Genomic DNA, 57671 nt, shown 5'->3' with positions numbered 1-57671 from the left:
CATTATCTACCCGGTCGCTTGTTTAACATTTTTCATGTAAACTTACGTTATCATCATCCGAAATTTTCACGATGAATTTATGAATTACATATAGATGGAGGTTTTAACTCTTATGCTGCTGCAAGCCAATGGCATTACAAAATTATATGGAGTCACCCCCGTACTAAATGGTATCAACCTACAGGTTTTAGAGCGAGAACGAATCGGACTGGTAGGTGTAAACGGCGCGGGAAAATCGACCCTTCTTCAAATTTTGGCGGGAGATATATCTTACGACGGAGGACAAATATTTAAAGCCAAAGAAACGACAATCGGGTATTTAGCACAAAATAGTGGACTACAATCAGATCGCACAATCTGGGAGGAGATGCTGGACGTATTCACGCCCTTGATTGAGACAGAACGCGAGCTTCGGCAAATGGAGCAACAGATTGCTGATCCAGCATCAAGTGAAGATCCAAAGCGTTATCAAGATCTACTTGACCGATATGCGGTCAAATCCGACTGGTTCAAGGATCATGGCGGCTATGAAATGGAGACGCGCATCCGCAGTATTCTCCATGGTATGGGGTTTGGAACCTTTTCACCAGACACCCCCATCGCCACCCTGAGCGGTGGTCAGAAGACCCGTCTTGCGCTGGCGCGTATTCTTCTACAGGCTCCGGACCTGTTGATGCTCGACGAGCCTACGAACCATTTGGATATCGCAACATTAACCTGGCTCGAAGATTACCTGCGCGGTTATTCAGGCGCACTACTCGTCGTATCCCATGACCGTTATTTTCTTGACCGCCTCGTAACAACGATTGTAGAAATCGAGCGGCATCAATCAAAACGTTATACAGGAAATTACAGCAGATATATAGAATTAAAGGCTGCCGAATACGAATCTCAACTGAAGCAGTACGAGAAACAACAGGATGAGATCGCACGTATGGAAACCTTTATTCAGCGCAACCTTGTTCGTGCCTCTACTACTAAACGTGCACAAAGTCGCCGCAAGGCGCTTGACCGGATGGAACGGATGGACAAGCCGATGGGGGATCTAAAAAAAGCTCACTTCTCCTTTGAGGTTGAATATATGTCTGGTAAAGAGGTGCTTCAGGTTAAAGATCTGTCTGTTGCATTTCACCCCGGCGAAACATTGTTCAGTAATGTGACGTTTGATCTGCGCCGAGGAGAAACCGTAGCTCTGATCGGTCCAAATGGTATCGGGAAATCCACCTTACTTAAATGCCTGATCGACGATATGAAGCCTTCGTCCGGCACGTTCCAGTGGGGAACCAAAGTCAAAATTGGCTATTACGATCAGGAACAGTCCGAACTGAATCCAAAAAACACGGTTTTGGAAGAACTATGGAGCGCTTATCCGCATATGGAGGAAGCTCGTATCCGTACCGTTTTAGGTAACTTCCTGTTCAGTGGTGAGGATGTTCTGAAGAAGATAGGCTCTTTAAGTGGTGGAGAGAAAGCACGTGTATCTCTTGCCAAGCTCATGCTTCTAGAAGCAAACATGCTTATTTTGGACGAACCGACCAACCATCTCGATCTGTTTAGTAAAGAAGTGCTGGAATCTGCATTAATGGACTATGAAGGCACATTGTTCTTTATCTCGCATGACCGTTACTTTCTAAATAAAATGGCAGAACGTATTGTTGAGCTGCATCCTGACGGCGTTCAACATTTCCTGGGTAATTACGACGATTACACAGATAAGAAACAAGAGATCGATGAAATGAACAACGAACCTTCTGAACCGTTCTCTCGACCAGGAACGAAACAGGAGATCATCACAGAAGCTCCTGCAGATAAACAAGGCGCCAATTCTTTTGAAGCGGATAAGCAGGCGAAGCGTGAGGAAAGAAACCGACAACGAAAGCTGGCTAGCTTAGAGGAGCAGATTCATACGCTTGAAACTGAGATTGCTCAATTAGAAGCAGAGATGGCTCTGCCCGAAATCTATCAGGACTATATGGCACTTCAAGAACGTCAACAGGTTGCTGATACCAAAAAAGCACTGCTAGATGAAATCTTTACCGAATGGGAATCTCTTCTGGAAGCTTAAATACGGCGATTTTTAAAAAGACTTTAAAAATTCACAAAATATCTAGAATTCCAATATTATACTTATGCACATGTTTATCCCCAGCTTAAGTGCATAAGTATGACTTGAAAATGGCCTATCAGGCCATTTTTTTGTTGCTAAATAAGCTTTTGAGCAAAAAGAACCAAGTTTATCCACTAACTTATCCACATTATCCACAGTTTCAACAGATTTCCGTGAAATTTCCGTCCCCCGTTTTCATTCTTTTTCAAACCTTTTATTTATCTATGTTTTTTGAGTTTGCGCACATTTTGGAGGGGACATGTGGATAACCTTGTCCACAACTTGACAGAATAAGGCATTCGTATACACGAATAAAAAAGCCTGCCATCTATTAGTTCAGAGATGACAGGCTTAAAATTTCGATAAACTTTATTGGATCCTACCTAACAAGCGATCACTCAATTCGTTGTTCCCTGCGCCCATTCTTCCAAAGACAACTGAGGATCTGCCTTCATATCAAGCGGCGTCCATACGCCTTGCTTCCATTTCAGATGAGCAGCGGCCCCAATCATAGCTGCGTTATCCGTACAATATTGATGAGGTGGAATCGTTAATGGTATTCCTTCGGTCTCGCAGCGTTCTGAGAGAAGACGACGCAAACCACGGTTCGCAGCAACCCCTCCGCAAAGCAGAAGCTGCTTGGCACCAAAAGCTTTCACTGCACGCACTGCTTTTTCCACCAGCACCTCGGTCACGGATTCTTGGAAACCACGAGCGATTGCCCCCGTTCTAATCTCTTCTCCACGCATTTTACTCTGATTAACGACATTCAGCACAGCTGATTTCAGACCGCTGAAGCTGAAGTCATAGGAGTCTGCCTCCAGCCATACACGGGGAAGCGTTACGGCCTCCTCTGCCTCCAAGGCCAGTTTATCTACATGAGGTCCTCCCGGATACGGGAAGCCCAGTGCGCGTGCCACTTTATCATATGCTTCCCCTACAGCATCATCACGTGTACGGCCAATGAGTTCAAAACTGCCTTCGGACTTCATGTATACGAGTTCTGTGTGTCCACCGGACACGACGAGAGACATACATGGATATTCAATCGGACCAACAATACGATTCGCATAAATATGACCCGCGATATGATGCGTTCCGATCAGCGGTTTTCCAAGCGCATAAGCTAAACTTTTGGCTGCAACGACACCTACCAGCAGCGCCCCAACAAGACCTGGTCCTTGTGTGACAGCGATCGCCGAGAGATCTTGCATCTCAATGCCCGCTTCATGTACAGCTTCCTCCAGAATCATCGTAATACTCTCTACGTGTTTCCGTGACGCCACCTCCGGCACAACTCCCCCAAAGGCTTTATGGGTCTCAATCTGACTCGCAATCACACTCGATAATACTTCATGTCCATCTTTCACAACCGCGACGGATGTTTCATCGCAGCTCGTTTCTATTGCTAATATTAAGCTGTGCTGTTCTATGTTCTGTTCATTCATGATAAAGCTTCGCTTCCTTCCTCGCCTCCGTCTTCACGGTAAGTGGGCAAATCAGCCCACATAATGAGAGCATCTTCCCCATTGTCGGAATAATAACCTTTACGGATGCCTGCTGGCTTAAATCCTTTTTTGGTATATAACCGCTTAGCAACTTCGTTGCTGACCCGAACTTCAAGCGTTATTCGCTCCATACCTAAAAAAGCGGCGGTCTTCATTAACTCGCTGAGGAGCAGTTCTCCCCATTTTCGCCCCCGGTATGCTCCTAATAATGCAATATTGGTAATATGCGCTTCATCGACAATCGTCCACATTCCAGCATATCCAATCGTTTGGCCTTCATATTCCATCACCATATAACGTGCAAAATGATTCATTTTAAGTTCGTTTCGAAATGCTTCCTCTGTCCAAGGTAGAGTAAATGCATCATGCTCAACGACCATGACATCTGGTATGTCTTCCAATGTCATCAAGCGGAAAGATAATCCCTGTTCACTGGCTTGCGCTCCGTGTTTCTGTCCCATGTTCCTCTCTTACGCTCCCTTCACCGCTTGCGCAGCAGGTTCGCTTCCGCCTCGGAAAGCTGTGTATAGTTAGGTACCAATGCATGCATTTCGTCTGACTCTCCGTTAAGCAATCGTTTCGCGCCCAACAGACCGACCCAGCGACCTTCAAGCTCATAAGGAAGAATATGCACAGGCCCGTGGTATACTTCTCTAAGTAGCTCTGCAGCTTCTGCATGAACCGCGACATCTCCTGTAAACCAAATCGCTGCTGGCATCTCTTCTTCATTAAGGGATTTCAGCCGTTCAGATAAAACATCTACCCATGTTGCCATTAAGCGAATAGCATCCGCTTCAACACGAATGGGCGCATCAGCAGTCCCACCAATGAAGAGTGCAGTATAAGCCTGACCTCGCCTTGCGTCAAGCAGTGGGATGATCCAATGCCGTTCCTGCCCAGTCTTCTCTTCCTTCAGCCCATAAGCAAGGCTGCCCCACGCAATCGCATGGAGACTGGAAACTCCGACTACAGGTATCTTCTTCGCCCAGGATAGCGTTTTAGCTGCTGTAACAGCCATCCGAACCCCGGTATACGATCCCGGTCCTACACCGACTGTAATTCCTTCTATATCATTCACGGTCAAACCCGCTTCTTCTACAGCGCGGGCTATAACCGGATGCATATGAACAGAGTGATTACGCTCTCCATTGACATTGATTTCGTGCAACAACTCATTGTTCTCCATGATGGCAACTGCTAACGTAGCTGTGGCCGAATCCAGCGCCAAAAACCGCTGGCGCGGCTTTGTATTCTCATTATTCATTGTTGCTAACCCCATTTTCATTCAAGTTCCGGCACCACTGGCCGTAAGGCTCACCAAAGCTCTTTAGTTCGATTAATCGCTCTGATAATCCTGTCGTTTCAATCGAAATGTGAAGATAATTCTCGGGAAGAATATCGGTTATGAGACTGCTCCATTCCACGAGGCAGACCCCTTCTCCGAAAAAATAATCGTCCAATCCAAGCTCATCCGCTTCATCCAAAGACAAACGATATACATCCATATGATAAAGAGGCAGACGCCCCTCATATTCTTTAATAATCGTAAATGTTGGACTGTTCACTACACCGTTTACACCAAGGTGTTTGGCAAAACTTTGGGAGAACGCCGTCTTTCCCGCTCCCAAATCCCCATCCAGGCCAATTACCGTTCCTGGAATCGAACGCCCAGCCAGCCAGGCGGCTAGTTGTTCCGTATCTGCCGGATTCTTAGAAATATAACGGAAATCATAACCGCTTTCTGTCACCTGTATACCCACCTTTTTGACATAACTACTGCCTCAATTTAACTTGTCCTTAATTATATCGGTCTCCTCACCCTGCCGCAAGGGAAGTGCGTAGGGAAAGAGAAAACACCTATTCCCGATTAAGTCTCCATAAAAGAAGCCCCTACGAAAATAGGTGTTTGTGAAATGCTGCTATCCGCTTGAGTCCCCTGCTACTCGCCTTCTTCCAATCTCTCCACATTCACCGTTACCGTATTAGTCGGCCTTGATCCTACTTGAACGGTTGCCATGCCGTTCGCTGGATCGATTTGCTCAATCCATACCGGCTCACCTTCTAATTTCACTTTAAACGTATCTTCGGACTTGAAAATTTGTACAGCTCGTTCCATTTCCATTGTCTATTCAAACTCCTTTCGCTTCTCTGTGTTCCTTGGCGTCTCATCCACCGTCACCATCGTATCTGTTGTTGTAGAACCGATCAGACCGTTATGTTCTGTCACATTACCACCGCCAAGCCCCTCATTCACCATGCGATCGATATCTAACATCGTAGACTCGCGGCTCATTTCACTGTCTTCTGAGGTTAATTGACTCCAATCGAGCATTTCCCCATTAACTGGCTCAGATGCAGCCTGCTCCGAATCTTTATTCTCATTGTAATTCCGGGCCATACTTGCACCTCCTGACATCTGGAGAAAATCCATAGGGTTCCAACGTCAATATGGCACAAAGTTTAAGTATTTATACAAATAAATCGAAGCTCCTAATAATCGGATGATAAGATCCTCATTCGTAGTGATGAAAAGGTTGTAGTTCTCTTCCTCAAGCTTATATAGCGCCTTTTTTTGGGCAAACTAATTAAAAAAAATGATAGGGAGGAATCATAGATGCATACCGTCTGGAAAGGTGCCATCAGCTTTGGGCTTGTTCATGTTCCCGTTAAAATGTTCTCCGCCACGGAGGACAAAGATATCTCTATGAGATACCTGCATAAAACTTGCGGCAGTCCGCTTTCTTACGTCCGCAAATGTCCGGTTTGTGAAGAAGAGGTCGGCTGGGAAGAGATCAACAAAGGGTATGAATACGAGAAAGGGAAGTTCGTTCTCTTCGAGAAAGAAGAGCTGGAGCAGCTTTCGGAGCAGAATAGTAAGAATATTACGATTCTTGATTTTGTGGATTTGACAGAAATTGATCCGATCTATTTCCAAAAAACTTACTACTTGTCCCCCGATCAGGCAGGAGCCAACGCCTATCGACTCTTGCTTGAGGCGATGAGACAATCCGGGAAGATCGGCATTGCCAAAATTGCAATCCGCTCCAAGAGCAGCATGGCGGCGATTCGTGTTATCGAGGAATGCTTGGCCATTGAAACGATATTCTATCCTGATGAGATACGTCCCATTTCACAAGTTCCAAACCTACCGGAGAACACAGCGGTTAATGAAAAAGAGCTCACAATGGCACGGATGCTGATCGATCAACTGTCCACCCCATTTGAACCTAGCAAATATACAGATGATTACCGGGAACGACTGCTTGAGGCAATCTCAAGTAAAGTTGCCGGAGAAGAAGTGAAGATTGCTCCTGCCCGCCAAGAGACGAATGTTGTTGACCTCATGGCAGCTCTGCAAGCGAGCATTGAAGCAGTTAAACCGATTCCAACCGATCCCGGAACGACACCTAAACCACGGAAGTCAACCCGGAAGACCGCTGCTAAGGAGCCTGTAGCGAAAGTAGCCGGTGCTGTACCGGATGCTGGTGGACCTAAGCCGAAACGGCGCACTTCGAAAACCAAGAAGACAGATACGGTCTCCTGAACATGACGACTTTAAACCATCTTCTGCCTAAAGAGCCGATGGCGCCCATCATGACGGAATCCATCCCCTCTGGGGATGAATGGGGGTTCCAATTAAAGTGGGACGGTGTACGCATCCTCTCTATGATCGAAGGGGATAAAGTATCACTTGTATCCCGTAAGCTGCTAAATAAGACAGCTCTCTACCCCGAAATTGTAGATTCCCTATCAAAACTTAAAGGGCAGCGACTGTTGATGGATGGAGAGGTTGTATATTTTCATCCGGAACTGGGTCGACCTGTATTTCAGAAAGTTCTCCAGCGGGAACGCTCTCGATCGCTTAGCACAAATGCTCCCTTGTTCACATATGTGTTGTTCGACATCTTAGTTGAGGGAGAACGCGACCTCCGGCATTTGCCTTATATCGAACGCCACCAGCGTCTTCAGGAAATTGTAGTGAATAAACCAGGTTTGCTCGTAGCCGATTTATTCCGTGATGGGGAGACATTATGGGAATGGGCCAAGGAACGAAAATGGGAGGGCATTGTGATAAAACGGCTCTCCTCTCCTTACCGCTTAGGGAAGAAGCATCAGGATTGGTACAAGAAAAAAATAGCCGTACATTTAACAACAGATGCGGTAGCAGTCATTGTCCGGGATGGACGGGTGGCCAGTCTTGTCCTTACCGGCGAAGACGGGTCCTACATCGGCAGAGCCTCATTAGGCCTGAATGAACATACCAAGCGGCAGCTGCTTCAGTATGCAGAATTACACCAAGGACATTCACACTGGAAAGAGCTGCACAACGATCTAAAAAAAGAAATTATCATATGGCTCCGTGAGCCGTTAACCGTACAAGTCACCTTTTTAGAATGGAGCCAGGACGGCATGATGCGTCACCCAAAGCTGCTTGGCATTGAAGGGCTGGATTCCCCATGAGAAAACAGGTCAAAGGAACACTCATCATTGAAGGACAGGAAATTATAGTTACGAACCCGGATAAACCGCTATGGCCAGAGGTTGGGATAACCAAAGCGATGTATTTACAGAAGCTGGCTGCTCTGTCTCCCTTTCTGCTCCACTATTGCCGAGGAAGACTGCTTACGACAATTCGTTATCCGCATGGAGTGCCAGGTGAATTCTTCTATCAAAAGAACGCACCTGAACCCACGCCTCCTTTCGTCAAAACAGCTCAGCACGAAAATATCAATTATGTTCTATTAAATGGACTCCCTGAGTTGCTGTGGCTTGGTAATCTGGCTGCACTGGAATTCCATCCTTCTTTACATCTGGCAGGCAGCACACTTCCTTGTGAATGGATGATTGATCTAGACCCTACTTTGCCAGAAGAACCGCGTATTATGGAAGCTGCATCCATTGTTGGTCATGTACTGAGCTCACTGGGTATCTCCTGCGTACCGAAGACATCAGGTGCAACAGGCGTCCAGATTATCGTTCCGATCTCGGAAGGAATCACATTTGACCAGCTTCGGACACTCGGACAATTCGTCGCCCAGTATGTTACCGAGAAACACCCTAAGCTCTTTACTATAGAAAGACTTAAGAAAAACCGGGGAGACAAAATATATTTTGACTATCTTCAGCACTACAGTGGAAGAACACTCGCCGCACCTTATACACCAAGAGCGCGCCCGCTGGCAACCGTATCCACGCCATTAACCTGGGATGAGGTGTCTCAGAACGTTTCACCAACAGATTTTCATCTGCTCAACATCGAGAATCGTTTGCGTGAAAAAGGCGACCTGTTAGCACTGCTCCCTCCCCAGCCTTTAGAACCTATACTGCGTCACCTATCCGCAAAGCTATAAAGCATCCTCTCATCTTTTATCCAGGCGTCAGTACTTCTTCTTTCCAAGGAACACAAACGGAAACAGAAGTTTCACAAGGCGCCTTTTTCTCTTTACTCTCAGGTAGGTCAAAAAAACTTTTATTCCCCAAAATGTTTACATAGGTATAAAAAGGATCCGAAATCTTGGGAACTTTCAACTATTTTTCACAAATTCCTCTGATCCAGAGTCAATGAAATATGACATTATACGACGGACGGAGGAATATTATTATCATCATTATGTAATCTCATAATATACTCCAAACCCTTAGACCTACTATTATACTATTCATTCAAGTCCTTATACCCTTAAATATCCTGATTATTTCTCGTGAACATGAAAAAAGTATCAAAATATCCAAATATAGTACATATTCCCAACCTGTGATATGATGACCAAAGTTTTAGGATCTATTACAGATATGGAGGATGTAAACGTGAAACGAGTTTTTGGATTATTGATGGCTCTAATGCTGGTACTCCCTACCACGGCATTAGCAACTGAAAGTGATATTATACCGATCTTTGGTGGAGATGGCGTTAATGTTGATATCGGTAATGTAGGGACAGTAGAACTCGCAGAAGATTTCTACTATCTGGATCAAGAAAACGTTAAGAAGTTTTCTCAGTTAAATGGAAATATACTAAACGGACAAGAGGTAGCTGGTATTGGTCCCTTAGCAGAGGATCAGGACTGGTTTGTATATTTTGATTATTACGATTCAGGCCACATTAAAAACGCGGAGAAAGAGAAAATCAAACCTGATAAAATTCTTAAAGAAATTCAAGAAGGAACAGAAGCAAGTAATGAAGATCGAGCTGCTAGCAACCAAATATTTGTAACGGGTTGGGATGTTGAACCCTATTATGACAAGGACACCCATAACCTTACCTGGTCCTTGATGCTTGAAGATAATGAAAAAAGACCCTTTGTTAATTATCAAGTGAAGCTGCTTACTCGTGAAGGATATATTAGCATGATCCTCGTTACAGCTAGCGAGAGCCGTAAAGAGGCATCCGATATTCTTTCCAATGAAATATTAACGAAGTTATCTATTGTGCAAGGAGAACGTTACGAAGACTTTGATGAATCTACCGATAAAGTGGCTGAAATGGGCTTAACAGGTTTGATTCTCGGAGGTGCGGGATTAGCCGTTGCCAAGAAAGTCGGCCTGCTATTATTGCTTAAGAAGTTCTGGTATGTCATCGCTGCTGTGTTCGTTGCTGGCTTTAACTGGTTGCGGAAGAAACTAGGTCGCAAAAAAGATCAGCCTGAAGAGAGTTCAAGTACAGCTTCACAGGACCCACAAGGGCCCGATCAAACGATCTCCTAACTTCATTCATCGATAAAACATAAATGACCCGTAAGAAGGCACTTGACTCATGGTGTCCTCCTACGGGTCACTTCGTTAGTTCACAAACTTGAAGTTGTTTTGATTTGTCTCACATGATGGGTAGTCCCCGTTTATTGGCTGTTCTTTTTTCCTATTCTTGAGTGAATGTAGCGGTACGCTTTTCGCTGCTCCAATCGACTTTAATCCCGAGGGTTTCAGCAAGCTGTCTAACCGGCAGGAACGTTACATTCCCTCGAATCATAGGTGCTATTCCTTCAAGACTTACTTTACTTCCATCAACTAGCATTTCCTGTTTTCCAATATGCATAACAATGATTCTTGCCACGACATGCAGATATTTACCTTCCACAAACACAGAAACATGGTTTTTCATTGCCTCATCACATGAAGGAAGATCGAGATCAATTTTCTTTCCATCTATTACAAGACCCAAGTTTCCTTTCGTTCCATCTCTGCTGATACTTGTACATGAAGGCCTGGGCTCTATGTCTGACCAGAAAAACTCATGATCTGCATGAACAGAATTACCGATCATTAAAGCAAACAGCATCAATACGGCAATGAATTTCCTTCTTATTGCTTTCAAGCGATATCAACTCCAACGATTTTATGGTTTGAGCAAATCAGCAACACTAAAAGTGGCAACCCCACCTTGAATATAAAGCTTAATGTAAGTTAGACCGTCGAATATTTTCGTCAGCTCATCTGTTTTACCCAATTTCTTCAATTGGACAACGTATGCCTCTGGCACAGGGAGCCCCTTTCCAAGGTGCAGTTCAATACGCTCAACCATTTCATCTGCCGTAAGCTCTCTTGGGGCTGTACGCGGTGGTTCCGGTATGATATTTCCATCCTTATCGTAGGAGATGGTAGTGCCATCGGCTCGTTTCACGGTTATGTTACTTCCTCCCTCAATCATATATTTGGAGGAAGTATTCGCTGCTGCGTCTGCATAATCTGCAGCAATCCCGCCACTGCCAACTAAAATAATACTTGCAACGACTGATAACATAACCATCGATTTTTTTGTCTTTTTTACATTCACCAGATTCCCTAATCTCCTTTTCATATCTTCTTTAGAATGGTAGAGACTATTTACACCGATAAGATTCCTGCGCATGACGCCATATTCGAGCATAGACAACAGTGTTTCTCCGTAAAATCTTCGACTCTCCTCATCCATTTCCTGAACGACCTTTTCATCACAAGACAGCTCACAATAGATGTTGATTTTTTTGCTAAGTGAGTAAACCATCGGATTGAACCAATGAATTGAATTAGCAAGCAAAACTATGAATTTCACTAATAAGTCACGGCGCTTTAGGTGTATGAGTTCATGAGAGAGGATCATTGCCAGTTCTTTTTGTTCAAAGCGTGTATCTGGCATTACAATGACGGGATTAAGAAAACCAATGACCATAGGTGTCATCGCAAGGGGGCTTACAAACACCTTTACGGACTTTACGTTTATGTCGGCCACTTGAGAATGCTGTAGAATCGACCGCTTAAATACCCAATAACTTTTCAAATTCACTGTAAGGAAAACAACAATGCCTGCCATCCAAATCACTAATATCCATAAAACTAAATCATTTTTGTATCCGAGGGCCCGGAGTGAACCAACTAAGGTTTGCAGAAAAGGTGAGCTGCCAGCTGTCGTATCCTCCATTAGAGGCACAGGTGATATTTTCTGAGGAATGGAGCCGGATAATGCAGTTACACTTTTATGGAATATTGAACGTATCAACGGGATCACTCTAACCATCATTTCCGTACCGCCAACAAGAAAAAATACGGGTATTAGAGTCGTATAATAATGCCACGTTTGCGAAAAAAGTTTTTGTGTAAGTGGGCGTATACTGTTTTGGATAATCCATATCGCCGATCCGACACTTGAAGCAATAATTAAAGCTAATAACACATCGATCATTCTTCACCTTTTTCTTGCTTGAACCATTCTTTTAGCTCAGCAATGTCTTTCTGATTAAATTCATCGTCATTGACCAATGCTGTAATAAAATTTTTCACCTTCCCTTTGTATAGTCTATTGAGGAAGGACTGGGTTTCAAGCTTACGATATTGTTCCATGGTCAGCGTAGTGTGGTAGTAATTCACTTTTCCGTTCAATGTTTTTGTTAAAAACCCTTTTTCAATTAATCGCTTTAAAAGAGTGGACATGGTAGACGTTTTCCAGCCCTTTTCTTCAAAAGATTCAAGGAGCATTGAAACGGTCACCGGTGTACTTTTCTGCCAAATCACCTCCATAACTTCCATTTCTGTTTCAGATAATCTTCCTAAATTTTTCATTGGGCGCGCACCCCTATTTTTTACTGCGACAACTTGTCGTAGTTAGAATGTACGACAAATCGTCGTAGTTGTAAATATTTTGTAAATTTGGTACACAGCAATATATAATACTTGAGCACATCCACGGTACGGATTGATTGACCAATCAAAAGGCAAAAGAAAAATGGCATTACCATGCGTGTGTCCGTATGGACAAAACGCTGATAATGCCTCGAAATCTTATTCTTGAGAATGGTAAGGGTCGATAGAACGAATGGTCCCATCCTCGTTATATTCCAACTCCGTGAACTTCACGCAGCGTTTATTATTGGCGCCTCCCGACAATGAGCAGTCATGATAAAATAAATACCATTTGTTTTGAAATTCAACGATAGAATGATGCGTTGTCCAGCCGATAACCGGATTCAGAATAGTTCCTTGAAATGTAAAAGGCCCCTTCGGATTGTCACTTACTGCATACACGATTTTATGGGTTGTCCCCGTCGAATAAGATAGATAGTACTTGTTGTTATATTTATGGATCCAAGGACCCTCGAAATATCTTCGCTCCTCATCTCCTGCGGTAAGGGGGTATCCATTCTCATCTAGGATCATTACTTCTTCAGCGTCATCATGAAAACGAAGCATATCATCACTCAATTCAGCGACTCTAGGTCCTAAAGCCGGCTCGTCACGGGCAGGTTCCGATCCCTCTATGCGATATTGACCCGTCTGCCATTTCTCAAGTTGCCCACCCCACAGACCACCAAAATAAATGTAAGCACGGTTGTCATCGTCGATAAAAACAGCTGGGTCAATACTGAAGCTTCCCGGAATAAAGTTTGGTTCAGGAACAAAGGGCCCTTCAGGAGATTCACTTGTTGCTACACCGATTCTAAAGATACCTTCATGATCTCTAGCAGGGAAGTATAAATAGTAAGTATTATTCTTATATGCGGCATCCGGTGCCCACATCTGTTTAGAAGCCCAAGGCACATCTTTTACATGAAGAACTTCTCCATGATCCGTGCAAGTTGACTCCTTGTGATCGATGGACAGAACATGATAGTCTTCCATATCATACTGATCCCCATTGTCGTTAGATATGTTGTCCCGATCAAGATCATGAGAAGGATAGATATAAATCTTCCCCTCAAAAACATGTGCAGAAGGATCTGCTGTAAAGATGTGTGATACAAGTGGTTCATTAGGTGTCAGCTGTTTTTTCATGATCAACGCTTCCTTTCTATGAGATGGATTGTAGTCTGCCCTACCCTTTTACTCCGCCCAGCGTCAAACCCTGAACAAAGTACCGCTGCAGAAACGGATAGACCATAATGATCGGCAGACTGGCTACAATGGTCATCGTAGCACGAATAGATGTCGGTGTAACGTAGTTAGCGGAAGAAGAACTAGAATTCGCAAAAGCACCCCCAGCGTCTGAACTGCTTACAGAAGCATTGGAGTTCTGCAACATCTTCATCAGCTCGTATTGCAATGTGCTTAGTTCGACGTGAGAGGAATTATACAAGAATACATCAAACCAGGAATTCCATTGATATACGGCTGTAAACAACGATGTCGTCGCAAGTACAGGAAGCGTCAGCGGAAGTACGATACGCATAAAGGTTGTAAACTCTCCCGCTCCATCAATCCGTGATGACTCCATAATGCCATCCGGCAGCCCTTCGATAAATGAACGAATAACGATAATATTAAAGACGCTCAAAATACCAGGTATGATATAGACCCAGAAGCTACCCATAAGTCCGAGCTCTCTCATAAGCAAGAAATTCGGAATTAGTCCACCGTTAAAATACATCGTCAAAATAAAGGCTAGGGTAACAAACTTGCGCAGCACAAAATCCGGTCGACTGATCGCATAGGCCACCATGGCTGAGCAAAAGGTTGAGATAACGGTTCCGAGAACGGTCCTCAGAATAGAAATAAGTGTGGCATGCAGAATCGTTGCCTCTTTGAACACATAATTATAGCTGTCAAAAGATAGCTCACGCGGCCACAAATAAATGCCGCCTTTTACCGAATCACTTGGATCGTTTAGAGATACAGCGAGCATATTGATGAATGGATAAATCGTAACAATCATCAGGAAAATCATGAATATAATATTGAGCGTATCGAAAATCCGGTCTCCGAGTGGTACTTGCCGCTTATTGGATATTTTAACTGATGCCATGGCGCTCCCTCCTAGAACAATCTATCTTGGCCAAAACGCTTGGCGATATGATTTGCTGAGAATAATAGAATGATGCTAATGATCGTTTTGAAAATACCTGCAGCAACGGATAAAGAGTAATTCCCCAAATTCATCCCGTATTTCAAAATGAAAATCTCAAGATTTTCAGAATAATCAATATTAAGGCCGTTTCCGAGCAAATACTGCGGTTCAAATCCCGTTTCTAGAATCTGACCGAGATTCATAATAATCAAGATAATAATTACAGGTCGAATGCCAGGAAGGGTAATATGCCATATCCTGCGCAATTTACTTGCTCCATCCATCTCTGCCGCTTCATATTGCGAAGGGTCAATTGAGGTCATTGCCGCCAAATAAATGATCGTATTCCATCCGATATTCTTCCAAACCTCAGCTGTCCCCATAATCCCCCAGAAGTATTCACCAACGCCAAGCCATAATACGGGTTCATGAATAAATCCCAATTTCAGAAGTATCACGTTTATGATACCGCCGTCTGCTGATAGCGCTGTCTGAATAATTGTTGCTGCCACAACCCAGGAGATAAAATGCGGCAGATAGCTAACCGTTTGTACAACTCGTTTGAAAACAACACTTCGAAGTTCGTTTAGGAGAAGGGCCAGAATAATGGCAGTAACAAAACCAAGCACAAAATTGATCAGACTCATCGCAAGCGTGTTCCTTAACACGAGAAGAAACCGATCATCCTCAAACATAAATCGAAACTGTTTCAACCCTACCCATTTTTGATCAGCGAAATCTTTTGCCGGCTTATAATCCTGAAAAGCAATCGTCCAACCCCAAAGCGGTAAATACTTAAATATAGCCAGCCAGATTAGAAAGGGTACGGTCATTATAATGAGTACACGCTGATTAATAAGCTTTTTCACAAATAAATTGAAGCGAGAAGGCTTATATGGGCTAGATTTTGAAACTTGAAGGTCGCTCATCATTCCACTTCCTCTATCTGATGATTGTATGTCCGGCTGTTTTGGAGGATAAAAAAAGAAGGGGAACGTGTGAGATCATGCGTATTCCCCCTTCTTCGCCAATCATCGCCAGTTACACATCCCTTGCTCTTGCTTATGGCTCAAAGATCACTGCGTCCCCTGAATCTTTTGAACTTTTTTCTTAACTTCTTCAGTCATTGTTTTCTCGTACTCTTCGACCGGTGTTTTTCGATACTCTGTTACGTACTCGTTCCAGACACTTTCGAACTTATCCGGCGCGGCAAGTACGATTTTCGCAAAATATTTCTTCTGCAAATCGGTTTGTTTCACCGAGAAGATCTGAGCCTGTGAGCCTTGCTCAAGTGCGATACTCCATGCAGGGTACCACGGACGCTCTTCCGGTGCGGCAAACATTTCTGAGTATGTCTCTACACCATATTTATTTAGACGCTCTTTCTCCTCAGCTGTAAAAGAAGCCTGTGCCACTTCTGTTTGTCTTCCTGGATCGACCGCATTTCCATCCGGGAAAGTTGATCCCTGTCCATACATTGGCCAGTAGTAGGAATAGTAACTAATCCCGATTTCACGAGAATAATCGTTGTCTTTCAGCTTAGCGATCTGTTCATCTGTTTGGTAAAGACGTCCCTTATCGTCTACTTCGTACGTCTCGCCTTTGATTCCCCAACGCGTCAACTTCTGGTTCTCGTCTGTAAGTAAGTTATCGAAATATTGAATAATTCGAGCAGGATCTTTTGCACTAACGGAGATACCAATCCCCCGGTTATTTACAAATGATGGCGGATCTAAATATTGATCTTTAATGTTCTCATCTAATACAATCGGAAGTGGGAAATACTCCAGATCATCTTTACCATTACTTCTCAGCGTATTAAACGCTTGCTGTGCCTGCCAACCATAATCGAAGAAGCCAAGCACTTTGCCGGAGGTCAACTTCGCAAGGTATTGATCATAGTTATCAACGAAAGAGGATTTATCAAGCAGCCCTTTCGCATTGAGATCATTAAGCGTCTGAAGCCAGCGCTTGGTGTCGTCGTTATCTCCGTAAACTTTTGCTTCCATGGTCTTCATATCAACCTGCACACCGCCGTCATTCGGATAACCAGCAAGGTGATTCGGTGGGTTTGTTACATCAAAGAAGCGCCAATCGTGCGTCAGCAAGGTCATACCAATAGTATCCTCATCTGGGTGTTTATCCACATAATCCGAAATCAGTTTCACATACTCGTCCAGCGTCTTGATCTTTGGATAACCAGCTTCTTTCAATACACGGTTCTGAATCCAGAATGCGCCTTGGTCTATCGTCGGGTTCGGTATATATTCACCAACAAGCGGTGAAAACGGTAAGAAATAGATGTTGCCGTCATCTGCTGTCATCAAGTTAAAGTAAGGCTCGTATACACGTTTAATATTAGGCCCGTGCTTATCAATCAAATCATTAAGTGGTATAAATGCACCTGCATCTATAATCTTGTCAATACCCGCGTCAGGCTGAATGACATCAGGATATTCGTTACTAGCGATCATCGTACCAATTTTCGTCTGAAGATCCCCTACCAGAAACTCCTGCTTAAAGTTCACTCCAGTCTGCTCTTCAAGAATTTTACCAATCTTGGTCTTATTGGTATCGATGTCTTTATTGGCTGTGGCGTTAAAATACGTAAACGTGACCGGTTCTTTTTTATTTGTCCCCTCGTTACCCGGCTCACTGGTGTTATTCGTATTCGAACTGTTCCCAGAGCATCCGCTGACCGCAATTGCAAACGTCGCCGCAAGCACGACCGCCAGCCATTTTTTCTTGTTCATAAAAACACTACCCCCTATATTCATTGGTATTAAGCGTGTATGAGCATCTCTTGTAAGCATTTTCATTATAGAATGGGAAGCGTTTTCGCTAAATGTAGAAACTAAATATGTTACTGCAATATGTTTAGATATATCTTCAATCGTTATCTATTCCCGCTGATTCACGAACGATAATCTCGATGCAAGTCCCGGCACCTTCTTCACTTCTGATACGAAAAACTGCAGCTTCTCCGTAATATAGTTTCAAGCGAAAGTAAACATTTGCAATTCCAATATGTTCACCCATTTCATCACTGGCGGAAAGATTTAATAAAAGTGATTCCAGCTTTTTGGGCTCAATACCGACTCCATTATCTGAAACTTTACATATGAATCCTTCTTCTGTTTTCTTCACGCTAACCTGAATCATTCCACTGCGCTTGACCGCTTCGATCCCATGAATGCTTGCATTCTCCACCAGCGGCTGAAGTGTCATCTTCGGAATCAGTGTCTGCTCTAATTCAGGATCTACATCAATCGAATATTGCAGTTTATCTTCAAAACGATATTTTTGTATCTCTAAAAAACAAACGACTAAATCAATCTCTTCCTTCACCGTAACCCAGTCTTTTCCCCAGGTAAGTGATTTACGAAAGATTTTAGCCATGTTCTGAATAATTCGGGCAGTCTCATGTTCCTGCTTGATTAAACTTCGCATGCGAATCGTTTCAAGTGCATTAAACAGAAAATGGGGATTGATTTGACTTTGCAGTGCAGTAAGCTGGGCTCGATTGCGCTTTAATTCAAGCTCTTTCTTTTGAATCTGCGAGACGTACACATCATTAATCAAACTGCGAATTTGAAGTGTCATCTGATTAAATGTGAGCATTAACTGACCGATCTCATCCCTTGTTACGGGCTCAACGATAGGCTCAAAGGTTTGGTTCTTCACCCGCTTCATCTGTTTGAGAATACGGACGAGACGAGCATGCAGCGAGCGATTAAACCATATAATCAACAAAGTCGGAACAAGAAGATTCACAAGCGCTAAATAGAATACAAATTGCCCAGAACGGCGTACATCGGCAAGAACTACCTTTTCTTGAAACTCTCCGGCTATGGCCCAATCTTTCAGATAGGATGCAGAGAAAGGCTCATGGAAGAGCACTACTCCTTTTTTTCGTACAGGTGTATAGGTCCCTTCTTTATTCGAACTTGGGGTTGTTGTATATAGGATGTGATCTCCTTGTAATAGGTAAAGCGATCCGTTCAGAGTAATGTTCCGAAAAATGGATTCGGTGACATCCGAGTGAAAGTCTATTCTTAGCAGAAGCAGCTGTCTGTCTCCCCCCTCCGCTCCACCAATCCTTCTTAGCAGGCTAAGCGTCTCCGAACCATTACCTTGCTCAGGGGATATTGTCTCAAGTGAAACTGTAGAAGGTGAAGCCATGCTGACCCTCTGATACCAATCCTGCTGTCTCACGTTAGTTAATGGCTGTACACGCCCGCCATATATAATGCTGTCATTTTCGGTGTAAATCGTAATCTCCTTAATTGTTTTATATAACGGGCTGTATTTCTCCAGCATCAGACTGATGTAACTGTTATAGTTCTCCACATAATCGGCAGGCTGATCATACCGCTGCTCTATATACTTCCAGAGAATCGTGTCGTTGTACAATATGCTTGAAATCCCGGTTACCGCATCAATCTGATCTTGAAACTCATCACGTATTTGCTTCACCGTAAGCGAGATATCATGCATCTTTTGATCTCGGATATTATCTGAAGTAATGAAATAGAAGATAATATTCGTCAGCACGACAGGTATAAACACTGACACAAAATACATCATCAGCATTTTATTGCGAAGACGGACGTTATTCATATTCAGATTTAAGCGAAAGTTACGCATCATGATTTTTTCGTATGCACTGCCAATTTATATTCTGTTGGCGAATGCCCCTCCACCTTCTCAAATTGCTTAATGAAGTATTCTGGGCTGCTAAATCCCACTTGTTCAGCAATTTCATATATTTTCTGATCCGTTTGCCTTAATAGCCGCTTCGCCTCCTGAATGCGCAGATGAAGAAGAAAATCATTAAAATAGGTGCCATATGTATTCTTGAACAGCTGCCCCAAGTAAACAGGATTCATAAAAAAACGTTTAGATATAATCTTAAGCGTAATTTCTTCTTGATAATGCGATTCGATATATTGTCGAACTTTATGGATGTTCCCCGTCGTTTTACTTTTGCATAGTTCCTCCATTTGATCTGCACTTTCAATCAAAAAAATCATCAGCTCTTCCATTAACAAGGACAATGTTCTTGGCGCCCGGTTCCACTGCATCATAATCGAACGGGAATGGATCGTCGGTTCCTCATCTACATTTATTTTTCTAATCGCATCCAGTACACACATGCCACATTTCGAGATGGAGGCCAGTACAGCATCAGAGGTGAGAGCAAATTTCTTAAAATCATCCTTAATTCGTGTGACAACCTCAGATAAAGCAGGGATGTTATTCTCCTCCACATATTCCTGTAAAGAACTGTAGACAGACGTCTCCAAATCACGAAAAGAAAGCGCAGCTTTTCTAGCCATCTCTTGTGTTATTACATAAAAGTCATCCAGCGCATATTTGCCTAGCATGGCTTCTCTCGCTCCTTCATAGGAGATCTTTAGATCCAGAGGAGTTTGTACCATTTCACCCACATAAATTCGGATCTCAGATGCTTCCTCCCGCCCAGTATTACGTAACAGCTGTGACGTGATCTGAACCTTGAACCTTTCTAGACGATCTCGAAGGTGGTCACCTGTGAGCAAAAAACCAAAGGTATAGGGACTTAGATCATGAAAAATAGAAACGCTGCCTCCTACCCGCGCTAATATATTGCTGATGAACGACTTCCATTCGCGAAGCGAAGGAGCCTCTACTTCCTCCCTACAACTGTTGCGCTCTAGGATGCAATAACAGCTTGGCTCACTCTCTTGTATGCCTAACGCTTGCGCTAAATCTGCCGTCTGCAGCTCTTCTCTCTGTTCGAAGAGCAGCGCATTCAGTGCTGCTTCCCCCTTAAGCTGCGCTTTATATTCCGTTTCCTCAGATTGCGACCATCTTTGATTCATTCTCTGCAGTGTACAGGTAAGCTCATCTTCATCAATGGGCTTTAGGATAAAGTCCTGAACACCAAAACGAAGGGCACGCTGAGCATACGTAAAATCGTTATAACCGCTGAGTATGATAAATTCAGGAGCAGGCTCTTCACTTTCCTGAACAGCGGCAATTAAAGATAAGCCATCCATCACTGGCATTTTAATATCTGTCAGAACGAGATCCGGACTATGCTCACTAATTAAAGAAAGAGCTTCTTCCCCATCCTCTGCTTCTGCTACGATTTGAAAGCCTAAATCTCCCCAGCGAATGAGTTCAATTAACCCTTTGCGCACAAACAGTTCATCATCTACTAGGATCACTTTTTTCATGATGTTCCCTCCTTCTTATCATTTCTATAGATTCCACAGCACGTTCTATACTTTTTTCATTTCTTCCCGTTCGATTCAGCTGTAAGCTAACGATGATGAATGCCAGATCTGAGCTTAAAACTTATAGGAGGCTTGAATAGGATGTCATCCGTCGTTAGGCAAGGCGCTTTTCACACCAATCAATATCGTAATATGTTGTTCGATTATGGTTACGCTCTTTCCGAGATCGAAGATCGGATCCATACATGCTGGAAGCAATTATTTGGAGACTCGCCGGATACACGTATCTATTACGAAATGGGAAAAGATATGGGCTACATGCTGGACACGGGTAATGTAGATGTCCGGACAGAAGGAATGTCATACGGAATGATGATGGCTGTACAGATGGACCAACAGGAAATTTTTGATCGGATATGGCGTTACACCATGGAGTATATGTTCATTAATGAAGGGCCGAACGCAGGCTATTTCGCATGGTCCTGTCTGCCGGACGGAACGCGAAATTCGGATGGACCAGCCCCTGACGGAGAAGAATTCTTCGCCCTTGCCCTTTTCTTCGCCTCACACCGCTGGGGGGACAAGAATGAAACTCCATTTGATTATGGACAGCAAGCGCGAAAACTTCTGAATACCTGCATTCATAAAGGTGCGGAAGACGGTTACGGTTTCCCAATGTGGAATCTGGACAACAAGTTAATTAAATTTGTACCCAGCTGTGAATTTACAGATCCTTCTTACCACCTTCCCCATTTCTACGAGCTATTCGCACGGTGGGCAAATCCTGAAGATCAGCAATTTTGGATGGAAGCAGCTGTGGCTAGCAGGCATTATTTAACGACTGCTTGTCATAAGGAAACCGGACTTGCTCCTGAGTATGCTTACTATGATGGAACACCGAACAACGAGCACGGTTATGGACACTTTTTCAGTGACTCTTACCGGGTGGCAGCAAATATTGGGATAGATGCTGAATGGTTCGGGGTGGCTCCTGAATTAAGCATGATCGCCGAGCGAATATTAACCTTTTTCTCAGACAAGAATCCTGAAGATTATCGGCGTTATACGGTAGCAGGATTGCCGCTTGAAGATAAAGCCCTTCATCCTGTGGCCTTAATTGCTACGAACGCAGTGGCGATCATGGCGTCAGCTAATCATGAGCATGCACGATCAACTGTTGAACGGTTCTGGAAGACTCCACTCCGAACGGGTAGTAGACGTTACTATGACAACTGCTTATACCTATTCGCTCTACTCGCACTAAGCGGACGTTACCGGATTTGGCATCCGCAATAGAAGATCAGTAAGGGTTTCAAAACCCCTAATGTAAACCCTTTCACAATTTTCTATTTAAAAGTTCAAAATATTCTTTTATCTGTGAAAGTATAAAATTCATTGTTTATCATGTGTTTCTTAAAGTCAATATCATGATTATATTAAACCGACTCCGTAAAAAAGATGGAATAATTAAAGGAACTTCTGTTAAATGTTTAGTATTTGCTACCACAGATATCCTTAAAAGCAAAAAGAAGATCCCGCCTATATGATGTAAGCATAGGAAGGGATCTTTTTTATTACAAACTTTATGCTTTTGTGAGGAGTATGTGCTGCTGATAATTGTAAACTTAATGGATATCCTTCTTCTTGAAACGGCCACCTTTAACATCATGAATATTACCAACCGCCATGAACGCTTGAGAATCCCAATCTTCAACAATCGATTTCAGCTTCGCCTCTTCAAGCCGGGTAATCACTACAAAAATAACTTTCTTACTATCTCCAGTATAAGCACCTTCTCCGTCCAGATAAGTGACACCCCGACCTAAACGCTGAGTAAGTGCATCACCGATTTCTTTGTATTTCTCGCTAATAATCCATACCGATTTGGATTGGTCAATGCCTTCAATCGTAATGTCAATCAGTTTGAAAGCGAGGTAGTAGGCGATCAAAGAGTACATCGCATGGTCCCAACCAAAAATAAACCCTGCACTACCGAGAATAAAGAAATTGATGAACATGACAATTTCACCAACAGAAAACGGTGCTTTTTTATTAATCAGGATAGCAACGATCTCTGTACCATCAAGCGACCCACCTGAACGGATAACGAGACCAACACCAACACCAAGAATAACTCCGCCAAAAACAGCAGCTAAAAGCGGATCAATGGTAAGTGGGGACACTGGATGAAGAAAGTAAGTCCCTACCGACATAACCAAAACGGCGAAAAGAGTGGATAACGCAAACGTTTTGCCGATTTGCTTATACCCCATAAATAAAAACGGAAGGTTAAAGAGAGTCAGGAAAACCCCGAGTGGTATTTGGGTGATATGTGAAACCATAATCGAGATCCCGGTTATTCCTCCGTCAATAATACGGTTTGGCACGAGAAATATTTCCAGTCCAACGGCCATCAATAAAGCTCCAAGTGTTAAAAAAACAAACCGACGGAAAAGCCTAACTTGGAGCGATTTTGCAGATGGCTTCTCCGGCTGTGACTGATTTATCTGAGGCATTGGCGGCTGCGATAGAGACGGTTGCGGCTGCGTTACTACTTTCATTTCGCTGGACATAAAATTCCCCCGATCATTTTGCAATAAAGCTCAACTGTTTGTCTATAAGCTTTATCTCTATGTTTATTTTACCATAAAATGATGGGTGTGATATAAAATCCAAGATTAAGTATTGTAATTATGCCCAAAATAATCCAGACCCTAGACTAAGGTTCGATCTGGATTATAACAGCGGTGATAACATTCTACATAATATTTCAGAAGCCTTTTGAAATCTTCCGCGTTCGTGGAATTTTCGGGCATCTATCATGCTGCTGTTACGCAGGTCCTCCTCAAAATCAGAAACTAAATGATTGATCGGCTCTTTATCAAATAGAACGGCGGTTAGTTCAAAATTACAAAAGAAACTGCGCATATCCATATTCGCTGTACCCACAGAGCCAATCAAATCATCCACGATTAGCACTTTCGCGTGAATAAATCCTTTACGATATTCGTAAAACTTTACCCCAGCGGTTAAAAGCTCTTCCACATATGAAAGAGAAGCTAATTTAACAAGACGTGAATCTGCCTTATCCGGAATAATAATTCGCACATCCACTCCGCTAACCGCAGCTGTCTTGAGCGCCTCATACAATCCTTCATCAGGAATAAAGTATGGTGAAGTGATCCAAATCCGTTCTCTTGCTACGGATATCGAGCCAAAACACATTTCCTGTATCGCATTCCAACTCATATCCGGCCCACTGCTCAAAATTTGTACCTGCTCTTCCCCTTTGCATTGATGCTCAGGAAATAAACGGAGATCTACAATTTTATTGCCGGAGGCAAGCTTCCAATCTTGAAGAAATACATTTTGCAAAAAATATACCGCATCCCCTTCCACTTCAAGATGGGTATCCCGCCAGTAGCCCATTTTCGGATATTTCCCCAAATAATCATCACCTACGTTGATACCGCCTAAGAACCCGATGGTTCCGTCAACAACTACGATCTTCCGGTGATTTCGGTAATTAATTCTGCGATTAAAAACGGAAACAAGCGCCGGAAGGAAAAAATGGAACTCCACGCCAGCTTCTTTAAACCGGCGAATAAACGAATTTTTCAGTTTGTAACTGCCGAGTCCATCACAAATAAGACGAACCTTGACCCCTTCCTTCGCTTTACGAATCATTACATCCTGAAACTTCGTCCCAATGCTGTCATGACGGAAAATATAAAACTCCACATGAATATGATCTTTTGCATTTTCCATGGCTTTTAACATGGCAGCATAGGCCTCTTCACCGTCGGTCAAAACCTTGCTGCTATTACATCCGGTGATCGGACTTTCCGAGAGATGATTAAGCAAATTGAACAAACGCAAATGATGATGAAAATCGGGATTACGCATATCATTCGGCTTATGTACAACTGCTGCTTTCGTCCATAAATGCTCCCGAATCTCCTGAAATAAACGAGTTCCACGGTTGCGAATCTTCAGACGCTGTTGATAGTCTTGAGCGATAAAAAAGTAGAGCACAAAACCTATTAACGGTAAGCAAAATAAAATAAATAGCCACGCCACAGCCTTGGACGGATTTCTGAATTCCAACAAAAGCACCGCAGCCATTTGGCATATAAATGCTATAAGTGCAAGCAGAAGCCACATCATATTGGCAGCCCCCTTACATGAATCAAAGATGATATTACATCATTGACCATTCATTTATGTATTTATTCAATACATACCCATTCAGGCCCAATTATGAACACTACTTCATCTCCTAATATATTTTTGACATGTTTATCTCAATCGTAGAATAAATAGAGAATAAGGAGTCGTCCACCCCATTGTCTTTACCAATGTAGCTCATAGAAATAAATGAAAGGGGATGCCATGAAGAACAAACGAAGGAAACAACGTTTAACCTTGCTGGTACTCCGTGATGCTCAGCAATCGGTTAAGCAGGTTCATTTATCCAAGCCCTTGATGATTGCAGTACCTGCCGCTGCCATCTTATCAATCTCAAGTCTCATTGTTTCCATGCAGATCCACTCTGCACGTACGATTTCACAGCTGGAACAGCAGATTACCCTGAAAAGTCTGGAATCAATGAAGATGGAAGTAACCGTCACCGATAAAGAAGAGGCCATTGAGCAACTCAACAAAGCGATCATCCAATTATCTAGCGAAGCCGCACAAACCAAAACACAAATGAAAAGAGTTAAAGAGCTTGAGCTTGAGCTTCAGCAGTTTATTCAAAAGTATGGCTCCCCTGGTGAAGACACGTCGTCACTGTCACTGGACAATGGAAATATTGGCGGCGAATATATCGCCGTTCATGAGAACGAAATGCTGCATTTGGCCGAAGAAACGAAAGATGATTTTGAGGATATACAGAATCTGATCAAAACCATGGAGAGTCATATTCCTCAAACCCTCAATCAAGCAGAGGAAACACAAAGTAAACGTGAAGCAACTCCAACCTATTGGCCAACTCACTCCAAACGACTTACTTCTAGTTTCGGGTATCGCACGGACCCTTTTAACGGTCGTTCGGCTTATCATGCCGGAATCGATATTGCGGGTGAACGTGGAGATCCGATATTCGCAGCTGGTTCAGGTACGATTACAACAGCAGAACGTAGCGGCGGTGCTCGAGGGAACTATATAATTGTCCGTCATCAAAACGGGCTTGAGACATGGTATATGCACCTTGACAGCATAGATGTAAATGTTGGTGATCAAGTCGAACAAGGACAGCAGATCGGTAAGATGGGCAACACAGGACGCAGCACGGGTCCACATCTTCACTTTCAGGTCGTCAAGAACAACCAGACCGTCAACCCGCTACCGTACCTACAATAATGCTTTTAAGGAGGTTCTTCGCATGAAGAAGTCAAAAAGAAGAAAACGCACATCTGCTGGAACTAGCACACTAATTAGCCAAGGAAGTCAGATAGACGGTACTCTTAACTGCGATGCTGATCTGAGAATTGACGGAAAATTCAACGGTTCTATAGAAAGCCAAGGAAACGTAACCATTGGTGAAAGTGCAATCGCACGTTCTAACATTTCGGCTAAAGAAGTGATCATCGCGGGTCAAGTGTACGGGGATATTTCAGCAGAAGGTAAGCTTACCATCACCCCGACTGGACAAATGCATGGGGATGTCAATGTATCTTCCCTCATTATTATGGAAGGCGGCGTCCTTAATGGGGCCAGTCACATGGAGAATTCGGCAGCTGCTAGCAGTGTCGGTAAGTCTTCTCTAGAATCAGTCCCTATGCAAAGATCCGAAGCGGGGTAAACCAAATAAATATGGCATATAGACCAACTAAAAGAGCCCCTTCGACAAAGGATCTGCCGAGGGAGCTCTTTTAGATTATCTGAACTATAAGTGACCTTTACTCAACCAGATTAAGCAGACACATCTCTCTTGGCAAAGGACCACCAGGATATCAATGCAAAAATCAAACAATACCCCACGATCACGGCGATGGAGAAACCGATCCCAACACCAGCAGGACCAACAGAAGAATGAATGTATCCACTGAGATCAATGTGAAGAAACAGATTATATTTCGCTAATTCATATTTATTCGGATCAACCAACTGACCAAGCAAACCACTTGTAAACAACAATAAAATTGATATTCCGATGGCAAGACTTCCGGAGCGAAATACCGTGGAGATCATAAATGCTATTAACGCGATGACAAACAATTCGATATAATCGGTCAGCAGCATGAATATGGTACTTTCCGCTCCCGTTACTTCCGGCATATAAGAAATCTCTGATGATCCGGAAAATAGAATCGCAGATGCCAGGATCCCAACCCCCGCCACGACTACCGTACCGAACAAGGAAAACAAAATCATAGCCAGAAATTTAGATAGCAAGATTTTGCCTCTGCTCCATGGTCGAATCAGCAAAAGCTTGATCGTCCCCCAAGTAAATTCCCCAGCCACTAAGTCAGCAGCAATAACCACAGTAAAAATAATATTTAACATAAAAGTAAAGCTCTCCGTTAACGAAAAAGCGGTCCAGGTACCCAGTGGTGCACCCGTCAGATTCCAGAGAACAGGGAGAAGCACATTAAAAAGAGCTAGAATTCCAATCATTACCCATGTGCGGGGCCGACTATATATTTTCATATTTTCATTCGCAACAAGCTTTAGAAAATCAGTCATGTCGTTCACTTCCCGTCATTTCCAAGAATTGATCCTCGAGCGAAGTCGTGATTGGCTGAATTCCATAGACCTGAACCCCACCTCGCACAAATTCGGCATTAATCTCGGCGATTGTGCTGCGGTCACCGCGTACGATAATCCGGTTTCCATGTACTCTGTAGGAAATAGATTTCAATAGCTTCTCTGAAAGCGCAACATCATTCACCTCAAAAGCCGTTTCCTCAAATGAACGCTCTCCTTCAGATGTCCGGAGCTGACGTACATCAATCAGCTTGCCATTCTGTATAACACCAACCGCATCACACATCAGCTCCATTTCAGACAAGAGATGACTAGAAACGAACACTGTGGTGCCCTCTTCACGACATAACATCCGTAAATAATCCCGAAGTTCTCTAATCCCTTGGGGATCCAGACCATTCGTCGGTTCATCCAGAATGAGCAGCTTAGGCCGGTGAAGCAGTGCCTGTGCCACCCCAAGTCTCTGCCGCATTCCAAGTGAATAGGTGCTCACTTTATCGTGAATACGATCCGTAAGTCCCACCAATTCAATCACTTCACGGATACGCTCTTCAGAAATATTCGGCATCATACGGGCAAAATGAACCAAATTCTTATATCCTGACAAAAATTTATACATTTCTGGGTTTTCAACAATCGCACCAATTTGTGAAGAGGCTTTTTCATAATTCTCACGGATACTGTGCCCACCAATGAGAATATCCCCCTTCGTAATCGACATCAAACCGACCATCATTCGAATTGTCGTAGTCTTCCCTGCACCATTCGGACCCAAAAAGCCGAACACTTGACCAGCTGGAATATCCAAAGATAGATCCTGAACTAAGGTCTTGGATGAGATTACTTTCGTTACACCCATCAGCCTTACTAAAGGTTCCTGCATACTGCTTTACTCCTTTACAACCTGTCATATTACTTCATTATCTTCAATATAATCCCATTAATAGTAACATATTTTCTATATTCGTAGGCATCCTTACCTTTGATGAACCTGACGCAGCTTCGAACAAGCCAGACATATCCCAGCCGGAATATTATTTCTAAAGAAACCCGTGCGAAAAATATTCTCGCCTTCTAATAGAGATACTAGCTTGCTGCAACACACACAGTACATCTTCTTTTCCTCCATATAACCAACATCCTCTCCTACGGAGATACAGTTAAGATACAGTTAACGATACGAACTGTATCTTTAACTGTAATTTATATAATCCGACAATATTTGTCAACAAAATAGATGTCATTTCTAAAAAATACGTACTACAAAGTAGAAATTAACCAATGACTGGAGAGATTATTATTGAAACTGTAATTATTAGAGATATCAACAAGTTATCAGAGCTAGAAACGACTTGGCGCAATTTAATCCGTAATATCGAACATCCCGAAATATTTGATACGTGGGAATGGCTGCAGATTTATTTGAAGCATATGTTTGAAAAACAAAAACAGCTGTTCATTGTGGTAGTAACAGACGACGATCAAGCCGTTGCCATTGCCCCACTCTGTATAGCTACAATTAAACTGAAATGGCGCAAAGTTAAATCACTGCAATGCATTATATCGGGAACAGGTGAGAGCAATAATTTCTACTTACATAAGGAATATCATCACGTCAAACTATTGAAACTACTTACATCAGCTATATTAAGTCATCAAACGGAGTGGGATTGGATAGACCTGTATAGCTTTCACTCCAAAAATCCGAATACTTCTTTAATCCAACAATCTTTTGGTGGACAATGTGACATGTTTATTAACCAATTGTCCCTTTCACCGTTTATGAACTTAAACGCTGACCACGAGAACAAATTCGATAAAAGCAGACTGAAAGCCATTGAACGAAAAGAGCGGAAATTATGTCGTGAACATGAAGTTCATATCCGAATACATGAACCAAACTTTGAACGAGTTTGGGATCGTTTCACAACACTCCATAAACAACGATGGCCTCAAAGCTTATTCACTGAACCTAGATTTATAAATTTTTTTCTCGAAATCATACCGACTTTCCAACTGAATAACACTGCTCATTTTTCCTACATTGAAATAGATGGTAGTATCGCTTCTGTATGGCTAACCTTCATCCATAAGAGCAAGGCTTACATGTATATCACCGCCACCTCATCCCAATTTGCTGAATATGGGGTCGGTTTAATTCTCACTCATCGGTTAGTGGAGCATTATTCGCAAAATGGAATATCCGAAATAGATTTCATGGCTGGCAATCAAGAATATAAATTTTATTGGTTAGATAAAGTTAAACTTAATTATCATATCCGCATTATAAGCAACATCAAAGGCTTTAAATTGCTTAAGCTTTATACAATACTTCAGATGAACAAGTTGAAAATTAAATCTCTATTGCAAAAACAAACAGACTGAATTAATATCCTCAATCAAAAAAACAGCCTGCACTCTCTATTGAAGAGTGCAGGCTGTTTTTGGATTCAAACCGTTAGATAGGTGTAGTTCTCATAATTCCGATTTTTCTCATTCATCATATTAGATTCATGTAGAAATATGATCTTGCCACATCTTCCGCTGCGCATTAACTCAAAAGCTTCCTCATAACGGTCCAACGTAAACGTATGTGTAACTAGCGGATTCAGATTCAATGCTCCTCTATCAAGTAATCCTTTCATTTGGTACCATGTCTCATACATACGGCGTCCCGTAATTCCTTCTACCCGCAGACCTTTGAATATGATATGCCCCATATCGAGCGAAACGTCCTCAACGGGAATACCCAAAAGTGACACACGCGCAGCCTTTGCAGCTCCTTCAAAACCTTCCTGCATCGCCTCTGGATTGCCGGACATTTCTAACACCACTTCGGCGCCTTCTCCCCCGGTATGCTCGAAAATCGCTGTTGACAGCTTCTCTACTGAATTGTTAATAAGAACATCAGCACCCATCTTATGAGCCATCTCTAGACGATATGGATTGATATCTGCTGCAATCACTTGACCAGCGCCGCACGCTTTAGCAACAGCGATAGACATTAAGCCAATGAGACCTGAACCGATCACAGCCACCGATTTACCGACAATATCTCCTGACAGAACCGTCTGCACCGCGTTACCAAGTGGATCTTGTAGACAAGCGATCTCAAAAGGCATATCCGGTCGGTTATGAATCACATTGCTTGCCTTTACAGTCGCATAGGTTGCAAAACAACCCGGGGCCGTAATCCCAAAGCTTCGTGTATTTAAACAAACATGGGAATTACCTGTTCGACATGGCTTGCAATAGCCGCAGACGATATGACCTTCCGCTGAAATATGATCACCGATTTTTACATTTACAACCTGACTTCCCACAGCTTCTACAACCCCAGCAAATTCATGTCCGAACACATTTGGGGTCACAACCGTCTTTTCCGCCCAGGCATCCCAATTATAAATATGTACATCTGTGCCGCAGATCGAACTAGCTTTAACGCGCACCAATACTTCATCAGCGCCGATTACCGGCACAGGAACCTCCTTAAGAACCGCTCCGGGCTCACGTTTTTCCTTCACTAAACCAAGCATTGTCTTCTCCACGGTATCACCCTTTGTTATATGAATAAAAACATTATGTCTTCTAAACAAAAAAAACCTGAAGTGCTTATACCCCATCAATGACGGTAGGCACAAGCATCGGTTTAACATGTTCTTTATAATAGATGGCATTTTTAATATGGTTGTACCAGAGAGACTCGGAATCTATTCCTGAAATATTCCCGTTGTAAATATCACCCGGCAGCTGCGACATTCGCAATAAAGGAATATGCCCAGCAATTCTTTTCATTGCCCACCTCTGATCCACTTTCTGATGATCCTCGATCAAAAGGTTGCCGGGATTCACATTGTCCCCTATTAAGTGACGACCTTGAAGTACGAAAATTGCTTTTATGGGATGCTTTCTTCCCAGCTTCGTGTCCCAAATGATATTCCCATGAACAATACTATATTCCGCTCCGAACAAGTTAATGCCACTATTCTGATCATGATTAAGCGCTGGATTGAGATCGAGATTATTCCAGTTCCGAATGCGATTATTAATAATGATAATATTCGAGCACTCTGGCTGAGGGTATTGTGAACCTTTCACTGTAGCGATTCCGGAATTCGGTACATTATCAATGGAATTACTATTCACTATAATATCCTTCGCTGCTAAAATATTAATTGCACCAAAGCTATATTCCTTCATCGCGGATGCACTTATTCTGTTTGCTTCTACAATACATTGTCTAACGCCCCATAATTCAATCCCATCGTATCGGTTGTTAATGCATATATTATTGGATATCGTAATATCGTAAGTTTCAAATTGATTGGAGGAAAAAGCCGTGATCCCTTCTTGTCCATTGCCAATAACGACATTTCCAAAAGCAATATTGCTAAAACATTGCCGTTCATCCGGTTCAGCAATTCCGATGTTGGTATCGAATAAAATTCCTTGTCCACCACAATTCTCAACATGGTTATACATGACTTGAATGTACCTAGAAGAGGAAACATTAATTCCGGTATTTAAATTCGGACTCACGTTATTAAATAACATTTTATTTTTGATCAAATTACCCTTAACAAGCATTTTGGAACTTTTATTAATGTAAATAATTCGTGCAGTTGTATTTTTTGTATTCAAAATTTGATTGTTTAGAATACTCCCATTCGTTGACTCGTAAAAATACCAGCTTTGCGAGTTACCAGTAACCTTTACATTGCGAATAACAAATTCAGAGCAGTTCGAAATATTAAAGTTAAATGATCCGACAAGATCTACTACCTCAAAGTTAGAAACCCCCATAGCATTCATCGTGAAATCTTGATTCCTTGAAGACGATGACTGTAACACCGCTCCCTTCTTTCCGACTAGTTTCACGTTAGATTTTAAATCTATTTGACTGACGTTATATGTTCCCGCAGGAAAAACGACGGTTCCTCCTTTTACTGCAGCTGCATTAACAGCTGCTTGAATCCCCTTGGTATCGTCATTTTTCCCATCTCCAATTGCTCCGAACCAATGCGGATTAAACTCATCCACCTGTAGAGAATTGCTAACCGTACCATCCGCAATTATCTCAGTAGCTGTATTATTGAGCGGGAACGGATTGTTGTTAGAGAACGGCCCCATAACAGAGATCATTATTCCGGCTGGCAAAACCGTTTTAATTGCCCTTTTATAATGATCTTTTAGGTTTACCATTTCACAACCTCACTTCGCACATTACTATGCAATATAGATCGGATTATTAATTCCTTGCACAAGCTTCAGAAGGTAAGCCCCATAAGCGCTCTTGCTCATAGATTCAGCTTGTACCAGCAGTTCTTCTTTCGAAATATACCCCATTAAATAGGCTATCTCTTCTAAACATGCGACCTTTAAGTTTTGCCGATTCTCTATCGTTTCGATAAATTGTGAAGCCTCCAATAAAGATTCGTGCGTTCCGGAATCAAACCATGAATATCCACGACCGAGTATCTGTACATTTAGGAGCCCATTTTCCAAATAGACTTTATTAATATCTGTGATTTCCATCTCTCCTCGAGCTGATGGCGAAATATGCTTGGCAATATCAATAACATTGTTGTCATAGAAATACAGCCCAGTAACTGCATAATTTGATTTAGGGAAAGCTGGTTTCTCTTCCACCGAAATCACAGCGGCTTCATCATTGAATTCAACGACGCCAAACCGTTCTGGATCCTTCACATGGTAACCAAATATCGTCGCTCCTTGTTCCCGTTTACCTGCTGATTGCAGAAGCTCCGTAAGACCATGCCCATAAAATAAATTGTCTCCCAAAATAAGCGCTACCCGGTCCCCTCCGATGAAGTCTTCAGCAATGATAAATGCCTGAGCCAATCCCTCTGGAGCTGGTTGTACAGCGTAAGATATATGTATACCCAGCTGTTCTCCTGTACCCAGGAGCTCATAAAAGCGCGGAGTGTCACTCGGAGTTGATATGATTAGAATATCCCGAATTCCCGCGAGCATCAGAACGGACAGGGGATAATAAATCATCGGCTTATCGTAGATCGGTAGCAGCTGCTTAGAAATGGTTTTCGTTAATGGGTAAAGCCTTGTTCCGCTGCCACCCGCTAATATAATCCCTTTCATGTACATGCAACTCCTCTCCGATAAATAAACTTTCATACTCATCCACAATTTTCTCCCATGCATACTCTTGAATAATCCGTGTTTTGGCATGGTCTTCAAATGCTGCTACCCTCTCACTACTGAAACGATCCGCTTCATGAATTAATTGGGCTAGCGAGCCAGGCTCCGCTGTGAAATACAAAGAACTGTCAGCACCTACCTCCCGGTTAAACACAACATCATACAACAGATTCAGCTTCGTAGATGCCAACGATTCGAGCAGCGATGGATTGGTGCCGCCAACTTCGTGACCATGGCAGTAACCGTAAGCCAGCTCACGTATTTTTTTTAATAAAAGCTGGTTATACACCGTTCCAACAAATTTTATCCGTTTATCCTGATCAAAGCGTGTTCGAGCTAACATATCCCGATAAAATTTATTGTTCTCGAAACCAGTAATGATCACCAAGTCCTTATTCGTATCGGATTTCATAAATTCCCTAATAATCAACTCATAATTATTCTCCGGAACAAAGCGACCAATGATCAAATAATACTCGTTCGTCCTCACCTGATGCTGCCCCATCCATTGCAGCAATATATCATCATCATTCTCCATGCTGGATTCACCCACATCAGCACCATATGCAATAAAAGTGGTTTTCGGTTTATAAGAAGAGTAATCCGATTGAATGTATTCTTCGATTCCGCGCGAATCGCAAACGAGAAGATCAGCATGCTTGACCATGAGCTTTTCTGAATATTTCCAATATTGCTTAATGGCGAAATTCCATTTTCCCCGCTTCCATTCGTGACCGTCCGGATTTACGTATACTTGGACGCCCATTTTCTCGAGCTTTCTTTTATACAAATAAAAAAAAGGCCCGATCCGACAGGCCAAAATGTAAATAATGCTGTTGTAGAGCTTATTCTTTTGAATATATTTTGTGCATTCCTGCAAACTGAGAAGATCATAAATAACGGCTCTCGCACTGCCTAAGCTCGGAACCTTTACTTGAAAGCAGCGCGCATGATTATACTCAAACTCTCCAGACTCTTTAGCGAGACAAGCCACATGATACTTAATATCACTGTCTTTCCTCTTTGCCGTTAATTGATCCACGAACGTTTCGAATCCGCCATACCGTGCCGGAATTCCTTTGGAACCGATAATAAACACATGCCTCTTCATATCCTAACCTCTTCCCTTACTGTGGAATACCATTGAATAAGATCTTTCGTGTGCTGTTCCATTGAAAAATCAATTTCCATAGCGATAATATTCTGATTAATCTCCTCAAGCCTACGGCGATTCTCCAAGATATATCTCATCCGGCTGGCAAGGTCGTTCACTTCAGGAGCTGCTATGAATCCGGTCAAACCGTCATGAATGAGATCTTTAAATCCGACCTGGTCGGTTATTAAAATAGGAACACCATATGCCAATGCCTCCATACCGATAAAACCAAATGTTTCTTTCCATATGCTCGGAATAATCAACAAGTCTGTATGGTTGAATATTGCGGCTAAATCCTCATATTCATAGCGTCCATGAAATGTATATCGATCCACGTTGTAATCCTCATCCGATAAGGTGGCATCCCCATATACATTAAGATGCCAACTGCTTATCCCCCAAGACTCTAGCAAATCCAAACTATCCTTTAATAAGAAAAATCCTTTATACACATCTACCGGTCCTAAATAGGTAAGCCGCAGAGGCTGATGATCCTTTTGAAACGGTTTGATGCTGCGCCTGTCTTTCATATTCCTGTGACGAAGTGAAATGATATCCCCTTGGTTGCTGATATATTTGCTGTACTCTTGTTGTGAAATGGAGCTATTAAAGTGAATCCGGTCGATAAGTGAATACATTTCTAAGTAATAATTGCGTAATTCAGCATAAAGAGAAGCCAGCACCGGGTTAGATGAGTTAGATTTCAGACCGTCTGGAATACCATTTTCAGCGGGATGAACACGCTGCTTAATCTTCTTGCGCAAGTGCTTGACTATATGACTATTCTTAAATCGGCGGTACACACGTGACTGCATCATATACATCATTCCAGAGCTGTATCCATTCTGATTACAAGCTATACACGCCTGACCATACTGGAAGCTCTCACATGCTTTTCCCTCATGATTTAACAGATTGACCTTCGGGCATATACCGAAATAGTCATGTGATGTGAATACGATCTTAATGCCCAGTTCTTTGGCTACTTCTAGAAATTGCTTATGAATCCCCATAAATGTATGCATGTGAATGATATCCGGCTTAACTTTATATAAGAGCCTCTCATAAGGCTCTCGGTTACCAAGTTTCATGAACTCTTCGGGCTTTTTCACTCCACCAAGCAATGACACCGGAAGAGGATTTACGATTTCATATACTTCTATATCGTGAAATGAATCATTCTTCTGGATATGCAAATTACGCTGTAATGTATAGTGGCCCGGGTACAGCAGACTAATTTCCTGATCCATTCGCTGCTGTGTCAGCATTAAATCCATACTATACTTTGTTAATCCTCCCGTTCGTAATGGAGGAAGCCCTAAGGATACATGCATTATTTTCATACTTCAGCTCCACTTTCGAGTTATTTGGGACAGGTTATTTACATTTGTAGATCGAACTAGACTGGAGCTCATGTGATTTGTGTACTCCTGCATATAAATCTGATTCGCGATCAATCCATAAATAATCCAGTTAACAGGGTTCGTAAAATAACCACCTGCAATTTGATAACTCATAATAAAAACGAAGAGAGAATATTTCAATATTCTTTCACTTGGCGCAACACGGTAAAGGATAGAAATAAGTAAACAGACTAAGAGAATTAATGCCGGGATCCCACCTTCAGCAATAAAATACATAAATGAATTTGAAATCACCTCAACAAGACCGTAGCTATAATATAAACTTCGTGTTGCATCCGTATTTAAGTTGCCGAATCCGATTCCTAAGAAATTGGATTCAATAAGCATCTGTTTCATCACAGTAAAACTTACGTTTAGCCGATAAACGACAGATCCATCCTTACCATTCAAGATGTCAGTCAACCTCATAAAAAAACTATTCTTACTCGTTATAAATACAAAAATGCCTACCGCACTTATCATTACAAGCGCAATAAGCATCAGTGCTTTCCCCGTACTTATCCGTTCACGTATATAATAAAAATACATCAATACGGAGGCCAGCATTAGACCTAACATCGCTCCCATCCCAGCCGACAGTAGAACGATCATAAAGTTTGTCGCTATGAAGAAAAGGTTCCACACATTTCGTTTGAAGTCACGCTCTCTCAGTGCCTGATACATCAATAAAATGATTAGAATGGCTGCATGGAAGGAAGCTTCACTCGGTTCAAAATAAAGAAGTGACAGCCGAGTCTTCTGATATATATTCACATTATCATCTAAACGCCATAATAGATCGGACTTATAAACTAGTGAAACCAGAAGCAGGATAAAATTCATAACGGAGGTCGTCTTAATTATTTTGTTCAAAGAAAATCTCGGCAGCTTCATCTCTCTGACTTGCAGGAACAAGTATAGGCACAGAAAGACTTTAGCCACGTTAATCACAAGCCTTTGAATGTGAATTTCATCGGTCACTACGATTTGTAATAACGAATACAACACGATCAAATATATATAAGCAACTGCTTTGAGGGTTATCTTATTTTGCTTTGAGATTTCTACGACAATCAAAATCAGGCTCATAAAATAAAAGAGATCCAAATTGGCACCTATAGCCTGATGAAAAACATAAATAAAGGCAATGATAGTTTCCATTTAGACCTCGTTTATAATCTTTTTTTTATGCCTGGTTTCCTTCATCTTCTGCTCCATAAATCGAAGCAGCTGTTCCGATTGCATTCTCCTAGAAAATTTATTTCTGTCAGAATAATCGTATCTTTTCTGTAAAATGCATGTTAAACGGTCTGCGATATCGTCACGATCATGACGGGCGCACTCCCCATATCTCCCATGAACCAGTGCAGTAAGCTCCCCGTCTTCTGTTACCGCAATAATAGGCTTGCACGCACCAATATATTCAAAGGTTTTGCCAGGGATCGCATAATCGCTACCCTTCACATGCGTTAGAATTACTGCAATATCCGCTGATTTTAGCCATTCAATAGCCTTGTGATGCTCAACACTGCCTATGATTTGAATAGTTACCCCGTTTTTAGAAGGTTCCAGATTCTGAATATCATGAAGCGCCTGTTCATCTAATAGCCCTACAATATTGAATGTAACTTGGATCCCTGTCCGATTGCTGAAGATCTGTAATCCCTCGATGAACTCGGCAATATTTCTTCCTTTATAGATAGAGCCAATATGAGCTAGAGTCACATGATGTTCTGTCGATGCCTTTGAATGGTAGGTGCATTCCGAGAAATACTGCTCATCGTAGCCGTTCATAACCAGTTTAATATCAAGCGCTGAATCCAAACCTCGATAATACTTCTCAATCCCTTGAGAAACGGCGATCACTCCATCTCCATGCTTGCACACTAGCTTCTCCGCTCGTTTGAATGATAATTTAGGATTGCCTTCCCCAATGTCATGATTAATAATGTCTCGAATTTCAATAATAGCCGGGATATGAGGGTGTTTTTGCTTAATATAATCTAATACGTACAGTCCATATACATCAGGCACCGTTACAAAAACCGCAGCAACTTCATATTCGGCGAGATAGCGATCCAGTTGAAGAAATAACCCTTTGTTTTTTTGATTGAATAATCGCTTGCTCAATTTAACATTTCTCCATATTGAGATTACCCACTTATGTCGTAAAAGCCTTTCCAGCGTTCCAGTCTTCTTGCCACCAGCAGTTCCATTTCCATCAAAGGTTTGTGTAAATACGCTGTTAGTTGTATGAAATTTATAATTGTCGTCAGAATATACCGTTTTACCCGTGCCAAATCTCTGATCATTAATAGCCAGCAACACGTATTTCTCCGCAAAACAAGGCATAATCCCAGCATATCTAACTGACGCCACAACGGGTTGCCCTTCCATATAATCCGAGATAACTATAAGGCTTTTCTTCATCTAGATCCCACCTTTAAGAATGAAATACTCCCCTTTCATTACAGGCAAATTCACGATTCCTTCCACCACTTCAACTTGTATATCATTCGGAAGTTTTACCGTAAAGGGACCTTGATCACGAAATGCAAGAGAAATCACCTGATTCCTGTATGGCGCCTGATGATTTAACTCAAATCGGTATTCATCTTTAATAACTAAACTGACATGGTCACGGAGATTCACGTAATCTGCCAATTCGCTCCCGGTACAATACCACACCTTTTTATCTGCGAGATATTCGAATATGCCGATTAGGCTTTTATAATCATCAAATATATTCGGCGTCTGTCTTTTCCCATCATCCCGTGAGGGTGCAATATGTTCCTGTATGCTAATGACCAAACGATGGTTTAATAAATATTTAATTTCACGGAGCTTCCAACGGATCAGTAAGTTTCCAAGAGCCCTCTTAATGATTCCCTTTAAGGAAAGATCACTCTGGCTTATATTTAGCAGTCCGCCGTTTACAGTAGAAGGAATATCAATCACATTATGGCTTCCAAATCTCTTCACATCAAAATTCGTTATCGGATTCTGATCCTGTCCACAGATGGCGTCTTTGGGGTCATCTAACATTCCCCGATTCCAGTACCTGCACCACCATGAAAAATTAGTCTGATTAATACTATCGTCAGAATACTCGTTGCTTGTATAACCGCAGTACTTCCCTCCGCGCGGATCAGTACCCACAGCATCTCGGAATATATCTGTACCTTCCTGAATTGTAGAGGCCGCTTCTTCTAGGCTTTGAAACAAGGACCATTCTTGAATAAAGTCTTGTGCGCGACTTCCTACTTTCCCATGCGTTGTCCCATGATAAGCAAGTTCGAATTGGGGATGGTCATGAATAGAACGAAAGAACTGTCTACTCTCCTCATCTGAGTTCATAGGTAGAGATTTTTTGGGGAACAATGGAGTCTCTAGCATTCCAACCCGTGCACCAACAGGCACGAAAAACGTAACTTTGACCCAAGGGAAGTCTTTTAGAATTTTCTCATTTAAATAATGGAATGAAGAATTCTCACTATTCTTGAAATAACCCCAATCTTCACCTAAATCCAAATGTCCGTTGTTGTTTGTATCCACCCACTTGTTAGCCAGATCATCAATCATCAATAACACGGGAGAGTCGGAGCCGTTGTACCATTTGCAAAGTTCAACGTGCATAACGCTCTCCCTTAATCGTTTGAAGTAGATCTTTCATTTTCAGCAGAAACTGATACCTCTTAATTCTCTTGCTTGACTTATTCCACTTCGTAAATGAATAACTGACCATAAAATTACTCGTCCATTTAAACTTCCATGGATAACTACCTGCCCCGAAATCAATAACTCGACCAAGCGGATGCTCATAGAGGTATTGAATCATTTCGATCATTAGAACATCGGATATACTATGGATATGGGCATATTCTGGGGAATAGCCTGTATTCCATCCATGAATTTTATCTTTGTATACGTAACAGGTCCTATAGACTATAATTTCTCCTTTCTCGTCTTCCAATAAAAAAGTTACCACCTGTTCATTATCCATAAACAAGCTTTTTAGAAAGCTTTCGTTTTGTTTATCATCAAATAAACTTCTTCTTTCCAGTCTTTTTTTCTGTGTGCGCAAAAAGTCTTTTTCTAGCTTGTGGATGTGTGATATTCGGTCATAAATATGCTTATCTTCGCTGCTAGTAATCACTTTTAATCGATAAGGTACTTCTCTTCGAAATTTCTCCACGCTTTTTCGTGCTCTCGGATAAAGGCCCTGCTGTGCAAACTGCTCATATGTATCATACTCACCGAGATCCAGTTGAGGACAGGATGTCAGATAACTTACACCTGGATTATACTTATCATGCCGCATGAGATAATATAAGAGGCTTGTACTCGCTGCCATATGTGTTAACTCTAACTTATCCCATCCCACCGCATGTTCTTCAATCGCAGAGAATATCGCTTTGAGCGTCTTCAACTCCATATTTCCCTTCTTATCCAACAGAAATGATAAGTAATCTCCTCTGCCCAAAAAACAGAGGACATCCAGTTTTATGATTTTTTTATCGATACGTTTAATCATCAGTGGTGCGATCCCAGTCAGTTTATTGTCCCTGTAACAGCAAACGATAAACAGTCTATTACTCTTATCCCCGCCATAAGAAAGCCACCATGAATAATTGAATTGGAATGTACTATAGTATGTCGCATCCGAATCCTGTGACTCTAATCTTTCCCAGTCATCTTTAATACTGAGAAATCCTTCAACGTCTTCTATAATTTTTGTAATCATGATTCCGAATGAACTCCTTTAACCGCATTTTTATCAGTTCCGCGCAGGCGGAAGCCTTTCAGAACACCTGCTATCTCTTGAAGTGATATGAATTTGAGAGCAATTGTGAGTAAGACAAATACGGTACATAAAAGGCTGTTAAGCAGCGCCTCTACCCATAATGAATCTATAAAACGACTTAATAAGATATACATTCCGTAAACCGGACCCACAACAAGCAAATATTTATATGGGTACAGCAGACCAAGCCCGACGGGATAGTACTTGGAACCAAAATAATAAAACACGCCATTCCCCAAAGCATAGGCTATAACGGTAGAAATTGCTGAGCCATAAATTCCGATCCATGGGATCAGAATCAGATTAGCAATCACGTTAATACATGCCGCGATGATAGTTATGAAAGAATTCAGCCGCACCTTATTCGCAATATGAAGTCCCAATGAATAAAACGATATAGCTCCTGATAAAAAATAAGAAAGTGCAATAACAGGAACCAGATATGCAGCTTGGCTATATTCATCAGTTGCAATCAATTTCACAGCAATTTTTCCGAACAAGGAAAGGCCTGTTATACAGAACCAGCCCAAGAAATTGTATAAGCGGAACATGTTCTCGATCTGCTGGGCCCCGTCTTCATCTTTATACACTTTGAATTTTAGCGGTGTAAAAACCGAATTGAATGGATTGATTAAGACTGGATTAATTAGCATTCCAATTTTGTATCCAATAGAATAGATAGCCAGTGAGGACAGATCCATTAAGCTTTTTATTAAAAACCGATCACTAAGCGTAAGTACCCATGCTGATATATCCCCAAGTAGCAACCCCGTTCCGAACTTAAGCATCTTTCTCAGCTGTTTCTGCTTGATCGTCAGTTTGAAATTCCGAAGGTCTATTAAATAGAGACATAAAAAAACGGTCAAATTGCCACACATTTGCGCCGTTAAAATCCCTATAATCCCCATATCTAATACAAGGAAGAAATAAACGGCAAATAATATAATCATAAAAAGCGTGCATACTTGGATCGCAGCGGCTTTCAATGCTCTGAAACTCATAGAATAATAACTAGAGTAAGTCGTATTCATGCACATAATTACAGAGCTAATCACAATAAATGGGATAAACAAATGCCTATCCGGATCATCATGGAACAACACCGGATTGAGCCAAGGATTGATTAGAAAGGCCACTCCAATACAAAAAGCGCCCCAGAGAAGCGAAAAAGATATCGATGTATTCTTAAGTGCGTTCTTGTCCTCAAACTCATTAAAAAAACGAATCATACCTGAATATACGCCGAGCGTAATAGCGATAGCCAACAGCTGCTGGAAACTTAAAATCATGTCATAGTGACCATACTGCTCTTGCGTTAAATTTCTCGTATAGAGCGGAATCAACAACAAATTCATCGCTTGCGTCAATATGGATGCGCCTAAATAGACCAATCCGTTGGAAAGCATTTTTTTATTTTCCATTTTGACCAATGACCCTGGTACTTTTCAGACTTCTTCTACCCGCAATTCGTTCGTATACAGTCAACAGATCAGCTAAATAATCCGGATTACGTAGACTCAGAACTTTTTGTTTATACACCGGATAGTTTTCCATGACATCCCGTACCTTGTGCAGTAAATCTTCGTTGTTTCGCACTTGATACTCTATCGTTCCCTCTGGCCGGCTGCACACATTACTTGCAATTGAAGGTATACCACAGGCCAAAGCTTCGGCTATAGAGACCCCATATCCATCCGTTAGTGTAGGACGAATAAACAATTTACTTTTTTTCAAAAGCGGATATAGTTCGGTATCCTGAACCTCGTAGAATAAAAACCTCCCCTCGACCCCCTGATCTTTAATTCGTTGTTTAATGTCGTCATAATACTGACGCTCTTCTGAGCTTTGATCCGACACCCCAAGAAGAGCAAATAATATATGCGCCTCGTAACCCTTGTCATCTAACTCCTTCAGCAGATAGATAAGCCGATCTACCCCGTACAAATCCTGCCCCTGGTAGAATCGGATATATCCATTCGCAGTGATGACGAACTCAGATTCATTAATAAAGGTGGTTACTTCATTAGGAATTTCGAGATCGTCTTGTTCACTTTCCACAGGCTTAACATATGCCGGCAATGTGGCGACTTTGTCTCTACTGAAACCTAAAGCCAGCAGTTGTTGTGTATCCGCCTCATTCACGCACAAAATCTGATCTATCGATTGAAGACTTCTCAGTAGAACAAATCGCACCACCCTGTTGGACTGCTCGATTTGTTCCATCAGGCTTCCGCCATGAATCGTGAGTATGATTTTTTTTCCGAAAATCCTAAATAGAGCTAACATGATCCTGATTTTCTTACTAATGGAATGAAAATGAAAAAGATTCCCCCGAATAAAAGGGAACCTTAAGATAAAGTATTTATAACTACGAATAGGATAAACACCTTCTAAGCGATTGTTTCCATTGGATTCATCATAAATATCACATTCCAGACCGATGATTCTCAAATGGCGTGCAACTCGCTTCATGTGAATTGATATTCCCCCAATTGGCGGTGGATACGGTCCGACCAGAACGATCTTCATATCGGAACACCTTCTCGATCTATTCTCACCTCAACATACTTAAACTTACCCGAAGGTTCTCTTGGTATATGATCTACCACGGTGATCTTGAATGACATCTCATCCGTAAATATAGAACGAAGTCTTTGCATGACCTCTATTGTATCCTCTGTAACATCCTTCTCAGATTGAGTGGTCTCTACAAGCATTTCTATCTCGTTTAATTGGTGCTGTATTAATTTACAGGCCGTTACAGATTTCGTCCCCCGAAGCGCTATCGCCACCAGAGCGGACGAAACCATAGCTCCATTCGGTTTATACATAATCTCTCCAACCCGGCCGTCAATGGACGGAATCGTCGGAAACATATATCCTTCTCGGTTTGCTGATTCTGCAACAGGTGAGGCGACATCCATCAGCTCATATCGAATGAAGGGAGTTACATCATTAATAAATGACGTGCCAATGATACCGTTAGTGCTCGAGTCCATTTCAAAATAACCGTATAAAGGAATAAACTGATATCCAACCTCGTCTACATTCCAACCTGCCGTAACTACCTTTTCGGACTGACCGTAATGCACATTCATTTTCGCACCCGGAAAAGCCATCCGGATGGAGTTGATCTGATAATCAAATACACTTTCCGATGCTAGTAAGATCGCTTTGGGACGATATTGGTTAACAAGATTCCCCTCTAGGATCAGTTTCGAAACCAAGCTGATGGAGGTAGGATACCCATGAATGAATTCATATCCCAGCTCTTGAATCAGGTTCAGTATTTGTTGGATGTTGTCCTTGGTTAGTTTAGAGACATTCACACGAAGAACCCGATGATAAGGATCGATTTTATATTCTTCATCACCCACAAAAAGACCCCTGAACTCCACTCTGCCATCCCCCGGACGATATCCTACTTTTGACCACAGAAAGCAAGTAGCCGCCCATTCACGCTGATTAACTGCGCGATTGGAATACAAAGTTAGAGATGTACCCGTTGAACCACTTGTGGATCCAATATGTAACCGTTTATTCCTGTACTTGGCAGCCACGATGTCCATCCCGCTTTTTTTGACCATGGCTTTATTAATAATCGGTATGCGCTCTATATCAGACCAATCCTTCAGCTGATCCGGATGAAACCCATGCGCATCATATAGTTGACGGTAAAATTTCGTCTCATCATAAGCATACCTCACCATGTTCTTAAAAGAGATGAACTGAGCCTCGCGTATCTGCTCATACGTCATGGTTTTCATATTCTCAAATTTGTTCATCCACTCGTAAAATTCCTTACCAACATTCATATACCGGTAAGGAAAGTATGACAAAATCTGTTTGGCGATATCTTTGGCAAGGCTCATCTAAATTCCCTCTTTCTCACTTATAGACCATTGAATGAATGTACATAGCTTTGATTTTGACCCTTTCACTCGAAGAAGCTGGCTAAGCTCCCTCTCACCATAGCGACTGGATACCCAACATGGAAGTATTTCAGTTGTTTCCGCGTTTGTAAATGTCATATCAACCGATACTCTTTGATGGCTCAGCACAATTCTCTCTTCCAACTCATTCACTTTTACACCAGGTGCAAGAATAAAAGTAACATTGTAATACGGAACTGCTGCTTGGGGAGATACCTGCTCCAGCCTATCGCTGATTTCCAGTTGATCCTCTTGTAATCTCATTTCCCTCCTATGCACAATCCCGCTCTTCTGCACATATCCTTGATGGCTCCCGGCAAAATAGTTCTCACCAAATCCCTCACACTTCGCAAAGGTCTGCTCCCTCATCAGAAACAGCACCCTCTCTTCAAAATCATTCTGTTCTTTCCCATCCACTTCCAGCGTATTGTGCATAGCCGTGCTTCGGAAAAGGTTTCTCATACGGTAATCGGCTGTATATACATACGATCCTGGATCGATGATGAAGTCCACGCCACCGATCTGTAGCTCAAAACTCAGCTGGTCATTATGGCTATGTGCACCATGTCCATGAAAAGACAAGTCGCCGCAGCGAATAAGACAATATGCTTCCCCCTGCCTCAGCACATAATATCCGCCATCCGGATAAGCTACGGATCGAGGGGCATTGGTAGCCCCAGGATCAAGCGTCGTAACTGCTCCAGCGATCCATAATGCATCCTCTTGATGCTTACTTCCGGCATGGCGGAAGTCATCGCGATGAAACACCTCTCCCGCTACAGCAAGCAAATGGCTGAAGTCATTTCTTATCCAAGAACCGTACTTCGATGGAATAATCAGGCGGCCGTCATCCGCATCTCCCACAGTAGGAGTTAATCCATCAGGTTTCATAATATCCAGCATAAACTGACACATATGTTCTACACGGTTCATATAGTTCGAAGACAATGAAATCCCATTACGAGAGCACAGAACCGCAGTCACTAAGAAACATTCCGTAACAAGTCGATGATACGAGGTCGATGCTTCATAATTCGATCCGTCTGGATTCACTTGAACAACCATTTCACGCTCGATCTGCTGCAGGCCAAATTCTAACCATCTCTCAGGAGTACTACCTTTTCTCTTATCCGGGTCACAGGTGAAATCACGATAATATAACCCTAAAGCGATAAGACCGACCAAGTTACACAAATAATGGTTTCCGGTATGCTCACCCTTATTCTCTAAATTCCGCATAATGAATTGCCCATGCGAGTACAAAGAGGCGTGAAAGCGAGCCCAAAACGTTTCGGGAATATAAGGACTATCGATAAAGAAATATGCGCTGGCTATCCAATTCACAGCACGTATAGCCACATCCATCGTGCACGTCCAGTTAACCGACATTTCAACCGGATTTTTCTCCATCCAATCGCTCAGCTGATCCTGATATTCCTTGGCGTATTTCTCCCTGTTTGTTAACCAATAAGCTTTTCCGAGTGTGAACGCATGCTGAAAACGTGAAAGTTCCCATGGAACCTTCACGTCTGCAGGATGATCCAGATCAATGATTTTAATATGCTTATAAAATGAGTTCTTCCAGCTGTATCCTACTTTAAAATCTTCATTCCAAGGCAGTTTTTCACCAAGCATGATTTCTCCGGAGCCAAGCAAATTGAAGCAGTGAGAGCATATACGGTCGGCGTCCTTGATTATGCTCTGATCGGACTGCATTTCCACAAGATGTTCCGTATAATACGAACGGTTCTGCGGATCAAACAAAAAATGGCTGCTGCTTTTGTATCCGCTAAACTGGGTTACATCTAACCGAATCGGAAAGGCCAATAATTGAAATTTTCGTGATGTGTCTCTGAGTATTGAGGCCGCCTTTCCGCTTACCTTTCTTACTGCCATATCAAACGGCATGTTTTTTAGCTTCTGCATTTTATACATAAACGACGTCATGACAATTCACACTCCAGGCATGATGCGGAGAAAATCAATTAAAAAATCCCCTAGTATCAATGACGATTTTCTCTTTCAGCAAATTCCGGTCAATACTTTGAAATACATTGTGATTCACCAGCAGGAGTACGATATCCGATTTGCGGATTGCCTCCTCTGTTGGCATTAAAGTCACGTGCTCCAACTGCAAAGATTGCGGTAGAGCTTGAATATGTGGTTCTGCAATATTAACTTTTCCAACCTTCAATCTTGATAGATGCTCCACGATTTCAACGGAAGGACTTTCACGAAGATCGTCAATGTCAGCTTTGAAAGATAGTCCCAAACAGGCGATGACAGGTTCTTTAAAGCGCTCGGCACGCTCCGTCACCCGGGCAACAACATATCCCGGTTTATAATCATTTACGACCCTTGCGGTATGTATCAATTTCGTCTGCTCTGGAGCTGCATCGACCAGAAACCATGGATCAACAGCAATACAGTGCCCCCCCACTCCCGGACCAGGCTGTAAAATCTGAACACGTGGATGATGGTTCGCCAGCCGGATAAGCTCCCAAACATTAATATCCAAATGGTCACAGATAAATGAAAGTTCATTGGCAAAGGCAATGTTCACATCACGGTAAGAATTCTCCGTCAGCTTAGCCATCTCTGCGGTTCTCGCGTTCGTTCCAAGTAATTTACCACTCACAAATTGATCGTAGAACGCTATCGCTTTATCCGTGGATTGACTGTCAATGCCCCCGATAATCCGGTCATTCTCAACGAGCTCCCGGAGAATCTGACCAGGCATTACCCTTTCCGGACAATGGGCTACAAAGAAACGACTGCATACATCATGCAGTGAATTGGAAATGTTTAAATCCGGTCTTGCTTCCATGATCCACTCGGCAATTTTTTCTGTTGTTCCTATCGGGCTGGTGGACTCTAAGATAACGAGGTTTCCAGGTTGCAAATACGGAACAATCGATAAAGTTGCTTGATGCACAAAGGATAGATTTGGTTTGTGACCATCCTGAAAAGGAGTCGGGACCGCTAAAATAAATACATCCGCCTCTATCGGTTCGCTTGATACATTCAACTGCCCACTCTGTACTGCAGCCTTCACCATGATGTCCAGGTCAGGCTCATAAATATGAACCTTTCCTTGATTGATTAATTCTACCGCGTGCCTGTTCACATCCACGCCATGCACCTGAAATCCCTTGATCGCCAGCAAACTGGCCGTTGGAAGACCGATATATCCAAGGCCAACAACACATACCTTCTTTACCATTTACGTCCCTGCCTTATTTCATATTAGAAAAAGTATCAGCTATATCGGCACGCCCCAACATAGCTCATACTTCCATCCAGAAGTATGAACATGGGCATTAAACCCCTCCTCACATCACACTATCGACGATGAACGTCTAAGGTATTTTCATACCCACAGCGTGACCGAGTGCCTACCGTGATAAAGGTGCAGTAGACATGACCTTAAAGCTTACCAGCTATGAAGTTAATCTTGGTAACCGTAGTAATTGTACTGACGGGCCTCTGACCTACTCATTCTTTTATGATTCAGGACAACTCCGATGATTTGTGCTTTCACATGCTCAAGCTTTTCTTTGGACTTTCGTATATACTCACGCTTCACTTTTCCGGCCTGTACAACAAAAACGACGCCATCACTCATCGACGCGACAATCAGGCCATCTGCGACCGCCATTACCGGCGAGGTATCCATTAGAATAATGTCAAAGCTCTCTTTCCATATCTCTAGCAGCTCCTTTAGTTTTCCTGATGACAGCAGCTCTGATGGGTTCGGGGGAACCGGTCCGGCTGTAATCAGTGATAGATTCTCGATACCAGTTGTCCTTATGGATTCCTCTTGACGACATTGATTAGCCAACAGGTTGGAAAGTCCCGTCTTATTTGAAACTTTAAATACCGATTGAAGTGATGGATGACGCAAATCTGCGTCTATCAACAAAACCTTCTTTCCCTCTTGGGCATAAGCTACAGCCAGGTTGCTGATCGTTGTCGTTTTTCCTTCTCCCGCTTGGGTCGAGGTGAAGGCAATAACATGAAGTTTATGATTCCATTCCGAAAATTGAATATTAGTTCGGATATTCCGATAACCTTCCGATATCTGCGATTTGCGATTGATGTTCATAATTAATTTCGATTCATTGGCTAACCGACGCATATTGCTCACCTGCCTGTTTTTTTGACTGTTTCTTGGTTTTGACCCGAATATCTTTCTTTTTGATCTTACCTACTGTTCCAAGCGTAGCCAGTTCCAAATACCGCTCAATGTCTTCTTCCGTCTTCACGGTGTCATCCATGAATTCCCTAAGAAGAACGAGGCCTACGGCTATCATCAAGGAGGCTGCAAAGGTTATCACCACATTCATGGCAACTTTCGGGCTGACAGGCACCGCTGATTCTTGGGGTTTGGCTTCATCCAATATGGAGATATTATCAACTTTCATAATTTGAGGAATCTCTTGTTGAAACACATACGAAATAGCATTCACAATCTGCATAGCCTGTTCATAAGATGTATCTTGGATTTTCAAAGTGATGATTTGTGAGTTTTGCGTTGTAATAATATTGATCCGCTCTCTCAAATCTTCCGAATTAAGCCCGAGTCCCGGATGCTTCTGGACAACTTTATCCATAATCGAAGCGGAGCTTAAGATGACTTTATATGAATTGATAAGCATGATATTCGAGTTTATCTGATTGATGTCCAGAGACGGACCTCCATTGCTATCCATATTTGATTTGTTGACGATCAGTGTCGTAGATGCCTCATAAACCGGAATCATTATAAACTTGCTGTAATAACCGACTCCGAGTGTACATATCAACACAAAGCCTGCAATAAGCCATATCCGCTTTTTCAACATAGACATCAATACTTTTAGTTCCATCCGTCCAACCCCCAGAAGTCATTCTAATTTTGTTCGAGTGTTCTACTTTGCGAAGAAAATGAAGGAAGCGCCGAGATGTCCCTATTCGTAAGTAAATCAACAGCATTGGTCTGAAATGTTTGCCATAACGACACACCACTAACCTGCTCAACCACTGCTTTTGCTTCCTGAAAATAATAACTCCGCCGAAATGGATCATGTGCGTCACTGGCGATGAGATGAGCCAAGCGGTTCTCACAAAGATAGAAAGCTGTTTTTTGGATACTGCGTCCAAAGTAACCTACTAAGGATTGGGTCGTGATCTGCAGCAATACATCTCGCTTTAACCATTCGAACAACAGATCGGGATTCTGTATTACAGCGGCGTTTCTCTCAGGGTGCGCTATGATTACGCGCCTTTGTTGTCTTTCCATGTATGACAAAAACTCATTCAGAAAGGTGGGGATCGTTCTCGACGGCAGTTCAACCAACAGATATGGAGATCCCGCCAAGGTCTGAAGCCGGCCTTTCCGGTATTCCTTATCGTATGCCTTGGTCAAGTGAAACTCCTGTCCAGGTAGAACCGTCAGCGGAATACTGTGTCTATTGAGCTCTGCATTTAATTGTTGCACTCTACGTCTGATGGTTATCGCTTTGTTGCTGTATCCCCTGGTGCCATGATGCGGAGTTGCAATTACGGTATGAATGCCTTGTTCAACTGCCATAGCAGCCATTCGTAGCGAGCCTTCCATCGTTCTCGGTCCGTCATCAATTACGGGGAGTATGTGGCAATGAAGATCAATCATCTGAACCCCCTACTCAGTAAACTTTGATCATGCAATCTGTCGGGAAAATCTAGAATATAACCACCATAACGATACAATTTGTCTCCTTATTTGAGAAAATGAACAATTATCATTGACTACAACGTTAATTTACGATACATTTTGTATCATGTCAAGTGTTAATTACTCTCTCTTTTTGAACTTGATAATTGACATAAGGAGGTGGGGATGAGCGTTGTACGGATATCGAATAGCAGAAATGAGGGAAAAAAAGGGATGGACTCAAGAGGAACTTTCAGCGGCGATTGGCATTAGCCGAGCATCACTATCTCATTATGAAAAGAACCGAAGAAAACCAAATTTAGAAACACTGACACGACTAGCGGATATATTCCATGTCTCCATTGATTACATGATCGGAAGAAAGAATACACATCTTTCCGAAACAGAAAACTGTGCAAATTAACATTTGACGGATCCTTTGATTGATAATTCGTCATATCAAAATACAGCGCATCCCCTTCGACTAGCAATAGGGATACGCTGTATTTTTTGATACATAGCAATAACAATGTGTGGTCTTCAATGCATTTGAGCTGTTATCAACGAACTAATCTCTTCTCTCTCCTCCTTATCGACGATGTAATACCAAATTCCATTCATCTTCTTCCCATAACCTTTCACTTCAGCCTGATCGATCCTTTCAAGCTTTGTCCGGTATTCCAACATAAATATTTTCATTTCCTCAAAAGTGATGTCCGTCTTTACACTAGTACCCACTTCATCAAGAATAGTTTGCAGCTTGAAAACAGTTGAGATATTTAACGATTTACGAATTAGCCCTTTCAATATCTCCCTCTGGCGTTCGTTTCGTCCTAAATCTCCCCTTGGATCTTCATATCGCATACGTGAAAAGGCTAGTGCTTCGGCACCACTTAAAAGTAAATCACCTTTTGCAAAATGATAACCTTCATAATCAAATTGAAATTTATTATTTACGGCGACTCCTCCTAAGGAATCTACAACTCTTGAAAATCCCTCCATATTCACTTTTATGTAATAATTAATCGGAAATTGCAAGAAATCCTCCACTGTCCTTAGGGTCATATCCACACCACCAAAAGAATACGCATGATTAATTTTGTCGACCGTTCCGTGACCAATAATCGTTGTTCGAGTATCTCTTGGTATATTGAACATGAGGATTGATTTTTTCTCTGGGTTGACTGCCAGCAAAATCATAGCATCAGAACGACCACGATCATTTTCTCTCTCATCAACTCCCATAACGAGAACTGTGAATGGTTCAAGCTTTTCAGAATTCACAGTTTCTCTTATCGGCTCTTTAATTTCAGTAGCAACGCTAACAGGAACAGAAGGTGATGGTTTTCTCTCTTCATACATCTGGTTCGCAGTTTCTTTAACGGATTGATACATGAAAATACCATAACCGGCAACGAGTATTAGAAAGAAGGTAAGCAGCCATAGAGTGACTTTGATTTTTTTAGACATCCAATCCCTCCTGCAGTGTTGCACCAATCCTCTGGTCTTTAAAAAGCATCCTTTGTTCCGAACATCACTTTTATCGTCTTCAATATGATATGTAGATCCAATTTCAATGATTGTTGCTGGATATACTGGAGATCAAACTCAACCATATCCTGAAAACCAACGTTGTTTCTTCCGCTCACTTGCCATAACCCCGTACATCCAGGCAAAATGGAAAGTCGCTGTATATCGTAGATATTGTAATTAGCTACCTCCTCCGGAAGTGGAGGCCGAGGACCAACTAAACTCATATCCCCTTTGATCACATTCCAGAGCTGCGGTAACTCATCAAGACTACTTTTTCGCAATATACGACCTATTCTCGTAATACGAGGATCATTTTTCATTTTAAACATCGCACCTGTTACTTCATTAAGATGCAATAAATCATCTTTTAACTGCTCAGCATTGATAACCATCGTTCGAAATTTATACATTCGAAACGTCTTTCCACCTTTTCCGACTCTGATTTGAGAGAAAAACACCGGATGACTAGGGTTATCATATTTAATAATGATATAAATTGCGGCAAAGAGAGGTGTAAGCACAAGCAAACCTACCCCAGAAATGATCAAGTCTAACAGCCGTTTAAAAAAGGTAAACCAATGCGGTTGTGTTACAGGATTAATAACAAGAGAAACAGACGTATCCACTATAGGGATTCTCTCAACATTTGTGGGGGACTCCATCGTTTTCATACTCATATCGCGCTATTATTTCACAAACTGCTTATTATAATTGATCATTTCTTCCAAACCGTGCAATAGTGGAATACGCATTTCTTCTTTCATTAAAGCAAATTCAACTGAAGTCAATATAAAGCCAAGTTTATCCCCCACATCATAACGTATCCCATCATAATTATAGGCATATACATCTTCCGTTTCAGTTAATCGCTGAATGGCATCCGTCAATTGAATCTCGCCATCTATTCCGGCAGTTACCTGCTCTAGATAGGTAAAAATACTCGGTGTCAGTACGTACCTTCCCATAATCGCCATGTTAGACGGTGCAAGCTCAGATGCTGGTTTCTCCACCAAACCCCGCACCTTAGTTAGTCCTGAAATAGGCTCAGCTAGATAAGGATCGATGATCCCATAACGGCTTACTTCCTGGGGAGTCACACTTTTAACTCCTATTACCGAACTTTTCGTAAGTTCATACTGTTCCATGAGTTGTTTGATACATGGCTTTTCAGCTCTTACAATGTCATCGCCTAACAGTACGGCAAACGGCTCATCTCCAATAAATTTTCGCGCACACCACACAGCATCGCCAAGCCCTTTAGGCTCCTTTTGCCTGATATAGTGAATATCCACCATTCGAGAGGGGCGCTGTACCTCATATAGTAAATCCATTTTTTTACGTTGCTGTAACTTATATTCGAGCTCAAACGCATGATCAAAGTGATCCTCAATCGAACGTTTTCCTTTTCCTGTAACGATTATGATATCTTCAATGCCACTTTCAATCGCTTCTTCCACGATATATTGAATTGTCGGTTTATCCACTATAGGAAGCATCTCTTTAGGCATAGCCTTTGTTGCCGGAAGAAATCTTGTACCCAGCCCAGCTGCAGGAATAATAGCCTTTCTAATCGTCGCCATGATTCATTTAACCTCCTCTAACTCTCTAAAACCAGGACTAACATGAAACACAATCTTCACTGACCTCATTTCTGGATCAGCCTTGTATCGGTAAAAGGACCTATAACACTGCAACTTAACTGTTTTTGTGACATAAGCACATAAAATAATCCAGCGCCTTTCTAAAAAAGAGGGCGCTAGGATATAAGGTAAAAGAACTAATGACCGGGCAACATAAATATAGTAAAATGTTATTTATCAAAAACTATTGAATGATCGTGCTTATTGGACGCCGGTTATGGTGGGCCGTTCCGATATTTGTGTATAATCGAATTGGTGTATCACAGTATTGAAGGTACATTAGCCGATTTAACATCCCTGTGATCCGAAGCTTCTCATTCTCAGTAGCTTGTAATCTGGCTGTATACAGATTGCTTTCTTTCCATACTTCTCGCGTCAAGAAACTACTTGAGACTATAAGCCGATCATAGGAGTCATCCAACTCGTAAGTGAGTTTTATATTGAAGGTAACAGGAATGTCCCATGAGCACAGAAACAGAATTTTCTCCGTGCTGAGCTCAAGCGGGGTTATCTGGTGAGTTCGTCCATTAACATTCAACTTCCCGATCGCCGCAAGACGCACTCCGACATTTATGTGATGATGTACTTTCCGGGACATCTGACTATTCATTTAACTCCTTCTTTTCGGTGAATTTCTGGTATGAAATATCCTACTCACGGATAAACTGATACGGAATGTCACACCGAGATACGTTTTGTATCTAATGATATGTTCATTCTAGGATACAATCTGTATCATGTCAATATAAAATGCATTTGGATGAACCTGCTTATTCTTCCTTATGCTTTCTATTGAGTATTTCTAAGCCATCGAAGGAGGACCCATACATGAATTACGGAAATAGGATAGCAGAATTACGAGAAAAGCAAGGCTGGACCCAAGAGGAACTTGCATCTACTGTTGGCATTACACGCGCTGCTTTATCTCATTACGAAAAAAACCGGCGCAAGCCGGATTTTGAAACCTTAACACTTCTCGCGGATCGATTTAATGTTTCTATTGATTATTTAATTGGCCGGACGAAACACGAGAAATTATCAATGGATTCCAATGTTCGCGAATTTGTTGACGGTTTAGAGCTATCTGATCAAGACCTACTAGAACGCTTTAACCTCACAGTAGACGGTCGAAAGCTAACTGAAGAAGAAGCTAAACGTTTCATTGCCTTTGTTAGAATGGAACGTATGATGAAGTAACCAAAGTCACAATCAAAAAAATCCCCGGCAAGCTGTGTATACAGATTGCTGGGGATTTTTCCTACCGTTCAATTAAGGATTGCTATTATTCTTTCGCTTCTTGCAACAGCAGCCATTTATCGGGATGGATACCCATTTGATCAAGGAGCTTATAGATGTCCAGGTCTGTCTTGGTGTGTTGCGACAGTCTTTCATTTCCACCTGATCCGGTCTCTTTCTCCATATTCATCTTCCGCTAACCTCACTTATTCTCTACTTTTGGTTCTCCATCCCTTTCATATCTCTTAGATGCTTTACTCCGTTGAACAAACCTATTACTTACTTATCGATATTATACCTAACCCAATCTTAAGATACTGTCGTCTGATGGAACCATTGTCCTAGGTTTCAGGTTCTATTTTTGTCGAATAAGCAAAAACCCATAACAAGTTCAATATAGAACCTATTATGGGCTTTGAGATCTGTACAACTAGGTCTTTAGGTTCAGACTAATTGGCTCCTGAATGAGATAATTCCCGCATATTTGCTTCAAATGCAGCAAGCAATGCCTCATCACCTACAAACCCTTTATCTTCGGCTTTTTCAATCTGTAGCATCATCCGTTTGTAATCTTTGGGGATTACACGAACAAACTGTTTTAACCTGTGATCCCAGTCAGCAAGAATCTGCTGTGCGAGCGAACTGTCCGTATAAATAGAATGGCGCTGAATCATTCCAAATAGAACTTCTGCTTCCTTTGGATTTTCAACCCGCTCCAAAAGAACCATTTCTAGGTTACAACGCTTTATCAAAGTACCATCCGGATCATAAACATAGGCAATTCCTCCAGACATACCTGCCGCAAAGTTACGGCCCGTATCCCCAAGAACGACAACCCGACCACCAGTCATATATTCACAACCATGATCACCAACACCCTCTACAACTATGTGAGCACCAGAGTTACGAACGGCAAACCGTTCACCTGCTATACCGCGTATATAGGCTTCACCACTTGTCGCTCCATAAAAGGCTGTATTGCCTGTAATGATATTCTCCTCTGCAGCAAATGTTGCCTTCAGAGATGGCTTAACAATGATCTTACCTCCAGAAAGACCTTTCCCGATGTAGTCATTGCTATCCCCTTCAACAATAAGGGTCATTCCTTTGGGTACAAAAGCGCCAAAGCTCTGTCCAGCTGAGCCATCAAAGGTAAATTGAATCGTATCCTCCGGCAATCCAGCAGCGCCGTATTTACGCGTTACTTCACTCCCTAAGATCGTCCCCACCGCACGATCTACGTTTGTGATTGGGAAGCGGCCTTGTAGCGCGGCACCTGTTTCTAATGCAGGAGCAGCATGATCCAGCAGGAAGCGCATATCAAGCGTTTCCTCAAGGCCGTGGTTTTGGCGCTTCGTGCGATATCTGGAACTGCCTTCTGGAAGTTCAGGAGAATAGAGAAGTGGAGAAATATCGACCCCTCTCTTCTTCCAGTGATATTCAGCCTGCACTGCATCGAGACAGTCCGTACGGCCCACCATCTCTTCAATGGTGCGGAAACCAAGCGCTGCCATCTGCTCACGCACATCCTGAGCGATAAATGTCATGAAGTTAACGACATGCGACGGATCTCCTGTAAAATTCTTTCGCAGCTCTGGATTTTGTGTAGCTACGCCAACTGGGCAAGTATCCATCTGACAAACACGCATCATAATACAGCCAATCGCAACGAGTGGAGCTGTAGAGAAGCCATATTCCTCAGCACCTAGCATAGCAGCTACGATCAAGTCACGACCACTCAGCATCTTCCCGTCCGTCTCTAGCACTACACGATCGCGAAGATTGTTCAAAATAAGTGTCTGATGTGTTTCCGCAAGTCCAAGCTCCCAAGGCATCCCTGCATGGCGAATGGAGCCTTGTGGTGAAGCGCCAGTACCTCCGTCATAACCGCTGACTAGGATAATGTCAGCACGTCCCTTAGCCACACCTGCGGCAATCGTGCCAACGCCAACCTCGGAAACGAGTTTAACATTGATATCTGCACGTGGATTGGCATTTTTCAAATCATAAATGAGCTCTGCCAAATCCTCGATCGAGTAAATGTCATGGTGCGGAGGAGGGGAGATAAGTCCAACGCCCGGTGTGGAGCCGCGTACTTCGGCAACCCAAGGATAGACCTTACGTCCAGGCAGCTGTCCACCTTCTCCCGGTTTTGCGCCTTGTGCCATCTTAATCTGGATTTCATCCGCATTCACCAGATAGTTCGATGTAACACCGAACCGGCCAGACGCAACCTGCTTGATAGCACTACGGCGAGAATCGCCATTCGCATCTGGGATATACCTTGCAGGGTCTTCCCCACCTTCTCCCGTATTGCT

Annotated in this window: 52 protein-coding genes and 1 pseudogene (1 of these 53 only partly in view); 11 read left to right on the top strand and 42 right to left on the bottom strand. The window is 42.4% G+C overall.

The genetic code is table 11. From position 1 onward, the window contains the following. The first annotated feature begins 112 nt into the window (after positions 1–112). A complete protein-coding gene (locus ACFQV5_RS05455) occupies positions 113–2065 on the top strand; it encodes an ABC-F family ATP-binding cassette domain-containing protein (RefSeq protein ID WP_379244523.1) in 1953 nt (650 codons plus the stop codon). Between the two features lie 440 nt (positions 2066–2505). Here the strand turns inward: ACFQV5_RS05455 and tsaD are convergent, their stop codons facing one another. The 6 genes from tsaD to ACFQV5_RS05425 all read right to left on the bottom strand — a co-directional run bounded on the left by tsaD (position 2506) and on the right by ACFQV5_RS05425 (position 6013). Next, positions 2506–3555 carry a tRNA (adenosine(37)-N6)-threonylcarbamoyltransferase complex transferase subunit TsaD gene (tsaD, locus tag ACFQV5_RS05450; protein ID WP_379244418.1) on the bottom strand — a complete coding sequence of 350 codons (1050 nt, stop codon included), beginning with the start codon at positions 3553–3555 and terminating at the stop codon, positions 2506–2508. Beyond that, complete coding sequence (rimI, locus tag ACFQV5_RS05445) at positions 3552–4076, bottom strand: ribosomal protein S18-alanine N-acetyltransferase (protein ID WP_379244416.1); 525 nt, start codon at positions 4074–4076, stop codon at positions 3552–3554. Before rimI ends, tsaD begins: the two co-directional genes overlap by 4 nt. A 20-nt stretch (positions 4077–4096) precedes the next feature. Next, positions 4097–4879, bottom strand: a complete 783-nt coding sequence (gene tsaB, locus ACFQV5_RS05440) for a tRNA (adenosine(37)-N6)-threonylcarbamoyltransferase complex dimerization subunit type 1 TsaB (protein WP_379244414.1) — start codon at positions 4877–4879, stop codon at positions 4097–4099. Beyond that, a complete protein-coding gene (gene tsaE, locus ACFQV5_RS05435) occupies positions 4872–5369 on the bottom strand; it encodes a tRNA (adenosine(37)-N6)-threonylcarbamoyltransferase complex ATPase subunit type 1 TsaE (protein ID WP_379244521.1) in 498 nt (165 codons plus the stop codon). The genes tsaB and tsaE overlap by 8 nt, the downstream gene beginning before the upstream one ends. 185 nt (positions 5370–5554) lie before the next feature. Continuing rightward, on the bottom strand, positions 5555–5737 hold the full coding sequence (locus ACFQV5_RS05430; RefSeq protein WP_379244412.1) for an H-type small acid-soluble spore protein: 183 nt from the start codon (positions 5735–5737) through the stop codon (positions 5555–5557). A gap of 3 nt (positions 5738–5740) precedes the next feature. Continuing rightward, the gene (locus tag ACFQV5_RS05425; RefSeq protein ID WP_379244410.1) at positions 5741–6013 is read right to left on the bottom strand and encodes a hypothetical protein; all 273 of its coding nucleotides are present in this window, start codon (positions 6011–6013) and stop codon (positions 5741–5743) included. 216 nt (positions 6014–6229) lie between these two features. On the opposite strand from ACFQV5_RS05425, the gene ku reads away from it, so the two are divergent. The 4 genes from ku to ACFQV5_RS05405 all read left to right on the top strand — a co-directional run bounded on the left by ku (position 6230) and on the right by ACFQV5_RS05405 (position 10320). Beyond that, positions 6230–7159 carry a non-homologous end joining protein Ku gene (gene ku / locus ACFQV5_RS05420; RefSeq protein ID WP_379244408.1) on the top strand — a complete coding sequence of 310 codons (930 nt, stop codon included), beginning with the start codon at positions 6230–6232 and terminating at the stop codon, positions 7157–7159. A 50-nt stretch (positions 7160–7209) separates the two neighbouring features. Next, positions 7210–8076: an ATP-dependent DNA ligase gene (locus ACFQV5_RS05415; protein ID WP_379244406.1), complete on the top strand. Its 867-nt coding sequence runs from the start codon at positions 7210–7212 to the stop codon at positions 8074–8076. Then, the gene (gene ligD, locus ACFQV5_RS05410) at positions 8073–8966 is read left to right on the top strand and encodes a non-homologous end-joining DNA ligase (RefSeq protein ID WP_379244404.1); all 894 of its coding nucleotides are present in this window, start codon (positions 8073–8075) and stop codon (positions 8964–8966) included. Before ACFQV5_RS05415 ends, ligD begins: the two co-directional genes overlap by 4 nt. A gap of 457 nt (positions 8967–9423) precedes the next feature. Next, positions 9424–10320, top strand: coding sequence for a DUF2167 domain-containing protein (locus tag ACFQV5_RS05405; RefSeq protein ID WP_379244402.1), 897 nt, complete (start codon positions 9424–9426; stop codon positions 10318–10320). A 151-nt stretch (positions 10321–10471) separates the two neighbouring features. Here ACFQV5_RS05405 and ACFQV5_RS05400 read toward each other — a convergent pair whose 3' ends face one another. The 9 genes from ACFQV5_RS05400 to ACFQV5_RS05360 form a co-directional block, all read right to left on the bottom strand. Continuing rightward, entirely contained in the window at positions 10472–10927 is a 456-nt protein-coding gene (locus tag ACFQV5_RS05400) for a copper amine oxidase N-terminal domain-containing protein (RefSeq protein WP_379244400.1), read from the bottom strand. Between the two features lie 21 nt (positions 10928–10948). Next, on the bottom strand, positions 10949–12271 hold the full coding sequence (locus ACFQV5_RS05395) for a M56 family metallopeptidase (RefSeq protein ID WP_379244398.1): 1323 nt from the start codon (positions 12269–12271) through the stop codon (positions 10949–10951). Beyond that, on the bottom strand, positions 12268–12648 hold the full coding sequence (locus ACFQV5_RS05390; RefSeq protein WP_379244396.1) for a BlaI/MecI/CopY family transcriptional regulator: 381 nt from the start codon (positions 12646–12648) through the stop codon (positions 12268–12270). Before ACFQV5_RS05390 ends, ACFQV5_RS05395 begins: the two co-directional genes overlap by 4 nt. 219 nt (positions 12649–12867) lie before the next feature. Continuing rightward, a complete protein-coding gene (locus ACFQV5_RS05385) occupies positions 12868–13857 on the bottom strand; it encodes a glycoside hydrolase family 43 protein (RefSeq protein WP_379244394.1) in 990 nt (329 codons plus the stop codon). 40 nt (positions 13858–13897) lie between these two features. Continuing rightward, positions 13898–14824 carry a carbohydrate ABC transporter permease gene (locus ACFQV5_RS05380; protein ID WP_379244392.1) on the bottom strand — a complete coding sequence of 309 codons (927 nt, stop codon included), beginning with the start codon at positions 14822–14824 and terminating at the stop codon, positions 13898–13900. Between the two features lie 11 nt (positions 14825–14835). Next, a complete protein-coding gene (locus ACFQV5_RS05375; protein WP_379244390.1) occupies positions 14836–15798 on the bottom strand; it encodes an ABC transporter permease in 963 nt (320 codons plus the stop codon). 144 nt (positions 15799–15942) lie between these two features. Then, entirely contained in the window at positions 15943–17619 is a 1677-nt protein-coding gene (locus ACFQV5_RS05370) for an ABC transporter substrate-binding protein (RefSeq protein ID WP_379244388.1), read from the bottom strand. Positions 17620–17755: 136 nt separating this feature from the next. Continuing rightward, positions 17756–19486, bottom strand: coding sequence for a sensor histidine kinase (locus tag ACFQV5_RS05365; protein WP_379244386.1), 1731 nt, complete (start codon positions 19484–19486; stop codon positions 17756–17758). Positions 19487–19512: 26 nt separating this feature from the next. Beyond that, positions 19513–21087, bottom strand: a complete 1575-nt coding sequence (locus ACFQV5_RS05360; protein WP_379244384.1) for a response regulator transcription factor — start codon at positions 21085–21087, stop codon at positions 19513–19515. 141 nt (positions 21088–21228) lie between these two features. On the opposite strand from ACFQV5_RS05360, the gene ACFQV5_RS05355 reads away from it, so the two are divergent. Beyond that, positions 21229–22383: a family 8 glycosyl hydrolase gene (locus ACFQV5_RS05355; RefSeq protein WP_379244382.1), complete on the top strand. Its 1155-nt coding sequence runs from the start codon at positions 21229–21231 to the stop codon at positions 22381–22383. A gap of 329 nt (positions 22384–22712) precedes the next feature. On the opposite strand, the gene ACFQV5_RS05350 is transcribed toward ACFQV5_RS05355, so the two are convergent. Both ACFQV5_RS05350 and cls read right to left on the bottom strand, forming a co-directional pair. After that, positions 22713–23603, bottom strand: coding sequence for a YitT family protein (locus ACFQV5_RS05350; protein ID WP_379244519.1), 891 nt, complete (start codon positions 23601–23603; stop codon positions 22713–22715). 220 nt (positions 23604–23823) lie between these two features. Continuing rightward, complete coding sequence (cls, locus tag ACFQV5_RS05345; protein WP_379244380.1) at positions 23824–25254, bottom strand: cardiolipin synthase; 1431 nt, start codon at positions 25252–25254, stop codon at positions 23824–23826. Between the two features lie 225 nt (positions 25255–25479). On the opposite strand from cls, the gene ACFQV5_RS05340 reads away from it, so the two are divergent. Further along, the gene (locus ACFQV5_RS05340) at positions 25480–26451 is read left to right on the top strand and encodes a peptidoglycan DD-metalloendopeptidase family protein (protein ID WP_379244378.1); all 972 of its coding nucleotides are present in this window, start codon (positions 25480–25482) and stop codon (positions 26449–26451) included. 22 nt (positions 26452–26473) lie between these two features. Further along, positions 26474–26893, top strand: a complete 420-nt coding sequence (locus ACFQV5_RS05335; protein ID WP_379244376.1) for a bactofilin family protein — start codon at positions 26474–26476, stop codon at positions 26891–26893. A gap of 110 nt (positions 26894–27003) precedes the next feature. On the opposite strand, the gene ACFQV5_RS05330 is transcribed toward ACFQV5_RS05335, so the two are convergent. Beyond that, positions 27004–27777: an ABC transporter permease gene (locus tag ACFQV5_RS05330; RefSeq protein WP_379244374.1), complete on the bottom strand. Its 774-nt coding sequence runs from the start codon at positions 27775–27777 to the stop codon at positions 27004–27006. Then, positions 27770–28681 carry an ABC transporter ATP-binding protein gene (locus ACFQV5_RS05325; protein ID WP_379244372.1) on the bottom strand — a complete coding sequence of 304 codons (912 nt, stop codon included), beginning with the start codon at positions 28679–28681 and terminating at the stop codon, positions 27770–27772. Before ACFQV5_RS05325 ends, ACFQV5_RS05330 begins: the two co-directional genes overlap by 8 nt. Before the next feature lie 398 nt (positions 28682–29079). On the opposite strand from ACFQV5_RS05325, the gene ACFQV5_RS05320 reads away from it, so the two are divergent. Beyond that, positions 29080–30183, top strand: a complete 1104-nt coding sequence (locus ACFQV5_RS05320) for a GNAT family N-acetyltransferase (RefSeq protein WP_379244370.1) — start codon at positions 29080–29082, stop codon at positions 30181–30183. Between the two features lie 65 nt (positions 30184–30248). Here the strand turns inward: ACFQV5_RS05320 and tdh are convergent, their stop codons facing one another. From tdh to ACFQV5_RS05235, 17 genes are all read right to left on the bottom strand, one after another. Then, positions 30249–31346, bottom strand: a complete 1098-nt coding sequence (gene tdh, locus ACFQV5_RS05315) for an L-threonine 3-dehydrogenase (RefSeq protein ID WP_379244368.1) — start codon at positions 31344–31346, stop codon at positions 30249–30251. A gap of 64 nt (positions 31347–31410) precedes the next feature. Continuing rightward, a complete protein-coding gene (locus tag ACFQV5_RS05310; protein WP_379244366.1) occupies positions 31411–33000 on the bottom strand; it encodes a right-handed parallel beta-helix repeat-containing protein in 1590 nt (529 codons plus the stop codon). A gap of 24 nt (positions 33001–33024) precedes the next feature. After that, the gene (gene rfbA, locus ACFQV5_RS05305) at positions 33025–33915 is read right to left on the bottom strand and encodes a glucose-1-phosphate thymidylyltransferase RfbA (protein WP_379244364.1); all 891 of its coding nucleotides are present in this window, start codon (positions 33913–33915) and stop codon (positions 33025–33027) included. Next, positions 33848–35086 (bottom strand): beta 1-4 rhamnosyltransferase Cps2T, encoded by a 1239-nt coding sequence (cps2T, locus tag ACFQV5_RS05300; protein WP_379244362.1) that lies wholly within the window; start codon positions 35084–35086, stop codon positions 33848–33850. The genes rfbA and cps2T overlap by 68 nt, the downstream gene beginning before the upstream one ends. Continuing rightward, entirely contained in the window at positions 35083–36465 is a 1383-nt protein-coding gene (locus tag ACFQV5_RS05295) for a glycosyltransferase (protein WP_379244517.1), read from the bottom strand. Before ACFQV5_RS05295 ends, cps2T begins: the two co-directional genes overlap by 4 nt. A 12-nt stretch (positions 36466–36477) precedes the next feature. After that, positions 36478–37695 (bottom strand): O-antigen ligase family protein, encoded by a 1218-nt coding sequence (locus ACFQV5_RS05290; protein ID WP_379244360.1) that lies wholly within the window; start codon positions 37693–37695, stop codon positions 36478–36480. Then, positions 37696–38964: a glycosyltransferase gene (locus tag ACFQV5_RS05285; protein WP_379244358.1), complete on the bottom strand. Its 1269-nt coding sequence runs from the start codon at positions 38962–38964 to the stop codon at positions 37696–37698. Continuing rightward, entirely contained in the window at positions 38965–40170 is a 1206-nt protein-coding gene (locus tag ACFQV5_RS05280) for a hypothetical protein (protein WP_379244356.1), read from the bottom strand. Then, a complete protein-coding gene (locus ACFQV5_RS05275) occupies positions 40160–41278 on the bottom strand; it encodes a GNAT family N-acetyltransferase (protein ID WP_379244354.1) in 1119 nt (372 codons plus the stop codon). The genes ACFQV5_RS05280 and ACFQV5_RS05275 overlap by 11 nt, the downstream gene beginning before the upstream one ends. Continuing rightward, positions 41275–42759 carry a lipopolysaccharide biosynthesis protein gene (locus ACFQV5_RS05270; RefSeq protein WP_379244352.1) on the bottom strand — a complete coding sequence of 495 codons (1485 nt, stop codon included), beginning with the start codon at positions 42757–42759 and terminating at the stop codon, positions 41275–41277. The genes ACFQV5_RS05275 and ACFQV5_RS05270 overlap by 4 nt, the downstream gene beginning before the upstream one ends. Beyond that, the gene (locus tag ACFQV5_RS05265; RefSeq protein ID WP_379244350.1) at positions 42749–43867 is read right to left on the bottom strand and encodes a glycosyltransferase family 4 protein; all 1119 of its coding nucleotides are present in this window, start codon (positions 43865–43867) and stop codon (positions 42749–42751) included. The genes ACFQV5_RS05270 and ACFQV5_RS05265 overlap by 11 nt, the downstream gene beginning before the upstream one ends. Next, on the bottom strand, positions 43864–45210 hold the full coding sequence (locus ACFQV5_RS05260) for a hypothetical protein (RefSeq protein WP_379244348.1): 1347 nt from the start codon (positions 45208–45210) through the stop codon (positions 43864–43866). Before ACFQV5_RS05260 ends, ACFQV5_RS05265 begins: the two co-directional genes overlap by 4 nt. Next, positions 45211–47217 carry a heparinase II/III family protein gene (locus ACFQV5_RS05255; protein WP_379244347.1) on the bottom strand — a complete coding sequence of 669 codons (2007 nt, stop codon included), beginning with the start codon at positions 47215–47217 and terminating at the stop codon, positions 45211–45213. It abuts the gene before it with no gap. A gap of 34 nt (positions 47218–47251) precedes the next feature. Then, positions 47252–48493: a UDP-N-acetyl-D-mannosamine dehydrogenase gene (gene wecC, locus ACFQV5_RS05250; protein ID WP_379244345.1), complete on the bottom strand. Its 1242-nt coding sequence runs from the start codon at positions 48491–48493 to the stop codon at positions 47252–47254. A 225-nt stretch (positions 48494–48718) separates the two neighbouring features. After that, a complete protein-coding gene (locus ACFQV5_RS05245) occupies positions 48719–49408 on the bottom strand; it encodes a CpsD/CapB family tyrosine-protein kinase (protein ID WP_379244343.1) in 690 nt (229 codons plus the stop codon). Further along, the gene (locus tag ACFQV5_RS05240; protein WP_379244341.1) at positions 49389–50138 is read right to left on the bottom strand and encodes a YveK family protein; all 750 of its coding nucleotides are present in this window, start codon (positions 50136–50138) and stop codon (positions 49389–49391) included. The genes ACFQV5_RS05245 and ACFQV5_RS05240 overlap by 20 nt, the downstream gene beginning before the upstream one ends. Before the next feature lie 23 nt (positions 50139–50161). Continuing rightward, complete coding sequence (locus ACFQV5_RS05235) at positions 50162–50923, bottom strand: tyrosine-protein phosphatase (RefSeq protein ID WP_379244339.1); 762 nt, start codon at positions 50921–50923, stop codon at positions 50162–50164. A 214-nt stretch (positions 50924–51137) separates the two neighbouring features. On the opposite strand from ACFQV5_RS05235, the pseudogene ACFQV5_RS05230 reads away from it, so the two are divergent. Next, a pseudogene (locus ACFQV5_RS05230) lies at positions 51138–51326 on the top strand (helix-turn-helix domain-containing protein); the annotation flags it as partial. A 158-nt stretch (positions 51327–51484) separates the two neighbouring features. Here the strand turns inward: ACFQV5_RS05230 and ACFQV5_RS05225 are convergent. The 4 genes from ACFQV5_RS05225 to ACFQV5_RS05210 form a co-directional block, all read right to left on the bottom strand. Then, positions 51485–52414 carry an LCP family glycopolymer transferase gene (locus ACFQV5_RS05225; RefSeq protein WP_379244337.1) on the bottom strand — a complete coding sequence of 310 codons (930 nt, stop codon included), beginning with the start codon at positions 52412–52414 and terminating at the stop codon, positions 51485–51487. Between the two features lie 38 nt (positions 52415–52452). Then, entirely contained in the window at positions 52453–53154 is a 702-nt protein-coding gene (locus ACFQV5_RS05220) for a sugar transferase (protein WP_379244335.1), read from the bottom strand. Between the two features lie 9 nt (positions 53155–53163). Then, a complete protein-coding gene (galU, locus tag ACFQV5_RS05215; RefSeq protein WP_379244333.1) occupies positions 53164–54057 on the bottom strand; it encodes a UTP--glucose-1-phosphate uridylyltransferase GalU in 894 nt (297 codons plus the stop codon). A gap of 244 nt (positions 54058–54301) precedes the next feature. Next, positions 54302–54727, bottom strand: coding sequence for a hypothetical protein (locus tag ACFQV5_RS05210; protein WP_379244331.1), 426 nt, complete (start codon positions 54725–54727; stop codon positions 54302–54304). 218 nt (positions 54728–54945) lie between these two features. Here ACFQV5_RS05210 and ACFQV5_RS05205 point away from each other — a divergent pair, with 218 nt between their 5' ends. Next, positions 54946–55314, top strand: a complete 369-nt coding sequence (locus tag ACFQV5_RS05205; RefSeq protein WP_379244329.1) for a helix-turn-helix domain-containing protein — start codon at positions 54946–54948, stop codon at positions 55312–55314. Between the two features lie 85 nt (positions 55315–55399). Here ACFQV5_RS05205 and ACFQV5_RS05200 read toward each other — a convergent pair whose 3' ends face one another. After that, complete coding sequence (locus ACFQV5_RS05200) at positions 55400–55543, bottom strand: hypothetical protein (RefSeq protein ID WP_379244327.1); 144 nt, start codon at positions 55541–55543, stop codon at positions 55400–55402. Positions 55544–55802: 259 nt separating this feature from the next. Continuing rightward, positions 55803–57671, bottom strand: the 3' portion of a protein-coding gene (gene gltB, locus ACFQV5_RS05195) for a glutamate synthase large subunit (protein WP_379244325.1). 2730 nt of this gene lie beyond the right edge of the window; 1869 of the gene's 4599 nt are visible here — the last part of the coding sequence; its start codon lies off the right edge, out of view; the stop codon is at positions 55803–55805.

The organism is Paenibacillus sp. GCM10028914 (genome assembly GCF_042666275.1).
Taxonomy (GTDB): Bacteria; Bacillota; Bacilli; order Paenibacillales; family Paenibacillaceae; genus Paenibacillus_AQ.
The sequence above is the reverse complement of the archived record's forward strand: the minus strand, read 5'-3'. Positions and strand labels throughout refer to the sequence as shown.

Excerpts from the sequence above, each read along its gene's own strand:
- ACFQV5_RS05220 (WP_379244335.1), bottom strand. The coding sequence starts at position 53,154 with ATGAGTATGAAAACGATGGAGTCCCCCACAAATGTTGAGAGAATCCCT.
- ACFQV5_RS05280 (WP_379244356.1), bottom strand. The coding sequence starts at position 40,170 with ATGCACGTTGAACTTTGCAAATGGTACAACGGCTCCGACTCTCCCGTG.
- galU (WP_379244333.1), bottom strand. The coding sequence starts at position 54,057 with ATGGCGACGATTAGAAAGGCTATTATTCCTGCAGCTGGGCTGGGTACA.
- ACFQV5_RS05270 (WP_379244352.1), bottom strand. The coding sequence starts at position 42,759 with ATGGAAAATAAAAAAATGCTTTCCAACGGATTGGTCTATTTAGGCGCA.
- ACFQV5_RS05325 (WP_379244372.1), bottom strand. The coding sequence starts at position 28,681 with ATGCAGGAACCTTTAGTAAGGCTGATGGGTGTAACGAAAGTAATCTCA.
- rimI (WP_379244416.1), bottom strand. The coding sequence starts at position 4,076 with ATGGGACAGAAACACGGAGCGCAAGCCAGTGAACAGGGATTATCTTTC.
- ACFQV5_RS05370 (WP_379244388.1), bottom strand. The coding sequence starts at position 17,619 with ATGAACAAGAAAAAATGGCTGGCGGTCGTGCTTGCGGCGACGTTTGCA.
- ACFQV5_RS05240 (WP_379244341.1), bottom strand. The coding sequence starts at position 50,138 with ATGGAACTAAAAGTATTGATGTCTATGTTGAAAAAGCGGATATGGCTT.
- ligD (WP_379244404.1), top strand. The coding sequence starts at position 8,073 with ATGAGAAAACAGGTCAAAGGAACACTCATCATTGAAGGACAGGAAATT.
- ACFQV5_RS05390 (WP_379244396.1), bottom strand. The coding sequence starts at position 12,648 with ATGAAAAATTTAGGAAGATTATCTGAAACAGAAATGGAAGTTATGGAG.
- tsaB (WP_379244414.1), bottom strand. The coding sequence starts at position 4,879 with ATGAATAATGAGAATACAAAGCCGCGCCAGCGGTTTTTGGCGCTGGAT.
- ACFQV5_RS05455 (WP_379244523.1), top strand. The coding sequence starts at position 113 with ATGCTGCTGCAAGCCAATGGCATTACAAAATTATATGGAGTCACCCCC.
- ACFQV5_RS05205 (WP_379244329.1), top strand. The coding sequence starts at position 54,946 with ATGAATTACGGAAATAGGATAGCAGAATTACGAGAAAAGCAAGGCTGG.
- ACFQV5_RS05255 (WP_379244347.1), bottom strand. The coding sequence starts at position 47,217 with ATGACGTCGTTTATGTATAAAATGCAGAAGCTAAAAAACATGCCGTTT.
- ACFQV5_RS05385 (WP_379244394.1), bottom strand. The coding sequence starts at position 13,857 with ATGAAAAAACAGCTGACACCTAATGAACCACTTGTATCACACATCTTT.
- ACFQV5_RS05245 (WP_379244343.1), bottom strand. The coding sequence starts at position 49,408 with ATGCGTCGGTTAGCCAATGAATCGAAATTAATTATGAACATCAATCGC.
- ACFQV5_RS05375 (WP_379244390.1), bottom strand. The coding sequence starts at position 15,798 with ATGATGAGCGACCTTCAAGTTTCAAAATCTAGCCCATATAAGCCTTCT.
- ACFQV5_RS05365 (WP_379244386.1), bottom strand. The coding sequence starts at position 19,486 with ATGAATAACGTCCGTCTTCGCAATAAAATGCTGATGATGTATTTTGTG.
- ACFQV5_RS05265 (WP_379244350.1), bottom strand. The coding sequence starts at position 43,867 with ATGAAGATCGTTCTGGTCGGACCGTATCCACCGCCAATTGGGGGAATA.
- ACFQV5_RS05335 (WP_379244376.1), top strand. The coding sequence starts at position 26,474 with ATGAAGAAGTCAAAAAGAAGAAAACGCACATCTGCTGGAACTAGCACA.
- ACFQV5_RS05310 (WP_379244366.1), bottom strand. The coding sequence starts at position 33,000 with ATGGTAAACCTAAAAGATCATTATAAAAGGGCAATTAAAACGGTTTTG.
- ACFQV5_RS05295 (WP_379244517.1), bottom strand. The coding sequence starts at position 36,465 with ATGCATGTATCCTTAGGGCTTCCTCCATTACGAACGGGAGGATTAACA.
- ACFQV5_RS05425 (WP_379244410.1), bottom strand. The coding sequence starts at position 6,013 with ATGGCCCGGAATTACAATGAGAATAAAGATTCGGAGCAGGCTGCATCT.
- ACFQV5_RS05235 (WP_379244339.1), bottom strand. The coding sequence starts at position 50,923 with ATGATTGATCTTCATTGCCACATACTCCCCGTAATTGATGACGGACCG.
- ACFQV5_RS05285 (WP_379244358.1), bottom strand. The coding sequence starts at position 38,964 with ATGAAGAAAAGCCTTATAGTTATCTCGGATTATATGGAAGGGCAACCC.
- ACFQV5_RS05330 (WP_379244374.1), bottom strand. The coding sequence starts at position 27,777 with ATGACTGATTTTCTAAAGCTTGTTGCGAATGAAAATATGAAAATATAT.
- ACFQV5_RS05210 (WP_379244331.1), bottom strand. The coding sequence starts at position 54,727 with ATGAATAGTCAGATGTCCCGGAAAGTACATCATCACATAAATGTCGGA.
- ACFQV5_RS05200 (WP_379244327.1), bottom strand. The coding sequence starts at position 55,543 with ATGAATATGGAGAAAGAGACCGGATCAGGTGGAAATGAAAGACTGTCG.
- ACFQV5_RS05350 (WP_379244519.1), bottom strand. The coding sequence starts at position 23,603 with ATGCCTCAGATAAATCAGTCACAGCCGGAGAAGCCATCTGCAAAATCG.
- ACFQV5_RS05320 (WP_379244370.1), top strand. The coding sequence starts at position 29,080 with ATGACTGGAGAGATTATTATTGAAACTGTAATTATTAGAGATATCAAC.
- ACFQV5_RS05275 (WP_379244354.1), bottom strand. The coding sequence starts at position 41,278 with ATGATTACAAAAATTATAGAAGACGTTGAAGGATTTCTCAGTATTAAA.
- wecC (WP_379244345.1), bottom strand. The coding sequence starts at position 48,493 with ATGGTAAAGAAGGTATGTGTTGTTGGCCTTGGATATATCGGTCTTCCA.
- ACFQV5_RS05340 (WP_379244378.1), top strand. The coding sequence starts at position 25,480 with ATGAAGAACAAACGAAGGAAACAACGTTTAACCTTGCTGGTACTCCGT.
- ACFQV5_RS05225 (WP_379244337.1), bottom strand. The coding sequence starts at position 52,414 with ATGTCTAAAAAAATCAAAGTCACTCTATGGCTGCTTACCTTCTTTCTA.
- cps2T (WP_379244362.1), bottom strand. The coding sequence starts at position 35,086 with ATGAAGAGGCATGTGTTTATTATCGGTTCCAAAGGAATTCCGGCACGG.
- ACFQV5_RS05355 (WP_379244382.1), top strand. The coding sequence starts at position 21,229 with ATGTCATCCGTCGTTAGGCAAGGCGCTTTTCACACCAATCAATATCGT.
- tsaD (WP_379244418.1), bottom strand. The coding sequence starts at position 3,555 with ATGAATGAACAGAACATAGAACAGCACAGCTTAATATTAGCAATAGAA.
- ACFQV5_RS05260 (WP_379244348.1), bottom strand. The coding sequence starts at position 45,210 with ATGAGCCTTGCCAAAGATATCGCCAAACAGATTTTGTCATACTTTCCT.
- ACFQV5_RS05395 (WP_379244398.1), bottom strand. The coding sequence starts at position 12,271 with ATGATCGATGTGTTATTAGCTTTAATTATTGCTTCAAGTGTCGGATCG.
- ku (WP_379244408.1), top strand. The coding sequence starts at position 6,230 with ATGCATACCGTCTGGAAAGGTGCCATCAGCTTTGGGCTTGTTCATGTT.
- cls (WP_379244380.1), bottom strand. The coding sequence starts at position 25,254 with ATGATGTGGCTTCTGCTTGCACTTATAGCATTTATATGCCAAATGGCT.
- rfbA (WP_379244364.1), bottom strand. The coding sequence starts at position 33,915 with ATGAAAGGGATTATATTAGCGGGTGGCAGCGGAACAAGGCTTTACCCA.
- ACFQV5_RS05360 (WP_379244384.1), bottom strand. The coding sequence starts at position 21,087 with ATGAAAAAAGTGATCCTAGTAGATGATGAACTGTTTGTGCGCAAAGGG.
- ACFQV5_RS05290 (WP_379244360.1), bottom strand. The coding sequence starts at position 37,695 with ATGGAAACTATCATTGCCTTTATTTATGTTTTTCATCAGGCTATAGGT.
- ACFQV5_RS05430 (WP_379244412.1), bottom strand. The coding sequence starts at position 5,737 with ATGGAAATGGAACGAGCTGTACAAATTTTCAAGTCCGAAGATACGTTT.
- ACFQV5_RS05415 (WP_379244406.1), top strand. The coding sequence starts at position 7,210 with ATGACGGAATCCATCCCCTCTGGGGATGAATGGGGGTTCCAATTAAAG.
- ACFQV5_RS05380 (WP_379244392.1), bottom strand. The coding sequence starts at position 14,824 with ATGGCATCAGTTAAAATATCCAATAAGCGGCAAGTACCACTCGGAGAC.